At 61.0% G+C, this 57,671-nt stretch carries 45 protein-coding genes (2 of these 45 only partly in view); 34 read left to right on the plus strand and 11 right to left on the minus strand.

Annotated elements, in window-relative coordinates; translation table 11 throughout:
- The 3 genes from LJY25_RS06155 to LJY25_RS06165 all read right to left on the minus strand — a co-directional run.
- A protein-coding gene (locus LJY25_RS06155) for a hypothetical protein (RefSeq protein ID WP_227607362.1) crosses the window boundary here: on the minus strand, positions 1-188 show its 5' portion. Its footprint begins 175 nt before the window's first position; 188 of the gene's 363 nt are visible here — the first part of the coding sequence; it begins with the start codon at positions 186-188; the stop codon falls past the left edge of the window.
- Between the two features lie 70 nt (positions 189-258).
- The gene (locus tag LJY25_RS06160; RefSeq protein WP_227607363.1) at positions 259-1,530 is read right to left on the minus strand and encodes an MFS transporter; all 1,272 of its coding nucleotides are present in this window, start codon (positions 1,528-1,530) and stop codon (positions 259-261) included.
- Between the two features lie 38 nt (positions 1,531-1,568).
- Positions 1,569-2,543, minus strand: coding sequence for a cation diffusion facilitator family transporter (locus tag LJY25_RS06165; RefSeq protein ID WP_227607364.1), 975 nt, complete (start codon positions 2,541-2,543; stop codon positions 1,569-1,571).
- 573 nt (positions 2,544-3,116) lie between these two features.
- Here LJY25_RS06165 and htpG point away from each other — a divergent pair.
- Both htpG and LJY25_RS06175 read left to right on the plus strand, forming a co-directional pair.
- Positions 3,117-4,949: a molecular chaperone HtpG gene (htpG, locus tag LJY25_RS06170; protein WP_227607365.1), complete on the plus strand. Its 1,833-nt coding sequence runs from the start codon at positions 3,117-3,119 to the stop codon at positions 4,947-4,949.
- A gap of 168 nt (positions 4,950-5,117) precedes the next feature.
- Positions 5,118-6,080, plus strand: a complete 963-nt coding sequence (locus LJY25_RS06175) for a toxin-antitoxin system YwqK family antitoxin (RefSeq protein WP_227607367.1) — start codon at positions 5,118-5,120, stop codon at positions 6,078-6,080.
- Positions 6,081-6,206: 126 nt separating this feature from the next.
- Here the strand turns inward: LJY25_RS06175 and LJY25_RS06180 are convergent, their stop codons facing one another.
- On the minus strand, positions 6,207-6,566 hold the full coding sequence (locus LJY25_RS06180) for a YraN family protein (protein ID WP_227607368.1): 360 nt from the start codon (positions 6,564-6,566) through the stop codon (positions 6,207-6,209).
- A gap of 203 nt (positions 6,567-6,769) precedes the next feature.
- Between LJY25_RS06180 and lipB the strand changes: the two genes are divergently transcribed.
- The 10 genes from lipB (at position 6,770) to porN (ending at position 17,003) form a co-directional block, all read left to right on the plus strand.
- Complete coding sequence (lipB, locus tag LJY25_RS06185; protein ID WP_227607370.1) at positions 6,770-7,519, plus strand: lipoyl(octanoyl) transferase LipB; 750 nt, start codon at positions 6,770-6,772, stop codon at positions 7,517-7,519.
- Between the two features lie 8 nt (positions 7,520-7,527).
- Positions 7,528-7,944, plus strand: coding sequence for a hypothetical protein (locus tag LJY25_RS06190; protein ID WP_227607371.1), 417 nt, complete (start codon positions 7,528-7,530; stop codon positions 7,942-7,944).
- 86 nt (positions 7,945-8,030) lie between these two features.
- Positions 8,031-9,077, plus strand: a complete 1,047-nt coding sequence (locus LJY25_RS06195) for an MraY family glycosyltransferase (RefSeq protein ID WP_227607373.1) — start codon at positions 8,031-8,033, stop codon at positions 9,075-9,077.
- Positions 9,078-9,093: 16 nt separating this feature from the next.
- Positions 9,094-10,269: a DUF4271 domain-containing protein gene (locus tag LJY25_RS21350; RefSeq protein ID WP_227607374.1), complete on the plus strand. Its 1,176-nt coding sequence runs from the start codon at positions 9,094-9,096 to the stop codon at positions 10,267-10,269.
- A 78-nt stretch (positions 10,270-10,347) separates the two neighbouring features.
- A complete protein-coding gene (locus tag LJY25_RS06205) occupies positions 10,348-11,178 on the plus strand; it encodes a uroporphyrinogen-III synthase (RefSeq protein WP_227607376.1) in 831 nt (276 codons plus the stop codon).
- Between the two features lie 139 nt (positions 11,179-11,317).
- On the plus strand, positions 11,318-12,313 hold the full coding sequence (locus LJY25_RS06210) for a PorP/SprF family type IX secretion system membrane protein (RefSeq protein WP_227607378.1): 996 nt from the start codon (positions 11,318-11,320) through the stop codon (positions 12,311-12,313).
- A gap of 235 nt (positions 12,314-12,548) precedes the next feature.
- A complete protein-coding gene (porK, locus tag LJY25_RS06215; protein WP_227607380.1) occupies positions 12,549-13,574 on the plus strand; it encodes a T9SS ring complex lipoprotein PorK/GldK in 1,026 nt (341 codons plus the stop codon).
- 92 nt (positions 13,575-13,666) lie between these two features.
- Positions 13,667-14,428, plus strand: a complete 762-nt coding sequence (gene porL / locus LJY25_RS06220; protein ID WP_262908647.1) for a type IX secretion system motor protein PorL/GldL — start codon at positions 13,667-13,669, stop codon at positions 14,426-14,428.
- A gap of 103 nt (positions 14,429-14,531) precedes the next feature.
- On the plus strand, positions 14,532-16,076 hold the full coding sequence (gene porM, locus LJY25_RS06225) for a type IX secretion system motor protein PorM/GldM (protein WP_449555738.1): 1,545 nt from the start codon (positions 14,532-14,534) through the stop codon (positions 16,074-16,076).
- 48 nt (positions 16,077-16,124) lie between these two features.
- Positions 16,125-17,003, plus strand: a complete 879-nt coding sequence (porN, locus tag LJY25_RS06230) for a type IX secretion system ring subunit PorN/GldN (protein WP_227607385.1) — start codon at positions 16,125-16,127, stop codon at positions 17,001-17,003.
- A 72-nt stretch (positions 17,004-17,075) separates the two neighbouring features.
- On the opposite strand, the gene uvrC is transcribed toward porN, so the two are convergent.
- From uvrC to porW, 3 genes are all read right to left on the minus strand, one after another.
- Positions 17,076-18,893: an excinuclease ABC subunit UvrC gene (gene uvrC / locus LJY25_RS06235; protein ID WP_227607387.1), complete on the minus strand. Its 1,818-nt coding sequence runs from the start codon at positions 18,891-18,893 to the stop codon at positions 17,076-17,078.
- Between the two features lie 142 nt (positions 18,894-19,035).
- Positions 19,036-21,369 carry a penicillin-binding protein 1A gene (locus LJY25_RS06240; RefSeq protein ID WP_317206581.1) on the minus strand — a complete coding sequence of 778 codons (2,334 nt, stop codon included), beginning with the start codon at positions 21,367-21,369 and terminating at the stop codon, positions 19,036-19,038.
- An 84-nt stretch (positions 21,370-21,453) separates the two neighbouring features.
- Positions 21,454-24,423, minus strand: coding sequence for a type IX secretion system periplasmic lipoprotein PorW/SprE (gene porW / locus LJY25_RS06245; protein ID WP_227607388.1), 2,970 nt, complete (start codon positions 24,421-24,423; stop codon positions 21,454-21,456).
- A 199-nt stretch (positions 24,424-24,622) separates the two neighbouring features.
- Here porW and LJY25_RS06250 point away from each other — a divergent pair, with 199 nt between their 5' ends.
- The 11 genes from LJY25_RS06250 (at position 24,623) to LJY25_RS06300 (ending at position 37,164) form a co-directional block, all read left to right on the plus strand.
- Positions 24,623-24,871: an AtpZ/AtpI family protein gene (locus LJY25_RS06250; protein WP_227607389.1), complete on the plus strand. Its 249-nt coding sequence runs from the start codon at positions 24,623-24,625 to the stop codon at positions 24,869-24,871.
- 32 nt (positions 24,872-24,903) lie between these two features.
- Positions 24,904-25,299 carry a hypothetical protein gene (locus LJY25_RS06255; protein ID WP_227607390.1) on the plus strand — a complete coding sequence of 132 codons (396 nt, stop codon included), beginning with the start codon at positions 24,904-24,906 and terminating at the stop codon, positions 25,297-25,299.
- A gap of 44 nt (positions 25,300-25,343) precedes the next feature.
- Complete coding sequence (atpB, locus tag LJY25_RS06260) at positions 25,344-26,414, plus strand: F0F1 ATP synthase subunit A (protein WP_227607391.1); 1,071 nt, start codon at positions 25,344-25,346, stop codon at positions 26,412-26,414.
- Positions 26,415-26,467: 53 nt separating this feature from the next.
- Positions 26,468-26,728 carry an ATP synthase F0 subunit C gene (gene atpE / locus LJY25_RS06265; protein WP_227607392.1) on the plus strand — a complete coding sequence of 87 codons (261 nt, stop codon included), beginning with the start codon at positions 26,468-26,470 and terminating at the stop codon, positions 26,726-26,728.
- A gap of 192 nt (positions 26,729-26,920) precedes the next feature.
- Complete coding sequence (locus LJY25_RS06270) at positions 26,921-27,415, plus strand: F0F1 ATP synthase subunit B (RefSeq protein WP_227607393.1); 495 nt, start codon at positions 26,921-26,923, stop codon at positions 27,413-27,415.
- An 85-nt stretch (positions 27,416-27,500) separates the two neighbouring features.
- Entirely contained in the window at positions 27,501-28,061 is a 561-nt protein-coding gene (gene atpH, locus LJY25_RS06275; protein WP_227607394.1) for an ATP synthase F1 subunit delta, read from the plus strand.
- A gap of 4 nt (positions 28,062-28,065) precedes the next feature.
- Positions 28,066-29,649, plus strand: coding sequence for a F0F1 ATP synthase subunit alpha (gene atpA, locus LJY25_RS06280; protein ID WP_227607396.1), 1,584 nt, complete (start codon positions 28,066-28,068; stop codon positions 29,647-29,649).
- Between the two features lie 106 nt (positions 29,650-29,755).
- Entirely contained in the window at positions 29,756-30,646 is an 891-nt protein-coding gene (gene atpG, locus LJY25_RS06285) for an ATP synthase F1 subunit gamma (RefSeq protein ID WP_227607398.1), read from the plus strand.
- 284 nt (positions 30,647-30,930) lie between these two features.
- A complete protein-coding gene (locus LJY25_RS06290; protein WP_227607399.1) occupies positions 30,931-32,817 on the plus strand; it encodes a 7TM diverse intracellular signaling domain-containing protein in 1,887 nt (628 codons plus the stop codon).
- 365 nt (positions 32,818-33,182) lie between these two features.
- Positions 33,183-34,736: a glycine-rich protein gene (locus tag LJY25_RS06295; protein WP_227607401.1), complete on the plus strand. Its 1,554-nt coding sequence runs from the start codon at positions 33,183-33,185 to the stop codon at positions 34,734-34,736.
- Positions 34,737-34,926: 190 nt separating this feature from the next.
- Complete coding sequence (locus LJY25_RS06300) at positions 34,927-37,164, plus strand: hypothetical protein (protein WP_227607403.1); 2,238 nt, start codon at positions 34,927-34,929, stop codon at positions 37,162-37,164.
- A 156-nt stretch (positions 37,165-37,320) separates the two neighbouring features.
- Here the strand turns inward: LJY25_RS06300 and LJY25_RS06305 are convergent, their stop codons facing one another.
- Positions 37,321-37,794, minus strand: coding sequence for a DUF6252 family protein (locus LJY25_RS06305; RefSeq protein ID WP_227607404.1), 474 nt, complete (start codon positions 37,792-37,794; stop codon positions 37,321-37,323).
- A 19-nt stretch (positions 37,795-37,813) separates the two neighbouring features.
- Between LJY25_RS06305 and LJY25_RS21220 the strand changes: the two genes are divergently transcribed.
- The 3 genes from LJY25_RS21220 (at position 37,814) to LJY25_RS06315 (ending at position 41,103) form a co-directional block, all read left to right on the plus strand.
- Positions 37,814-37,939: a hypothetical protein gene (locus LJY25_RS21220; protein WP_262908648.1), complete on the plus strand. Its 126-nt coding sequence runs from the start codon at positions 37,814-37,816 to the stop codon at positions 37,937-37,939.
- Between the two features lie 311 nt (positions 37,940-38,250).
- A complete protein-coding gene (locus LJY25_RS06310) occupies positions 38,251-39,459 on the plus strand; it encodes a PHB depolymerase family esterase (RefSeq protein ID WP_227607405.1) in 1,209 nt (402 codons plus the stop codon).
- A 12-nt stretch (positions 39,460-39,471) separates the two neighbouring features.
- Positions 39,472-41,103, plus strand: a complete 1,632-nt coding sequence (locus LJY25_RS06315) for an NHL repeat-containing protein (protein ID WP_227607407.1) — start codon at positions 39,472-39,474, stop codon at positions 41,101-41,103.
- A 39-nt stretch (positions 41,104-41,142) separates the two neighbouring features.
- Here the strand turns inward: LJY25_RS06315 and LJY25_RS06320 are convergent, their stop codons facing one another.
- On the minus strand, positions 41,143-41,865 hold the full coding sequence (locus LJY25_RS06320) for an HAD family hydrolase (protein WP_227607409.1): 723 nt from the start codon (positions 41,863-41,865) through the stop codon (positions 41,143-41,145).
- A 165-nt stretch (positions 41,866-42,030) separates the two neighbouring features.
- On the opposite strand from LJY25_RS06320, the gene pafA reads away from it, so the two are divergent.
- From pafA to LJY25_RS06345, 5 genes are all read left to right on the plus strand, one after another.
- Positions 42,031-43,731: an alkaline phosphatase PafA gene (gene pafA, locus LJY25_RS06325; RefSeq protein WP_227607410.1), complete on the plus strand. Its 1,701-nt coding sequence runs from the start codon at positions 42,031-42,033 to the stop codon at positions 43,729-43,731.
- A gap of 244 nt (positions 43,732-43,975) precedes the next feature.
- Positions 43,976-44,560 (plus strand): inorganic diphosphatase, encoded by a 585-nt coding sequence (locus tag LJY25_RS06330; protein ID WP_227607412.1) that lies wholly within the window; start codon positions 43,976-43,978, stop codon positions 44,558-44,560.
- A 199-nt stretch (positions 44,561-44,759) separates the two neighbouring features.
- Positions 44,760-45,443, plus strand: coding sequence for a DUF6766 family protein (locus LJY25_RS06335; protein ID WP_227607414.1), 684 nt, complete (start codon positions 44,760-44,762; stop codon positions 45,441-45,443).
- A 72-nt stretch (positions 45,444-45,515) separates the two neighbouring features.
- Entirely contained in the window at positions 45,516-46,409 is an 894-nt protein-coding gene (locus LJY25_RS06340; RefSeq protein WP_227607415.1) for a UbiA family prenyltransferase, read from the plus strand.
- A gap of 462 nt (positions 46,410-46,871) precedes the next feature.
- On the plus strand, positions 46,872-47,792 hold the full coding sequence (locus LJY25_RS06345; RefSeq protein WP_227607417.1) for a DUF808 domain-containing protein: 921 nt from the start codon (positions 46,872-46,874) through the stop codon (positions 47,790-47,792).
- 251 nt (positions 47,793-48,043) lie between these two features.
- Here the strand turns inward: LJY25_RS06345 and LJY25_RS06350 are convergent, their stop codons facing one another.
- Positions 48,044-49,564 (minus strand): NAD(P)H-hydrate dehydratase, encoded by a 1,521-nt coding sequence (locus LJY25_RS06350; RefSeq protein WP_227607418.1) that lies wholly within the window; start codon positions 49,562-49,564, stop codon positions 48,044-48,046.
- Positions 49,565-49,707: 143 nt separating this feature from the next.
- On the opposite strand from LJY25_RS06350, the gene LJY25_RS06355 reads away from it, so the two are divergent.
- From LJY25_RS06355 to sdaAA, 3 genes are all read left to right on the plus strand, one after another.
- Positions 49,708-50,517 (plus strand): M949_RS01915 family surface polysaccharide biosynthesis protein, encoded by an 810-nt coding sequence (locus LJY25_RS06355; RefSeq protein ID WP_227607419.1) that lies wholly within the window; start codon positions 49,708-49,710, stop codon positions 50,515-50,517.
- 76 nt (positions 50,518-50,593) lie between these two features.
- The gene (msrB, locus tag LJY25_RS06360) at positions 50,594-51,049 is read left to right on the plus strand and encodes a peptide-methionine (R)-S-oxide reductase MsrB (RefSeq protein WP_227607421.1); all 456 of its coding nucleotides are present in this window, start codon (positions 50,594-50,596) and stop codon (positions 51,047-51,049) included.
- Between the two features lie 163 nt (positions 51,050-51,212).
- Positions 51,213-52,112: an L-serine ammonia-lyase, iron-sulfur-dependent, subunit alpha gene (gene sdaAA, locus LJY25_RS06365; protein WP_227607422.1), complete on the plus strand. Its 900-nt coding sequence runs from the start codon at positions 51,213-51,215 to the stop codon at positions 52,110-52,112.
- 174 nt (positions 52,113-52,286) lie between these two features.
- Here sdaAA and LJY25_RS06370 read toward each other — a convergent pair whose 3' ends face one another.
- Positions 52,287-57,671, minus strand: partial view of a T9SS type A sorting domain-containing protein gene (locus tag LJY25_RS06370; RefSeq protein WP_227607424.1) — the 3' portion only. 2,592 nt of this gene lie beyond the right edge of the window; the window shows 5,385 of its 7,977 coding nt (coding positions 2,593-7,977); the start codon falls outside the window, past its right edge; it ends in the stop codon at positions 52,287-52,289.

Raw genomic sequence — 57,671 nt, forward strand, 5'->3', positions numbered from 1 at the left:
TCCTTTACCGCGCTGGCGCTGGCATCGGACTGCTGCTTCTGGGCATTCAGCGCGGCCTTTGATTCGGCAGCGCGCTGCTGGAGCATCTGCACCCGGGCCTGGGCAGTATCGGTTGGAGTGGTCGACTGGGCCTGCGCCGTGCTGATGAACAGGGTGGCAACGGCGAGTATGGCGAGAATCTTTTTCATGACGAACGGAGAGGTTATGGTACGGTTGGGCCTGTAACGTAACCGGTGCGCCATAGTTGGTGTGCCCGCTCTATTCCTCAAGGTAGTCCAGGTCCTTGCCGTAGCTTTCCGGCAGGGTAGTTACGGCCCAGAAAGCAATGAGCAGCGACACCACCCCGATGATGGCCGCGCTGCCGATAATGCCCAGCGCGTGCCCGCCTACGTCCAGGCCCGAAAGTCCCTTGAACAGCGGCACGAGCAGCACTACCGAGCCCCGGGCAAAGTTCGGGGCCGTGGTGGCGACGGTGGCCCGCAGGTTGGTGCCGAACTGCTCGGCCGCCACGGTCACGAACAGCGCCCAGAACCCTACGGTGATGCCGAGCACAAAGCAAACGGCGTAGAACGCCGTAGGTGAGGCTCCCCGGATGGCAAACAGATACACCCCGCACAGCAGCCCGCACAGGATCAGGAACAGCTGCAGGGCCCGGTTGCGGCTGCGCAGCAGCTGACTGAGCGTGCCGCTGGCAAAGTCGCCGAACACCAGCCCGAAGTAGCACCAGAACACGCCCAGCCCCGCCGAAACCGGGCCGGTGATACCTAGGGCCCGGCCAAACTCAGGAGCCAGCGTTATCAGGATGCCGACCACAAACCAGAGCGGCACGCCGATGAGCAGGCACTTCAGGTAGCGGGTCAGGCGGGGGGCGTTAGTAAACAGGCTGAGGAAGTTGCCACGCGCCGCACCGGTCGATTTCGTGTGCTCAAACATGCCCGACTCGTACACGCCCACCCGCAGCGCCAGCAGGGCCAGTCCGAGGCCGCCGCCCACGAAATAGGCATTGCGCCAGCCCAGGGCTTCGCCCACCCAGTAGGCCAGCATGGCGCCCGATACGCCCACGGTGGCCACAATCATGGTACCGTAGCCCCGCTTTTCCTTGGGCAGTGTTTCCGAAACCAGCGTGATGCCCGCGCCCAGCTCCCCGGCCAGGCCTATGCCCGCAATCAGCCGCAGCCAGGCGTACTGGTCGATGGTCTGCACCAGGCCGTTGGCAATGTTAGCCAGGGAATACAGCAGGATGGAGCCGAACAGCACCGACAGCCGCCCCCGCTTGTCGCCCAGAATACCCCACAGTACGCCGCCAAGCAGCATTCCGCCCATCTGCATGTTGATTAGGTACAAACCCTGGTTGGTCACGGCGTCGGGGTCGGTAATGCCCAGGGACTTCAGACTTTCGACCCGCACGATGCTGAACAGAATCAGGTCGTAGATATCGACGAAGTACCCAAGCGAGGCCACGATGACGATGGCACTGAACAGCGAGGCGGTTTTGGGAGCCGGTGAGGCGGGACCAGTGGTGATGGCCATAGGAGAGTAGGAGCGAAGCAGCGGATGGAAGCCGAATATTAGGCAGATTTCGCTGATGTTGCCGGCATGGCCTCCCCCGCGTCGCAGCAGCCGTGCTGTCCGGGCAGCGGCGCATCCTGCTCAATCTGTACCGTACAGTGACCAATGTTGAACTCGTGCACAAGGTCGTGCTGCAGGTTCTGCAGGAACTGGTTGCCGTCGGAACCCACGCCGGGGCGGACGAGGTGGGCCGTGAGAGCGGTTTCGTTGGTGCTGAGTGGCCACACGTGCAGGTCGTGGACCTGCGTCACGCCGGGCCGGGCCAGCAGGAAAGTGCGCACGGCCTCCAGGTCGATGCCGGCAGGAACGGCCTGCAGGCTGAGCTGCACGGTTTCGCGCAGCAGGCCCCACGAGCCGTAGGCAATCAGCCCGAGGATGCCGAAGCTGATGGCCGGGTCGAGCCAGTGCCAGCCCGTCCAGTACACTACCGCTCCGCCTACCACTACACCCGCCGACACCAGTGCGTCGGTGAGCATGTGCAGGTAGGCACCGCGCACGTTTACATCGCCCTTCTGCCCGCTACTGAAAAGCCAGGCCGTAAAGCCATTCACCGCAATGCCCAGGCCCGCCAGCAGCATCACTGCCTTGCCGTTTACCGGCTCGGGGCTGCGCAGGTGGTGCAGCGTATCCCAGAGAATAAAGCCCAGCGCCAGGTACAGCAGCGCGGCATTCAGCAGCGCCGCCTGAATCGTGGCGCTTTTCAGGCCGTAGGTGTACCGCTTCGACGACGGCCGCCCCGCCAGCCAGGCGGCACCCCAGGCCAGGGCTAGGCTCAGCACGTCGCTCAGGTTATGGCCCGCGTCGGACAGCAGGGCCGAGGAGTTGGCCCACAGCCCGCCCGCAACCTCGCCGGCCACGAACAGCAGATTCAGTCCGATGCCCACGCCAAACGCGCGGCCGTAGTGCATCGGGCCGTGGTCGTGCGCGTGGCCGTGGGAGTGCCCGTGAGAATGGTGGGAATGGTTGTGCGCCATAAAAGCTGAATCGTCGGACCCTGGCTAAACGCAGCGGAGCGACTTTGGGTGCCGGCGGCAGGACCTCATCACAACGCTAGGCATGGAGGAGCTACCAGTTTAAGAAGCAGCAGAGGCGAAGGTAAACGAAACCCGTTGGTGAGGGCTATAGGCTGATTTAAGAAAAGAAAGTTGCGTTTGGAAGTAATGAAAGCGTAACGGGTTGAAGACGTGGCGGTAATAGGCTATGCAGAGATTTGGGCGGTTGAATTATATACCTAAATCCCCTGCTCCATGAAAGCCCTGACCCGCCGCCTGTTGCGCCAGTTTGCCGCCCTCGTCAAGCCTATTGCCCGCCCCGCTGCCGACGAAAACGAAACCCTGTTCGTGTGAGCAGCCCAACTCAGCGGCGGCAAGGCTACCGCCCGGCAGCCTTTGGGTACCGGCTGGCCGCAAAGGCTCCCGGGCGCTGTCAAACTGACAGCCGGATGGAGGCTGGAATAGGTTTTGAAACACCCGCTCCGACGATGCCCGCCCCGGTTAGGCAGGCATTTCGTCCGGTTTTTACGTTTCTAACCCTTCAGCCAACGCGCTATGCAAGAGAAAGGCAGCATCTCGATTCACACCGAGAATATCTTTCCCATCATTAAGAAATTCCTGTACTCCGACCACGAAATCTTCCTGCGGGAGCTGGTGTCCAACGCCGTCGACGCCACCCAGAAGCTGAAAAGTCTGGGCCAGCTGGGCGAGTTCAAAGGAGAGCTGGGCGAGCTGAAAGTAAAGGTGAGCGTGGACAAGGAAGCGCGCACCATCACTGTGTCGGACCGTGGCCTGGGCATGACGGGCGAGGAAATCAAGAAGTACATCAACCAGATTGCCTTTTCCGGTGCCACCGAGTTCGTCGAGAAGTACAAGGATTCCGACTCCGGCGCCAAAGACCAGATTATCGGGCAGTTCGGCCTGGGCTTCTACTCGGCCTTTATGGTAGCCAAAGAGGTTGAAATCTTCTCGAAGAGCTACAAGGACGACACCGAAGGCGCCCACTGGACCTGCGACGGCAGCACCGAGTTCAGCCTCGAAACCACCGACAAGCAGGACCGCGGTACCGACGTGGTGCTGCACGTCGCCGAGGACTCCGATGAGTTTCTGGAGGAAGCGCGTCTGCGTACTATCCTGACCAAGTACTGCAAGTTCCTGCCCATCGAAATCGAGTTCGGGGGTGAGGTCATCAACCAGACCCAGCCGATCTGGGCCAAGCAGCCCGCCGAGCTGACCGACGAGGACTACCAGAGCTTCTACCAGGAGCTGTACCCGATGTCGGAGCCGCCCCTGTTCTGGATTCACCTGAACGTGGACTATCCGTTCAACCTGACGGGCATCCTGTACTTCCCCAAGGTGAAGGACGAGCTGCAGTTCTCGCGCAACAAGATTCAGCTCTATTCCCGCCAGGTGTTTATCACCGACGAGGTGAAGGATGTAGTGCCCGAGTTCCTGATGCTGCTCCACGGCGTCATCGACTCGCCCGACATTCCGCTGAACGTGTCGCGCTCTTTCCTGCAGGCCGACGCCAACGTCAAGAAAATCAACTCCTACATCACCAAGAAAGTCGCCGACAAGCTGAGTGAGCTGTTCCGCAAGGACCGGGCGGGCTACGAGGAGAAGTGGTCTGACATCGGCCTGTTCATCAAGTACGGCATGCTGTCGGACGAGAAGTTCTACGACAAGGCCAAGGACTTCGTGCTGGTGCAGAACACCGCCGGCAAAGCCTTCACGCTGACCGAGTACACGGAGTCAGTGCAGGCCAACCAGAAAGACAAGAACGAGCAGACCGTGATGCTCTACACCACTGACCCCGAGGCCCAGCACTCCTTTGTGCAGGCGGCCCTCGACCGGGGCTACGACGTGCTCAGGCTTGACGCCGTGCTCGACTCCCACTTTATCGGGCAGCTCGAGCAGAAGCTGGAGAAAACCACCTTCAAGCGCGTCGATGCCGACACCATCGGCAAGCTGATCGAGAAAGAGGAAGCCACCGAGAGCGTACTCAGCGACGACGACAAGACGCGGGTGCAGGAGCTGTACACCAAGGCCATCAGCAACCAGCACATGCACGTGCAGGTGGAGGCGCTGTCACCCCAGGATGCGCCGGTTATCATCACCCTGCCCGAGTTTATGCGCCGAATGAAGGATATGCAGCGTGTGGGCGGCGGGGGCGGCATGTCCTTTATGGGCAACTTCCCCGACTCTTACACCGTGAGCGTGAATGCCAACCACCCCATCACCCAGCGCGTGCTCAGCGCCGAGGGGGAGGCGGGCGAGCAGCTGGCCCGTCAGGCCTTCGACTTGGCTCTGCTGGCCCAGAACCTGCTGAAAGGGGAGGCTCTTACCGCCTTCGTGAAGCGCAGCGCTGACCTGCTGGCTGCCGGCTAGTAACTGGTCTTTCGTAAGTGAAACGCCTGTTGGGTCTTCGGATGCGGCAGGCGTTTTCGATTTCACGACCCGGCTGACCAGCTTCTTCCCCAATTCACAACTTCACGGCCCGGGCACCAAATCCCTATATCTTTACGTTCGAGGTTGCAACTATTGCCCGTCCGCTTAATGCTCACCTGCCGCTCCCTGTTCTTTCTGCTCGTCTGCCTGGCTGCCGGGCTCGGCTCCTGCTCGAAGAAGACCGTTTCCTTCAACAGCCGGCCGGAGTCGGGCCTCACGGCGGGCACCATTAGCCGCGACTCGCTGACCACGGCCCGCGACACCACCAATGCGCCCTCCCTGGTGGCCAAGCAGGTGGTGATGACCAAAGAGCAGGAGCGGGCTGCCAAGGAAAAGGAAAAGGAAAGCCAGCGGAAGGTCAAAAAGAAGAAAAACGTCTTTCTGGGCGAGCGGATCAAGAAGGGCATTACCAAGTCGGGGCCCAAGGGACGCAACCAGGTCATTGAGATTTTCTACTACCTCAAGTTTTTCAAGCAGCCCAGCACCTACGCCACCACCGTTTACTATTTCAGTCCCAAGAAGCGCAAGATCTTCTCGGCCCGCACCGAACTGAACCCGGCCACCGACAAGGTGATGCATGGTCCCTACAAAAAGCTCGTGGGTGGCAAGGTGGTCGAAACCGGCTACTACGCCTTTGGCACCAAGCACCTGCGCTGGGAGAAATTTACGAATACCAACATCCTGGTCAGCAAGCTGCACTACGAAATGGGCTTCCCGCGCGACGCCAACGTGTCGTACTACGATGCCGACCGTAAGCTCGTGAAGGAAGTAATTCCCTTCGTCGACGGCAAAACCGAGGGCGACTACGTGCGCTACCTCGAAAACGGGCAGCGCGACTGGGAGGGGCAGTTCGAGAATGGCAAGAAAATCGGCGTCTGGACCAAGTACTGGGGTTTCCGGACCCGCAACCACCGCCGCTACGAGTTCCAGTATGGGGAATCGGGCTCAGACCCGGAAGTTACCGAGCCGGTGCTTATCCGCGAATACAACCGCAACGGTGGCCTGATCTACGACAAGGAAAAGGGCATCGACAAGCGGGATGTCACCGCTGAGCGGCCGGGCTCCAAGTGAAAGCTGAAGTTGATGGGTAATTGCTGATTGTTGTAAAAAGCATTCTAGCAGGGGCCTGCTCCATCCGGGGCAGGCTTTTTCGTGGGCCCCTCCGGAAAATAATCCGCTTTCAACAATCAACAACCATCAGTAAAACGCGTCCTCGAAATGCTCGACGCGGAATCCCTGGCGGAGCGGAGTCAGCGCCAGAATGTCGAAGCGGATGTCGCCCTGCCAGCCGGTTTCTTCCTGGAACTGCTCGGCAGCCTGCCGGAAGAGCTGCCGCTTCCGCTCAGTTACAAATTCCTCCGGGTTGCCAAACTGGCTGGAGGAGCGCGCCTTGACTTCCACGAACACCAGCAGGCAGTGCTCCTGCCGAACGATTATATCGACTTCGGCCCGGCGGTGCCGGTAGTTGCGCTGTACCAGCTCGTACCCCTTGCCAACAAGATATTCCGCGGCAGCATCTTCACCGGCACGGCCGAGCTCATGATGGGCAGGAGGCATAGGATATGGGGGCTGAGGGAAAGGTTGGAGCCAAATCTAGTACCTTTGTGCACCTGGTTAGCTGCCGCGGCTGTGTCCGGCGCGTCAGGTTTTTGCCAGCTCCACAACAACAGGATGGCCGGCAGCGCGTAGCACTCTTCGGCAGCCGGCTTTTCTTTTACACGTACTGCGTTATGCATTCTGGTTTGTCTACATCTGCTGCTTTGGGTACTGTTGCAGCCCCCGGGCTTGCGCTGCCCAACCGGCGGGTGCAGGTAGAGCGGCTGGGGCTGGTAAACTACGAAGCCGCCTGGGCCTACCAGGAAAAGCTCTTGGCCGATACTTTGGTCGTCAAAACCCGGAACCGGCTGGCGGCCGAAGCCGGCACACCCCTCGAACCCACGCCCAACTACCTGCTGCTCTGTGAGCATCCGCACGTGTATACCCTGGGCAAAAGCGGGAAGCCCGAGCACCTGCTGCTCGACGAGGCCGGGCTGAGCCGGTATGGCGCCACGTTCCACCGCATCAACCGCGGCGGCGACATCACCTACCACGGTCCCGGCCAGCTGGTAGGCTACCCCATTCTCGACCTCGACAACTTCTTCAACGACATTCACCGCTACCTCCGCGTACTGGAGGAAGCCATAATTCTGACCCTGGCCGACTACGGCGTGGCGGCCGGCCGGATTGCGGGCCTGACCGGCGTGTGGATCGATTTTGAGGACGGAGCACCCAACCCACGCAAGATCTGCGCTATGGGGGTGAAGTGCAGCCGCTGGGTGACCATGCATGGCTTCGCCTTCAACGTCAGCCCCGACCTTTCCTATTTCGGCCACATCGTACCCTGCGGCATTACCGACAAGGCCGTGACTTCCCTGGAGCGGGAGCTGGGCCGGGCTGTATCCATGCCGGAAGTGCAGGAGCGGGTCGTGCGGCACCTAGCGGCCCAGCTTCCGGCCGAACTCGTCAGCTGATTCTTGCTATGAAAAACGATATTGTCTTTGACCCGGTGGAAGGAGTGTCGGTGGCCATTGTACCCGCCGAAGATGTGGCGCTGGAAGATGGTCAGCCCGGCTGGCAGGTGTATTTGCTCAACCACAACTCGTTTAACCTCGAGAACGTCATTGTGAGCTCGAACGGCTATGGGCTCGACAGGCACGGCGAAACCGTGCGAACCTCTACGCTGCGGCACGTGTTTCCGCTCGTCGAGGCCCACAGCGTAGTGCCCATCGAGCCCATCGACCCGGGCGTGTTCCACCTCAACAACCAATACTGGGTTAGCTACTACCGGGGCTCTCAGATATTTGACAAGAAGTTCATCTTTGTGCCCGATTCCATTATTGAGGCCAATCTGACTCCCATTGCCCTGCTTGGCCGCGACGGGATCCTGCATAGTTAGCGGCCAGCCGGCCGGCTCTTCGTGGGTTCGCGCCTATTTGCTTAATTTTGAGGCAGTATATGATGACAAATACACTCGCAATTTCCTTGGCCCTGTCTTTCTTCTGGGCCTTTCTGGTGGCCCTGTTCGCGGTGCCTTCTATCATCTACATTGCCCATCTGAAGAACATGCTCGACACGCCCAACGTGCGGACTGTGCATGAGTCGCTGACGCCCCGCCTGGGTGGCGTAGCAGTATTCGCCGGCTTTATGTCGGCCCTTACCATCTTCGCCCCAATGGGCAACGGCCTGCAGCAGCTGCTGGCCGGCTGCATCGTGCTCTTCTTCGTAGGCCTTAAGGACGACCTGGTCAGTATCTCCGTTTCCAAGAAGTTTGTGGGCCAGTTGCTGGCTACAGGCATTGTCATGATTATGGCTGATATCCGGGTTACCAGCTTCCAGGGTATTCTCGGGATTTACGAGCTGCCCATCGGCATCAGCTACGCCTTTACATTTCTGGCCATTGTCGGCATCACCAACGCCATCAACCTGATCGACGGCCTTGATGGCTTGGCCGGTACCATCACCCTGATCATCGTCAGCACCTTCGGCTACTACTTCTACGCCTACGGTGGGGAGAACTACCAGAACTACGTCTACGTCGCCGTGTGCGTCATCGGGGGCATGCTGGGTTTTCTGCGCTACAACTTTCACCGGGCCACCATCTTCATGGGTGACACCGGCTCCCTGCTGTGCGGCTTTATTGTGTCCATTCTGACCATCCAGTTTATCGAGATGGGGAAGAACGTGGGCGGAGCTTTCGGCTCCTCGTCGCCGGCCGTGGCGCTGGGCATTCTGTTCGTGCCGCTCTTCGATACGCTGCGCGTATTTACTGTCCGCATGATGGCCGGCCGCTCACCTTTCTCCCCGGATAAGAACCACATCCACCACCGTATCCTGGCCATGGGCTTTCAGCAGATCAGCACCGTTATGCTCCTGGGGTTGCTTAATCTGGTGGTGATTCTGTTTGTTATCAACTTCGCCTATCTGGGCAATATCCTGCTGATTGCAGCCCTGGCGGTGTTTTCCGTAGTACTGAGCGTGTTTCTGGGCGTGTACCAGAACCGCAGCGCCCAGCAGCGGGTAGCATCCTGATTACGGCGACATACAAGTGAGACAGGCTGGGGTTCGGACGCTGGTACTGCTGGGGTGGCTTTGGCTGCTGGCTGGTCGCGTCGCGGCCGCTGAGTATCGCCCCCTGCCGCCCGCGCCCCGGGCCGGCCTAACTTCCGACTGGCTGATTTTCGATGCGCCGCGGAACCGCCTGATCCTGTTTCTGCCCGATTATCACACGCCGGCCCGGGCCTATTACCAGTGGATCAGCTTCCGCCCCAGCCAGGCCCTACCCATCAGCTTTCCGGCCCGCAAGGACCTGAGCTTGTTTCTGGACAACCGGTTGGTGTTCACCGCAACCAGCACGGCATCCTACTCGCTCGATCTAAGCCGGCTAATCCCGCCTGGCACCCCGCCGGGACCCCATTTGCTGTGCGTCTGGCACCCGGAAGTGCCCCCGGCCATTTCCTCGTTTTCAAACGCAGCTGGCGCTACCGCTGCCAAGCCCGGCGTGGTAGCCGGCTCTCCCCTGCAGGTGATGCCCCGGGTGCGCGGGCACCAGGGCCAAAACGTCTTTGTCTGCTTTCTACTGATCATCGGCCTGCTGTACGGTGGCATCCGCATTGCCTACCAACCTGGCTTTGCCCGCATCTATCAGCTGGAACGGCTCTGGAGCAACAGCCCTGACGACCAGGATTTTCTGACCAAGCCCACCATCACCTGGCTGAATCTACTGCTCGTCCTGGTTTTCTCGCTGTCCCTGGCGTTACTGCTGGTAGCCATCCATACCAACATTCAAAGCATTGTGATTCTGCGTCGCCTGTTCGATGTGCCCGAGTCCGCCATTGTAGTCCGGATACTGTTCTACGCTGCGCTGGTTGCCACATTTATCCTGGGTAAATATTTGTTCCTGGAACTGATGGGCTACATTTTCGACGTGACACCCCTGGTAATAGTACAATATCGGGAGTTTGTTCGCACTATTCTGTTTATGGGTTTGTTCCTGCCTGCGGTTATGGTCCTCTATCTGGGCCTGAACCAGAAACTGCCCGAGACGGTGCTTTGGATATCCAATGGGGTGGTTTCCTTTATGTTGATTGCCACGGTTGTCCGCACAGCCCGCACGCTGCAGCGTAGGACCTCCCTCCTCAATCTGCATTTGTTTTCTTACCTTTGCGCCACAGAAGTAATTCCACTGGTCATTTTGCTTAAAGTGGTCGTTTTCACCTTCTAAGGTATCCCGTACTCTTCTCCGGACAGTACTTCCCACAAACCCTCCTTATTGACCTAGATTTACCCTTTTTCTTACTTTATGGCCGAGAGCAAAGACAAACCGGGGACGGGCCGCCATGCCAAGCGCATCTCCAGCATTCTTGTCACCCAGCCCAAGCCGACCACTGATGTCTCTCCCTACTTCGCAATTGCCGATAAATACGGCATTAAAGTAGATTTTCGCGAGTTCATCCAGGTCGAGCCGGTTTCCTACAAGGACTTCCGCAAGGAAAAGGTCAATATCGCAGAGCATACGGCTATCATCTTCACCAGCCGGAACGCCGTCGACCACTTCTTTCGCATCTGCCAAGAAGCCAAGCTGGAAATGCCGGCTGAGATGAAGTACTTCTGTATATCGGAGCAAACTGCCAACTACCTGCAGAAGTACATTGTACTGCGCAAGCGCAAGCTTTTCGTAGGCCAGCGTACGGCTTCTGATTTATTCGAAGTAATCAAGAAGCATAAGAATGAGAAGTTCCTGTACCCCTGCTCTGATATTCGGAAGGATGATATTCCGGTGTTCATGCGGGCCAACAATTTCAAGTTCACGGAGGCTGTCATTTACCGCACCGTAGCTAGCGACTTATCCGACCTGTCGGATGTTAAGTACGACTGCATCGCGTTTTTCAGTCCTTCCGGCATCACGTCGCTTTTTATCAACTTCCCCGACTTCGTGCAGGACGGTACCCGGATTGCCGCTTTTGGCCCAACTACGGCCAAAGCTGTACTCGACGCGGGTCTGGAACTGGATATCGAAGCACCCCAGCCGAATGCCCCGTCCATGACCGGGGCTATCGAGCAGTACATCCGCTACCACCACGGAGCCGATGTCGGAAAAGAGAAAAACAAGACCGGCAAACAGAGCGCCTAAAGATTCACAGGCGGCGAGGCAAAAAAGCTTCGCCGCCTGTTTTTTTATGCGGATTTGTTGCCGAGGGTTTTTTGCATACATTTGGAAACACTTACGCTGTTCCACCCAACTCGTAACGAACCCCAAATCAGACGCTTCCATGAAGGGAACTCTACTCTCCACCCTATTATTATCGGCAATTGCCGGTTCCGCCCTAGCTCAGCAGCAGCCCCAGTTCAGCCATTATGGCTTCAACGGCATGTATCTGAATCCTGCTTTCGCAGGCATCAAAGGTCAGGGCGAAATCACAACGCTGGTACGTGAACAGTACTACAACTACAACGCTACCTTCGATGGCGGCGGGGCCCCCAGAACCTTCATGCTGACAGGCTCCCTGCCGATTGCGGCAATCGGTGGTGGCGTCGGCCTCACCGTATACCGGGACCAGATTGCTCAGTCAAACATCACGAATGCCCAGCTTTCGTACTCCAAGCACTTCAAGGTAGGTGAAGGCCGCCTTGGGGTAGGAGTACAGGGTATCTACAACCACCTCAGCAAAGGCATGTACCGCCCCGTCGATCAGGGGGATGGCAGCGTGCCGCGGGAGGGTTCCGACATGAAGTTTGATGCCGGTGCCGGCGTATGGTACGAGTCGCCCACTTTCTACGCGGGCCTCAGTGCCAACAACCTGTTTCGTAACGAATACAAGTTTCGAAGCGAGGGCGCCGGTAACCCCGAGTCGGCGCAGGTGATTGGTGAAAACCACGCTTACCTGACCGCTGGATATAATATCGAAGCTTCGTCATCCGTTGTTGTCACGCCTACCGTATTGGTGAAAATGGTTATGCCCGGCAAGTTCGGAGATAACAATAAATTCACCTTTAAAAACAATTCGTATGAAGGTGGCGTACGGGCAACACTCAATGACAAGTTCTGGGGCGGTGTAGGATATCGATATGATGAGTCGTTTACTGGTCTACTCGGCATGAGCTTTGCTAAAGACAACGCTCTCCGGGTTGGATATGCATTCGATCTGATTGCATTCAACCAGGATGCTCGTGCATTCAGCTCGCACGAGATCATGCTCTCCTACCGCTTGCCCAAACCTGGGCTGGCTATCCGTCCGGCTGTCCGGACGCCGCGCTACAGCTTCTAAACGGTTGCCCGACTGCGGCGGATCACCTCAATACCCGGTTTTCTAGGTAGCTTCACTTAGAGCATTCACTTGAAGCAAATTCGTTTACTGCCCTAAACTGCACGGTTTGCCAGAGGCAAATTTTGTAAGTGAGTAGTAAGCAGTTTGCGTACAATCAAATGAATGCCTAAATTTGTAGGCTGTTAATAGTGTAATCATGGGGTATTGCCGCCTGAACAGTCTTTTCTTCTTTAACATGAACAAGTATCTCTTATTGCCTCTCTTCGCCTTCTCGGCGGTACTGTTAGGGGGGTGTGGTTTTGGCAAAGGACCCCAGGGTGACTTGGTCGGGGCGGAGGACCGCCCTGAGTTCAACCCCCAGGAGGTTCCCTATGGTATGGTGCCATGCCCCGGAGGAACGTTCCACATGGGACAGACCGACCAGGATATCTCGGCCTCAATGGTCAACATGAACAAGCAGGTTTCTATTGCCGGCTTCTACATGGACGAGACGGAAATCACCAACAACGAGTACCGCCAGTTTACCAACGCTCTGTTGCAGGACTCGGTTGAAGCGCCGGGCCCTGGGTACGCAGTTATCATGGATCAGTATTATCCGGATACGGCTGTGTGGAAGACGGACTTCACGTATCACATGGGTGATCCGCTGATGGAGTACTACTACAAACACCCCGCCTTCGACGACTACCCGGTAGTTGGCGTGACGTGGTGGGCTGCCAAGGAGTTCTGCAAGTGGCGCACTAACCACAAGAATGCTGCTAACGCCGAGGCTGGAATTGCTCCGACCCCTAACTTCCGCCTGCCTTCGGAGGCTGAGTGGGAATATGCCGCTCGTGGAGGCCGCGACCTTGCTACCTATCCCTGGGGCGGTCCTTACCTGCGTAACTCGAAAGGGTGCATGCTTGCCAACTTTAAGCCCGGCCGTGGCGACTACGCCAGTGATGGGTATGCTTACACTGCTCCGGTAGGCGCTTTCTTCCCGAACGACTTTGGTCTGTACGATATGTCGGGCAACGTTTCGGAATGGTGCGATGATGCCTATATGGAGGCATCGGTACCGGTGGTATGGGACCTGAACCCGACCAACCCCGACGAAACTGAGCCCCGCAAGGTGGTTCGGGGCGGTTCCTGGAAGGACATTGCCTTCTTCCTCGAAACCGGCACGCGTAACTTTGAACACCAAGATTCTGCCCGTTCCTATATCGGCTTCCGCACCTCAATGATTCAGATTGGTATGGGTACCAACAGCTCATTGAACTAATCCCCCTTCACCCAATCACGTCCAACCCTCTTCTTTCTCAACACTCAAGTAAAATGGCAGCAAAAGGCGGTAGTTTCCTGTACGATGTACTGATGCCCAAGATCTATGGTATCGGCGCAGCAGTAGTAATCATTGGGGCATTGTTTAAGATCGAGCACTTGCCCGGCGCAAGCTACATGCTCATTGTAGGCCTCGGAGTAGAAGCTCTTATCTTCTTCCTTAGCGCCTTCCAGCCCCAGCACAAAGAGCCCGACTGGGCTCTCGTTTACCCCCAGCTTTCCGAAGGATACGATCCTTCGACCGGCGACAACAGTCTGAACAACAACGGTGTGGGCCTGACCCGCAAGCTTGATGATATGCTGAAGGATGCAAACGTAACGCCGGAAGCCATTTCTTCGCTCGGCGAAGGTCTGAACCGGCTGAGCACGACCACCCAGCAGCTGTCGACCCTGGGTGACGCTACCAATGCCACGGAAGAGTACACCACGAAGGTGCGCACCGCTGCCCAGTCGCTCGAGCGCATCAATGACGCTTACTCTAACACGGTAGAAGCTATTTCGGCCATGTCGAATGCTACTTCGGATGCCCGTGAGTACCACCTGCAGGTGCAGAACGTGACCAAGAACCTCGGCGCGCTGAATGCAGTGTACGAAATGGAACTGCAGGATGCCAACACGCACCTGAAGTCGATGAATAAGTTCTACGGCACCCTGAGCCAGGCTATGGAAAACATGGCCAACGCCAGCAAGGACACCGAGCAGTTCAAGGATGAGGTGGGCAAGCTCACCATTAACCTGAACTCGCTGAACCGCGTGTACGGCAACATGCTGAACGCGATGCGCACCACTGCTTAATCGCAGCACTGTTCATCCAACTGTTCCCGTTCCATAAAAACTGATTAGGAAATAGACAATGGCAGGAGCAAATGAGACTCCAAGGCAGAAGATGATTGGCATGATGTACTTGGTACTGACTGCTCTTCTGGCCCTTCAAGTGAACTCAGCAATTCTTCAAAAATTCAAGTTTCTGGACGAGAGCCTTATGGGCGTCAACTCCAAAACTGACAAAGCCAATACGGATGCAGTAAAAGGCATTCAGGCTACGGTTGAGAAGAACCGGAATCAAGCCCGTGACTTGGCTATTCTGAAACAAAGCCAGGAGGTACGCCAGCGTACGTCTGAGATGGTAAGCTACCTCCAGGGTATCCGGGAGAAGCTGCTCCAGAAAACGGAGAATACCCAGGGAGCTCAGGGCATTTACGCCAACATGAGCGCTGAGGACAAGGTTGCTGAGCTGATGATCGGAGCTACCAAGAATGGGGTGGCTTACGATATGAAAAACAAGCTCAACGGTTACTCGGAGTACATCTCCAAGATTATCCCTGGCGTTAAGCCGTTGGCACTTGATGCCAAAGATGATCCGGGTGTGATCGACAAAGAGCAGAAAAACAAGAACTTCGCTGAACTCAGCTTCGAGAATACGCCAGTGGTTGCTGCCATGGCCGTCCTGTCGCAGAAAGAGGCCGAAGTTCTGAAGTACGAAGCTGATGCCCTCAGCAAGCTGGGTGCTTCGGTAGGTGCTCAAACCATCATCTTCGATAAGGTTGGGGCTTTCGCCAGTGCCGAGTCGAACACGGTGGCAGCCGGCACCAAGTACAAAGCAGAACTGTTCCTGACGGCTTCGGCCAGCAGCCTGCGTCCGACGATGACTTTGAACGGCAGCCCGCTGTCTGTTGACCCGGCAACGGGTAAAGGTAAAATCGAGTTTACGGCTCGCCCCGGCAACTTCGATGCTGCCGGCAACGCCAAGGCTACCTGGACCGGCACGATCCGCTTCAAGCAGAACGGCCGCGATACCACCTTTAAAGTAACGGTTCCCTACACGGTTACCAAGCCGGTAATGCAAGTGCAGTCCGCTTCGGTTAACGCACTTTACTTTAAGTGTGGCAACAAGCTGAGTGTACAGGTTCCTGCGCTGGGTGCCCAGTACCAGCCCAGCTTCTCGGCTTCCGGTGCATCAGCTATCAAAGGCTCCAAAGTTGGTGAGGTTACGCTGGTACCGAATTCAAAAGAAGTAACTCTGAACGTTAGTAGCGGTGGCAACGCCATTGGTTCGCAGGTGTTCCAGGTTCGTCTGATTCCCAAGCCCGAAATCAAGTGCATCGTGGGTGGCCGCGAAGCCAACGAGAAGCAGGGTACCCCCATTACTGCTGTTCGGAACATGAGCCTACGGGCTATTCCGGATGCCAGCTTTGCTGCCTTCCTGCCTGAGGACGCCCGTTACCGGGTAACCCGCTACGAGGTAACCCTCGTGCGTGGCAACCGTCCCGCTATTCCCACGATCACGTCGAATGACCCGGACCTGCGTCTTGACAACGTTGTAAACAGCGCCCGTTCCGGTGACCGTCTGTACATCGAAGTGAAAGAGGTTCGCCGCCTGAATTTCCAGGATCAGCAAGAAGAGGTAAAAGTGTCCAAGCAGTTCAATATTCCGCTGCTGTAAGCGTTAGCAGACTGAACTAACGCCCCTCAATTTTTGCTTACTACGATTATGAACAAGTTCTTTTCCTTTGCCGCTCTGGCGGCCAGCCTAACACTGTCGGTGACAGCGTCGGCCCAGGAGCAGGCTACTACGGCCAGCAGCACGGGTTCGTATCGCCCGATTCCCCCGTCCGACATTTTGTTCCGCAAAACCGTGTGGCGTCAGATCGACCTGCGCGAAAAGCAGAACAAGCCGATGTTCTCAGCCGGCAAGGAAATCAGCCGGGTGATATTTGAGGCCGTAAAGCGTGGGGAGCTGCAGGCATATAAAAACGACTCGCTGACGTCCACTCTGACCGCCCCTGAGGTAAGCGCCAACATGTCTTCTTCGGAAGCGGCTGCCGGCTTGACGGATGAGGAAAAAGCGCTGGGCTTCACGGCCGACGACGACGCTGCCTGGGATAAGCCCAAAAAAGGTCAGAAAGGCAAAAAGCCTGAGCCGAAAAAGCCCGCTGCTCCCGTTACGAACGAGTACCGGTACGTGGATCTGTACCAGATGGAAATGAAGGAGGATATGGTCTTCGACAAGAAACGGTCGCGGATGTATCACGACATCAAGAGCCTGGGATTCTTTGTTCCCGCTACCTTGGGTGACAACACTTCCGGTATCGAAAAGCCGATTGCCTACTTTAAGTACAGCGACCTGGTGCGCGTGTTCCGGGCTAACCCGGACCGGGCTGTGTGGTTTAACCCCCAGAACGATGCCCAGCACAAGAACCTTGCTGATGCTTTCGAGCTGTGGCTGTTCAACTCGTACATCGTGAAGATTTCCAACCCGAACGATGACCGTCTGGATGTAGTATACGGCAGCCGTCAGCAGGGTATTCTGGCTGCTCAGCAGGCTGCCTCGGACCTCATCGAGTACGAGTACAACCTCTGGAGCTTCTAGTACTTACCAGCTTACTTTCTACAACAAAAAACCCCTACCAGAGCGGTAGGGGTTTTTTGTTGGCGGCGACTACTAGACATCAGCTGAAGCGGCACCTGACTGGGCAAAGTGATTGAGCAGCACCCGGGCCTTGGCCTGCCCGACTTCGGCGACGAGTTCTGCTTCGCTCAGTTCCCGGATTTTCTTAACTGACTTGAATTTGCTTAGCAGCTTATCAGCAGTGACCGGACCCAGACCTTTCACATCCGTCAGCTCAGTCTTGAGCGTAGCGGCATCGCGGCGACTCCGGTGGAAGGTGATGCCGAAGCGGTGTACTTCGTCGCGCATGCGCTGAAAAAGGCGTAGCGACTCGCTTTTCTTGTCGATATAAAGGGGCAGCGGGTCATTGGGGACGTAGATTTCTTCCAGCCGCTTGGCAATGCCGATGACGGCCATCTGCCCCCAAAGGTTGAGGTCCTTGATGGCTTTCACAGCCATGCTCAGCTGCCCTTTGCCGCCATCGACAATAACCAGCTGGGGCAGGGATGCCCCTTCATCAACCAGGCGGCGGTAGCGGCGGGTAACCACCTCGTACATCGAGTCGAAGTCGTTGGGGCCCACGACGGTCTTGATGTGGTAGTGCCGGTAGTCTTTCTTGCTGGGCTTAGCGTTGCGGAAACACACCATGGCGGCCACCGGGTTGTCGCCCTGGAAGTTGGAGTTGTCGAAGCATTCGATATGCTTAGGCAGCTCCGTAAGGCGCAAATCCCGCTTGATGCCTTCCATGATCCGGACTTCGTTGACGTCCTTGGACCGGTCGTTCATGCTTTCCTTTTCCTTGCGCAGGTACAGCACGTTTTTCAACGACAGCTCCAGCAGCTTCCGCTTATCCCCAATCTGGGGCACCGTCAGGCTGACGCCGGGCAGGGGCAGCTCCGGCAGGGCAATGTTGGTCAGCACCTCTTTGGACTCACTTTCAAACTCCTCCCGCATCTGCATGACCAGAGGTGCCAAAATCTCTGCATCGGGCTCGTCCAGCTTCTTCTGTACTTCGACCGATTGCGTCAGGATAATCGAGCCGTTCATCACCTTGAGGTAGTTGATGAAGCTGTTCTTTTCGTTGGACGCAATGGAAAAGACGTCGATGTTGGACAGTGAAGCGTTGACAACCGTAGACTTGGCCTGGAAGTCGTCGAGGCGGTCGAGCTTTTGCTTGATGCTGTGCGCCAACTCGTACTGCTGGTCCTGCGCCGCCGCCATCATCCGTTCCCGGAAGTAAGCTTTGGCGACCGTCAGGTTCCCGTTCAGAATGTTCCGGATCTGGACAATGTGCTGGTTATAGGTAGTTTCGTCAATGAGCCCTTCGCACGGGCCTTTGCAGTTGCCAAGGTGGTACTCCAGGCAGACTTTGAACTTGCCGGCCTCCACGTTTTCGGGCGCTAGGTTGTAGGTGCAGGTCCGCAGCGGGTACAGGGCCCGAATCAGTTCCAGCACAATGTTCATGGCCGTGACGTTGGCGTAGGGGCCGTAGTAACGGGAGCCGTCGTTCAGCTTGTTGCGGGTGGGCAGCAGGCGCGGAAAACGCTCATTGGTCAGGCAGAGGTAAGGGTAGGTCTTGCCGTCCTTCAGCAGGATGTTGTACTTGGGCTGGTTCTGCTTGATCAGGTTGTTCTCGAGCAGAAAGGCATCCGACTCCGAGTCCACGATGGTGAACTCGATGCGCTGAATGTTCTTGACCAGCTGCTGGGTTTTCTTGTTGTGGTCCTGCTTGGTGAAGTAGCTGCTGACCCGCTTACGGATGTCAATGGCCTTACCCACGTAGATGATGCCCTCATCGTCGAAGAACTTGTAGATGCCGGGCCGGTGGGGGAGGTGACGGATTTGCTCTTGCAGATGGGCTTTGGCAGCCATAGGCGGGAAAGTAGGGAAGCCGAAAGATGTAGGTGTTTAACTGGCAAAACAACCGCGGGGTTGGCTTAATTCAGCCGGAGGCCAGGTTAACGAAAAAGGGCAGCCAACTTCTGGCTGCCCTGCGTGCGCGGAGTTCAAGGGGTTAAATGTCCTGGTCCTGGATGTCTTTCAGGTCGGTCTGGTTGAGCTTCTGCTCATACGGAATCGTGTCGCGCTGCCCGCCGTAGTAGCGGCTGCAGTCAATTTCGATGGACAGGGGCTGCGCCGGCTTGGGAAAGGGGCCAGTGCTGATGCCAATGCTCTTGTCGGCGTACACCTTGCGCATAAACAGGCCATAGATAGGCAGCGCCAGGCGGGAACCCTGCCCGTAGGAGCCGTTGCGGAAGTGGATGCTGCGGTCTTCTCCGCCTACCCAGGTACCGCATACCAGGTCGGGCGTGATGCCCATAAACCAGCCGTCGGAATAGTTGCTGGTCGTGCCGGTCTTGCCGCCCATCTCATAGGGAAACTTAAAGCCGTTTTTCAGGATGATGGACGTGCCGCCGGGCTCGGTGGTCGAGGCCTGCAGCATATACGTCATCAGGTAGGCTGTTTCCTCATTGAGGGCGTCCCGGGTCTGGGGCACAAACTCCCGCAGCACGTTGCCATTCTTGTCCTCAATGCGCGTTACCATCATCGGCGCCGTCCATACGCCGTGGTTGACGAAGGTGCTGTACGCCCCGCACAGCTCGTAGATGCTGACGTCGCTCGAGCCGAAGCCCACGGAAGGAACCGCCTCAATCTCGGAGGTAATACCCAGCAGCTTGGCGTACTTGACTACAGTGTCCGGCCCGATTTTCTTCACCAGGAAAGCCGTAATCGAGTTCATGGACCGGGCCAGGGCCTGGCGAATGGTGAACGTACGGCCCGAGAAGCCGCCCTCGAAGTTTTTGGGCGTATAAGCGGCCCGTCCGGCTACCGGCGGGAACGTCACGGCCAGATCCTGCACCTGGTAGCAGGGCGAGTAGCCCTGGTCGATGGCAGCCGTGTACACAATGGGCTTGAAGGCCGAGCCCGGCTGGCGGCGACCCTGCTTGACGTGATCGTACTTGAAGTACTTGAAGTTGGTGCCGCCGACCCAGGCTTTGATCTGCCCGTTCAGCGGGTTCATGGCCATAAAGCCGGCGTGCAGGTAGCGCTTGTAGTACGCCAGCGAATCCAGCGGCGACATCAGCACTTCCTTTTCCCCCTGCCACGAGAAGACCGTCATCTTGTACTTCTTGCGCAGGTAGTAGTTGATGGAGTCCTTATTGCCCTCGTACCGGTTCGAAAGGGACTTATAGCGTTCCGTGCGCCGGATGGCGAAGTTCAGGAAGTTGGGAATCACCTTGCCGTTTTCGTCGCGCCAGGGCAGCTGACCTTTCCAGTGGGCCTCAAACCAGCGCTGCTGCAGCTTCATGTGCTCGGCAATGGCTGCTTCGGCATACTTCTGCATCCGCGAGTCGATGGTCGTATAGATCTTCAGGCCGTCGGCGAAAAGGTCGTGGTCGGTTTCGCGGCTCCACTGCACCAGCGCTTTGCTGAGCTCGGTACGGAAGTAGGGCGCAATGCCCTTGTTCACGTTCTCGACGCTGTAGTGGAGCACAATCGGCTTGGCCGCCGTCTTCTCGAAGGTGGCCTGGTCGATGTAGTTGTTTTTGTGCATCTGGCCCAGCACCCAGTTGCGGCGGCGCTTCGAGCGTTCGGGGTTGCGGACGGGGTTAAACCACGAAGGCCCGTTTACCAGCCCGGCCAGCAGGGCCGACTCTTCCAGGGTCAGGTTTTTGGGCTGCTTGTTAAAGAAGGTTTTGGCCGCTACGTTGATGCCAAACGCGTTGGAACCGAACTCCGTCGTGTTCAGGTACATGCGCAGAATCTCGCGTTTGGTATAGTTGCGCTCCAGGCGCACCGCCATGATCCACTCCTTGGTTTTGATGATAATCATCCGCAGGCCCGGCACGTTGCTCAGGCGGCCGTCGTTGAGGTCGTCGCGGGTGCGGAACAAAAGCTTGGCCAGCTGCTGGGTAAGGGTAGAGCCCCCGCCGCCCTTGCTGCCGGTCAGAATGCCGCTTACTACCCGGCCCATGGCCTTAAGGTCGACGCCCGAATGGTCTTCGAAGCGGACGTCCTCGGTGGCAATGAGGGCGTCAATCAGGTTCTGAGGCAGGTCCTTGTAATCGACCGGGGTGCGGTTCTCGCGGAAGTACTTGCCCATGAGCACCCCGTCGGCCGAATAGACTTCCGATGCCAGCTCGCTTCGCGGGTTTTCCAGGGTTTTCAGGTTGGGCATCCGCCCGAACAGGTTCAGAAAGTTGATGCTGACGGCCAGGATGTAGACGACAAACAACACCACGCCGCCCCCGAACATCAGCCACAGGGTGCGGGTAATACCTTCGAAACGACCGGCGCGCTGGGGCTTGCGGGAAGAAGAGCGGTTCTTGGTGGCAGGGTTAGCCATTGGTTTCGGTGAACGGGAATCAGAATGGAAGGCCTGATCAGTGGTGCGTACGCGCCAGAGCAGGGCCGCGGCAGCATTCCAGAGTTACTTCGGGTAGGTTTGCTGGTAAAAGCGCTTGTACTCCTCGATATCCTGGCTTTGCAGCAGCAGCGGCAGGTTATCCATACCAATAAGCAGGGTTTGGTAACCCACGCCTCGGAGGCGACTCATGGGCGACTGCGCCGTGCGGAGCTTAAGGGCGTAGGTCTGGGCCGCCTTCACGCCCGGCAGCGCCTGCACCACCACCAGCACCAGGGAGTCGCGCATCGGGGTCGCCTGCACCTGCAGCTTGGCATCCCGAAACAGGCGGGCGTGGTAACCGTTCAGCTGGGCGGGCAGCCCGCCTACCACCGGCGAGGCGGCCGGAAACACCAGCACCACCGCGTGGGGAGAGTTGGAGTTGGCTGTATAGGCAGTGGCTGGCTTCGCTGGCGCCGGCACAGGGCCTGATGAGCCTCCGGCCGGAGCCGGTACAGCGGCGGGCTCCACCGTCTTGCTTGCAGGCGCCTCTTTTGCCGGGGCCGACTTGGGAGCCGGGGTCTTGGGGCTGGACTCAGCGGAAGGCGTGGCGGGCTGCTTGTCGGGAACCGCTGCTTTGGGCTCGGGCTGTTTGGGCTGGGCTGGGGACAGGGCTACGGCCGGGGACTCGTTCTCGCTGTACAGAATGCGGATGCGGTTGTCGACTTCCCCGGGACGGAACATCGACACCACCGGTTTCTCGGTCGAAGCCAACGCCCCGGCAATCTGCCCGGCATCGTACTTCCGGAAAGCCTCCATGAAAAGCGACGCATTGCTGTTCAGCGGGCTGTCGGGAAAGTCTTTTTTAAACTGCAGCACCACTTCTTTTGCCTTGACCGGCGGCAGGGTTCGGATAGCCACCAGCGTTTTCAGGAAGCCGACGCGGTCCGCCATGTCATTCTCGGGGTAGGCCTTGCTGACCCGGGCCAGGACGGCCGTAGCTTTCTTAAACTCCTGCTTCTTGTAGAAAGTAAAGGCCGAGTCAAGCCGCAGCGTAACCTGCTCGTTTACCAGCGAGGCGCGCCGCAGGTATTCCGGATCGGCCACCAGCTTGGCGTACGACGACTTGGGGAACTCCGTGCGCAGCTTCTGGGCGTAGGTTTCGGCCTTGCCGTCGCCCTTTTCTTTGTAAAGCAGGTAGAGGCTATAGTACGTTTCGGCTACATGGGTGCCGGCCGGAAAGCGGGTTAGTAGCTTCTCGTACGTTTCAATGGCCCGGTCCTGCTCCCGCAGCTGCTGGTTATAGATGGCGCCCAGGGCAAACAGGGCTTCCTCCACCTGCTGCTGCGAGGTTTTCAGCTGGGACTCCGTCAGTGGCAGGCTCAGGCGGTATTTGCCCACCAGGGCCTGGGTCTGAACAGCCGGGTCCGCGGCGGCCGGGTCGTCTTTCGGCGGATTCACGCTGGTACCGCTGGTTCCGGCTACCGACAGGGGCACGTTGCCGCCCTGGCTGGTAACGGGTGACGAACTGGACTGGCTCGTAACGCGCCAGTTGTCCTGCAGAGGCCGGTCGCCCCAGCGGCGAATAAAGTCGGCGCGGGCCGTGCCCAGGGAATTAGGGTTGTCGAAGTACCACTGCGCGCCGGTCGAGCTGTTGGCAAACGCCAGCGGGTCCATGTCCGCGGCATTGCCGGTGGTGGTAGGGCTGCCGTTAATGGCGGCCTGTTGCCGCCGGGCGTCCTGCTCGCGCAGGGCCAGCTGCTTTTCCTCCTGTTTGCGCCGGGCTTCCAGCTCTGCCGTGGCGTAGGCGGTCAGGCGGGCTTCCAGGGTAGGGGCGTCGAGGCGGGCCAGGGCCTGGAGGCTGTCCTGGGTTTCGACGATGGTAAGCTGGGTAGTAAAGTCCTTCAGAATGCCGGCCCGCTCCGCGGTGGCGGCGTACTCCGGGGCTTCCTTGGGCATGTTCTGCACCGTGCTGTCGTAATAAGCCGCGGCCAGCCGGTACTTCTGCAGGTTCTCGTAGTAGATGCGGCCCGCCAGCAGATAGGTGTAGGACTTCTGCGCCTTGTTGGTCGTCGTGGCCCGGGCCGACTTCCGCAGCAGGGCCAATGCCTGATCATAGCGCTGCTGCCGGTAGTCGATGCGCGCCATCTCATAATAGATCTTGTCGGTGTACTCCTTGTTTTTCTCATCCTTGATGAGCTTGGCGAAGTACTTGTCGAGGCGGGCCCGGTCGGTGGCATCAAGGTTGGACACCTGGCCCAGCATCAGCTTCGAGAAGAAGTCGAGCTCGTAGGGCGGGTTACGCTTCAGAATCCGGTTGAGCTGGGCGTAGGCTTCCTTGTCCTGGCCCTGGGCCTGGTAGAGCTGGGCCAGAATGTAGCGGGTGCGCGACTGCTCGTTCTTGGGGGTGATGTAGGGAATAGCCCGGTTTAGGTTCTCGATGGCGAGCTTCTGGTCGCCGGTAGCCAGGTAATACTCCGCCCGGGTCAGGAACAGCTCCCGGGCATTGGCCTCGGTGCCTTGCTCCTTATCGAGCAGGGCAGACACTGCCGCGGCGTTGTCGTACTCCTTCGTGGTCACGAAGGTGCGCATCAGCCAGATCAGGGCTGCGTGCCGGGTGTTGGCGTCCTTGCTGGTAGTGTTGGCGTACTTAAAGGTCTTGGCCGCGTCCTCGTATTCCCGCTTGTAATAGCGGGCCTTGCCGATCAGCAGGTAGCTGTCGTCGGTCCAGTCGGAGCCGGGGCGGTGCTGAATCGGAATGGAAGCCTTCTTGATGATGTCCTCTAGGTCGGCCGCAATCCGGGTGGCCGTCGCATCGTCCAGGACGGGCGACAGCGCCAGAATGCGGTTGTAGTCGTTGGGCCGCTCCTTATATAAGGCGGCTTCGGTGGCGCGCAGCTTCTCCCGGGCCAGAAAGTAGCCATTGTCGCGGGCCGCTACGTTGTTATAGGTACGACCCAGCAGGGACTGACGCTCGGAGGAGCAGGCTTCCAGGCCCAGGGCCACGAGCAGCACGGCCAGGGCCGAAAGCAGACGAAGAGAGGAATGCTTGGTCAAAATAAGTAAGTCAGGGCAGGAGGGTTTTCAGCAAAACGCCGCCCCCGGGTCAATTCGTTCGACGGGGCAGCCAGCCTTGCGTACAACGCAGCACTTCGGGTAAAATTACGCTTTTTCCCTGCTCCGCCCGGCACCGGGAAGCCCGGGGCCGATGGGCCGACCCGAAAATCAATACTTTCGCACCCCAATCCGCCGCGCTATGCCCACCGATGCTGCTCCCCGCCCCGACAAGCCTACCGACTCCGGTGCCGACCGGCTGCGTAACTTTGCCAAGTATTCGGGGCTGGGCTTTCAGATGCTGGCTACCATCGGGCTCTGCGCCTGGGGCGGGCTGAAGCTCGACGCCCACTTCCAGAACAAGAACCCCTGGTACACCATCGGGCTGATGGTGCTCGGGCTGGTAGCGGCTACCTATCAGGTTATCCGGACCCTCACCCGCAACGAGTAGGCTGCGCTTTTCTTTCTCCTGTTTCCTTCCTTGTGACGCGCTTTCTTCGCAATCTGGCTTTCTTCTGTGTCGTGCTGTGGGCCATCATGTACGGCCTGCACCTGCAGTTCGGCGCAGCCGTCATTCACCGGCTCGCCTACTTTATCCTCGGCTTCTTCGCCCTGCTCACGGCCTTCACCTACTGGCTGACCGCCCGACTAGTAAAAGCCGACGCCGACAACTTCATGGCGGCGTACTTCGGGTCGATGGTGGCGCGCCTGTTAATCTCGGTTGGTTTGATCCTGGTGTACTTCTACCGGGGGGGCGCCAAAGAAGGGCCGGGCACCTGGGCGTTCCTGGGTAGCTTCTTTCTGCTGTATTTTCTTTTCGCCGGGTTTGAAGTCTGGAGCATCCTGACTAACTTGCGCCCGTTTTCAAAACCGGCTTAATCCAATTTTCATCTTGGGTCCGGTAGCCACCTAAATTACTCTGAATGAAGCGTTTACTGATAGCTCTCTTTTGCATTCTTTCGCTTCCCGTTTTTGCAAACGAACCAGCTTCGACGCAGGCGGAGGCTACCGACAAGGAGGCTTTCAGCCCGGGGGAGATGATTCTGCACCACATCAGCGATTCGCACGAGTGGCATTTCGCGACGCTGGGCGACGAAGAGCACGGCACCCACCTAACGCTTCCGCTTCCCGTTATTGCGTATCAACCCACGAAAGGGCTGAGTGTTTTCTCGTCCTCCCGCCTGGCCCACGGTCAGTCGTACAACGGTCTGAAGCTGGAGCACGAGCACCTGGTAGCCGAGGATGGCGGCCACGTCTATGACTTCTCGATTACCAAAAACGTCGCGTCCCTGCTGCTGAGCGCCCTGCTGCTGCTGCTGGTCTTCACGGCGGTGGCCCGGGGCTACGGCAAGAACCGCAACGGCGCCCCCCGCGGCATTCAGTCGTTTTTCGAGCCGATTATCGTTTTCGTTCGCGACGAGGTAGCCAAAAAGTCGATTGGCCCGAAGTATGAGCGGTACATGCCCTATCTGCTCACCATCTTCTTCTTTATCTGGTTCAACAACCTGCTCGGCCTGATGCCCGGCGGCGCGAACCTGACCGGTAACATTGCCGTTACCCTCACCCTGGCCGTGCTGACCCTCATCATTACGCTGGCCAGCTCCAACAAGTACTACTGGAGCCACATCTTCGCCACGCCTGGCGTACCCAAGGCCCTGCTGCCCATCATGATTCCGGTGGAGCTGATCGGCGTGGTGGTAAAGCCGTTCTCCCTGATGGTGCGTCTGTTCGCCAACATCACGGCCGGCCACATTGTAATCCTGAGCTTCATCAGCCTGATCTTCATCTTCCGCAGCGCCGCCGTTAGCCCGGTTTCAATTGCCTTCGGCTTGTTTATCAACGTGCTGGAGCTGCTGGTTGCCATTCTGCAGGCCTATATCTTCACCCTGCTCACCGCCATGTACATCGGCGGCGCAGTGGAGGAGCATCACGATGCCGACCACCAGATTGGGGGCGACAACGCTGCGGCCCCGGCCCACGGCCACGCCCACTAAGCTTTTTCTGTTTCTGACTTTTTCGTTTTTCACTTCCCACAAATTCCTTTTTTATGTTCCTTTCTCTGTTGTTGCAGGCTGTTGCTAATTCTGTTGGTCTGGCCGTAATGGGTGCCGGTATCGGTGCTGGTCTGGTTGCTCTTGGTGCTGGTCTGGGTATCGGTCGCATCGGTGGTAGCGCCATGGAAGCCATTGGCCGTCAGCCGGAAGCTTCGGGCAAGATCCAAACTGCTATGCTGATCGTAGCCGCTCTGATCGAAGGTCTGGCGCTGTTCGCAGTAGTAGTCTGCCTGCTGATTTCCTTCAACCTCTAGAGATAGGGGCTCCGCTCGGGCAGCCCGCTGCGCGTCGCTTCGGCGCACGGTGCAGCGGGCTGACTTGGCTTTTTGGAATCAAGTAGTTCGGGCCGGGCAATACCTAAGTGAGACGTGGCGCCCCCGGGCCGTTGGCGGCTCACTTTTCGAGAGCCGCGGTCTTCTGCTCACTGCTAACCCATCCTACCCACTATGGATCTGATAACCCCAAATCTTGGCCTCATTTTCTGGCAGCTGGTTGTTTTCCTGCTGGTCCTGTTTCTGCTGGCCAAGTTTGCCTGGAAGCCCATCCTGACCTCGCTCCGCGAGCGGGAAGATTCCATCGAAAGCGCGCTGCGCATGGCCGACCAGGCCAAGCTTGAAATGCAGCAGCTGAAAGCCGGCAACGAGAAGCTGCTGACCGAAGCCCGGCAGGAGCGTGACAAGATCATGCAGGAAGCCGGTCAGATGGCTAACCAGCTGATTGAGCAGGCCAAGAACAAGGCCACTGAAGAGGGCAGCCGCATGATCATGCAGGCCCGCGAAGCCATTCAGAACGAGAAGAACTCGGCCCTGGCCGAAGTGAAGAACACGGCCGCCAAGCTGTCGATCGACATTGCCGAGCGCATTCTGCGCCGGGAGCTGACCGATCCGACCGCCCAGCAGCAGCTCGTGAACTCGTATCTGCAGGAAGTAAAGTTGAACTAAGGAGCTAGGAGCTAGGAGCTGGGAGTCAGGAGAAGGAATTCTCGACTCCTGGCTCCTGTCTCCTGTCTTCTAACTCCTTAAAAGAATGTCTGAACAACGAGCCGCTTCCCGCTACGCGAAGTCCCTGCTGGACCTGGCCAAGGAGCGTGGTACGCTGGCGGAGGTGAAGGCCGACATGGACTTGTTTGCCAAAACCCTCGACCAGAACCGCGACCTGCGCCTTTTGCTCCGGAACCCTATCGTCAAGCACGATAAGAAACTGGCCATTCTGCGTGCCATCTTCGGTGGCAAGGTAACGGAGGTGACGGAGAAGTTCTTCACCATCATCACCCAGCACAACCGCGAAAGCGCGCTGGAATGGGTGGCCACTGAGTTCCAGAGCCAGTACGAGCTGATGCAGGGAATTCAGGTAGCTCAGGTAACCACGGCCATGCCCCTGTCGGCAGAGCTGCGGGAGCACGTTACCCGCCTTGTAAAAGCCCAGACGGGCCTGGAGCAGGTAACGCTGAGCGAGAAAGTGGATCCGTCGCTGATCGGCGGCTTTATCCTGCGCACCGGTGACCGTCAGATCGACGACTCGGTGCGGAACAGCCTGCGCAAGCTGCGCAACACGTTTAAAGAGAACCCCTACCAACCCCACATATAATATCATGGCAGAAGTACGTCCGGATGAAGTATCCGCCATCCTGCGGGAGCAGCTGTCCAACTTTAAGACCGAAGCCGAACTCGACGAGGTAGGCACGGTCCTGCAGGTTGGCGACGGCGTGGCCCGCATCTACGGCCTGGGCAACGCCCAGGCGGGGGAACTGATTGAATTCGAAAACGGCCTGCAGGCCCTGGTTCTGAACCTCGAGGAAGACAACGTAGGTGCCGTAATGCTCGGCGACTACAGCGAAATCCGCGAAGGCGCCACGGTCCGCCGCACGAATAAGATTGCTTCTATCAAAGTCGGTGAAGGCATCATCGGCCGCGTGGTAAACACGCTCGGTCAGCCCATCGACGGCCGCGGCCCCATTGCCGGCGACGTGTACGAGATGCCCCTGGAGCGTAAGGCTCCCGGCGTAATCTACCGTCAGCCGGTAAACGAGCCCCTGCAGACCGGTATCAAGGCTATCGACGCCATGATTCCAATCGGCCGGGGTCAGCGCGAACTGATCATTGGTGACCGTCAGACGGGTAAGTCGACGGTTGCGCTTGACACCATCCTCAACCAGCGCGAGTACTTCGAGGCCGGCCAGCCGGTTTTCTGCATCTACGTTGCCGTAGGTCAGAAAGCCTCGACCGTAGCCCAGGTAGTAAACGCCCTGCAGCGCGGTGGTGCTATGGATTACACCGTGGTAGTAGCCGCTTCGGCTTCCGACCCGGCTCCGATGCAGTTCTTTGCTCCCTTCACGGGTGCCGCCATCGGCGAGTTCTTCCGCGACACGGGCCGTCCGGCCCTGGTGGTATACGACGACCTTTCCAAGCAGGCCGTAGCCTACCGCGAGGTATCGCTGCTGCTGCGTCGTCCCCCGGGCCGTGAGGCATATCCCGGCGACGTATTCTACCTGCACAGCCGCCTGCTCGAGCGTGCCGCCAAAATCAACGCCTCGGACGAAATCGCCCGGGACATGAACGACCTGCCCGCCTCCATCAAGCACATGGTGAAAGGTGGCGGCTCGCTGACGGCTCTGCCCCTGATTGAAACCCAGGCCGGTGACGTTTCGGCGTATATCCCCACGAACGTAATCTCGATTACGGACGGACAGATCTTCCTCGAAACCAACCTCTTCAACTCCGGTGTGCGCCCCGCCATCAACGTCGGTATCTCGGTATCGCGCGTGGGTGGTAACGCCCAGATCAAGTCGATGAAGAAGGTGGCCGGTACGCTGAAGCTCGACCAGGCTCAGTTCCGCGAGCTGGAAGCCTTCGCCAAGTTCGGCTCCGACCTAGATGCCTCGACCAAGCTCACCATCGAGCGTGGCCGTCGCAACCTCGAGATCCTGAAGCAGCCCCAGTTCTCGCCCCAGAAGGTAGAGGATCAGGTTGCCATGATCTACGCTGCTACCAACGGTCTGCTCGACCAGGTGCCGGTAAACCGGGTGCGCGAGTTCGAAAAGGAGTTCACCCAAGTGATGAACGCCCGTTACCCCGAGGTGCTCAAGTCGCTGAAGGCCGGTAAGCTGGACGACACGATTACCAACGCCATCCGCGAGGTAGCCAAGGATCTGTCGGCCGTTTACGCTAACAAGTAATTAATAATTAAGAATTAGTAATTAAGAATTGAGGGTTGCCGCCCCGGACGTTAGTGTCTGATCGGCAATGCTTAATTCTTACTTACTAATTACTAATTCAACGCCAATGGCTAGCTTAAAAGAAGTCCGCAACCGCATCGTATCGGTGCAAAGCACGCAGCAGATCACCAAAGCCATGAAGATGGTGGCGGCGGCCAAGCTGCGTCGGGCCCAGGACAACATCCTGCGGATGCGCCCCTATGCCCAGCGGCTGAACAGCATTCTGGGTAACCTGACTGCCCAGGTCGGCGACAACGTGGTGAGCGAGTACAGCGTGCAGCGCGACGTGCGGCGGGTGCTCATCATTGCCGTTACCTCCGACCGTGGTCTGGCCGGTGCCTTCAACAGCAACATCTTCAAGGGCGTCAACCAGCTGATCCAGGAGCGCTACAGCATCCAGGCCGCCGCCGGTGCCATCACGGTGCTGGCCATTGGCAAACGCTCCCACGACTTCTTCTCGAAGCGCTTCCCCATGCTGGGCAACTACACCCACGTGTTCGGGCAGCTGTCGTTCGACACCGTTCGGGCAGCGGCTGAAGAGGCCATGGACGGCTTCCGCGCCGGTCAGTTCGACGAGGTGACGGTGGTGTACAACGAGTTCAAAAACGTCGCCACGCAGATCGTGCGGGCCGAGCAGCTGCTGCCCCTGGTTCCGGCCGCGGCTCCTGCTGCCGGCACGGCTACCTCGAACACTGACTACATCTTCGAGCCCTCGAAAGAGGAAATCGTGCAGACCCTGATTCCGCAGTCGGTGAAGGTGCAGCTCTATAAGGCAGTGCTGGAAAGCAACGCTTCGGAGCACGGCGCCCGCATGACGGCAATGGACAAGGCCACCGAAAACGCAGGTGAGCTGCTCAAGTCGCTTAAGCTGACGTACAACCGCACCCGTCAGGCGGCTATTACCACTGAGATTCTCGAAATCGTAGGTGGAGCCGAGGCCCTGGCGTCGACGCGCTAAGCCCGGTACATAAAGCTCTAAAAAGGCCCGTCTCCAGCTGGAGGCGGGCCTTTTTGCTTGTAGCTGTAGCCCTGGCCTTCAACGTCCGGAGCGTCTGGGTTAAAAAAGAACCTTCATGGCCGGAGCCAGGCTGCTGCCCGGGTCCGGCCGCTGCACCGTCAAACAGCAGCCCGAGCAACCAAAGGCTGCGTTTCCTTTCTAACTTACCGACTGCCGCACCTGCCCCGCGGCCGTATCCGTTGCACCGGATAGCTTGTCCGTTCCTCGCTTCTGAACTTTTGTCGGTGCCCAAATACGTCTGCCTGCTACTTATACTGTTGTTTGCCGGCACGCTGCAGGTCGGAGCGCAGCGTGCCGACGGGCGGGCCATTTCGGCGCCCATCGTTATGGAGCAGGTGGGCGTACTGCCCGACCGGGATTACAGCTGGGAGCGAATCCGCACCGACACCACACTGGCCTTCCGGCCCGCTGACTCGCTGCGGCCCGTGCAGACCCGCCGGTTCTGGCTGAAAATAGCGCTGGGCAACCGCAGCCGCTACACCCAGGCCGTGCAGCTAACGGTACTGCCAAACCTCGACAACACGCTTTTCTATTTTAATGAGGATACCCGGACCTGGCGGACCCGGCGAGCGGGCGTGGCGGTAGCCGCCGACAGCCAGCGGCTAAAAGGGGCGCTGCCATTGCTGCTGCCGGGGCAGGCAACCACTACGGCTTACGTGCTGGTAAACCTGGGCCACCGGGCAGCGCTGCCGGCAGCGGTTCGCCTGAAGGTGAGCCTGGAGCCGACTGCGGTAACCCAGCAAGCCAACACGTTTTTCGGCACTGCCTGGGCCGTATCGGTGGCCGTGCTGGCGCTGCTGCTGCTCACCAACCTGCCCACCTACGCCCATTTCCGCGACCGTACCAGCCTTTACTACCTCTGTACCCAGGTTGGCGCCGTGCTGTACATTACAGCCTTCCGGGGCTACTTCAAGGCGTGGTTTCCGGCGCCGGTTTTCAGCCAGCTGGTGCTGCCCAACGGCATGAGCTATGCCTACACGCTGAACAACGTGCTGATGCACCTGAGCGTGGTGCTGCTGCTTACGGGCTTCGTCCAGATGACCCGGACCTACCTGCCCGTCCAGGCCCACCTGCCCCGGCTCGATAGGGCACTGCGCGTTGCGCTGCGAGGCTATGCCGCGTTTACCGTGGTGGTGGGGCTGGTGAACATGAGCGGGTTTTACCTGAACCACTACACCCTGCTGTTCGATAACCTGCTGGTGCTGGGCGTGATGGTGCTGTTACTGGTTACCATCACGGTGGCCTACCGGCAGCGGCTGCCGCTGGCCCGTATTTATCTGCTGGCGAATGCGCTGCCGCTGCTTCTGGTCTTGGTCATGGCGGTGTACCACGTCGTGTTCGGCTTCGACAACAACGGCAATCTGCTGCTGCCCGACCTGGCCATCATTTCGCACGCGCTGGGCTTTTCGGCCGCCATCAGCATTCGCCTGCAAAGCGTACAGCAGACCCTGCTGACGAAAGAAACCGAAGCCGAGCGCCTGGCCCTGGACATCCGGCAGCAGGAGCTGCGCCACCGCGAGATCGTGCTCAAAAATCAACACATCCAGACGGCGCTGCTGGAGCTGGAGCGTCGGCAGCAGGCCCGCGAGCAGCAGACCCGGCAGCTGAGTGCCGACAACGAGCAACACCAGGCTGCCAACCAGGACCTGCAGGCGCAGCTGGAAGCCAACCAGCGCGAGCTGGCTTCCACGAGTCTCTACGTACAGCAGAAGAACGCCCTGCTGGCCGAGCTCAAGCAGCAGATTCAGGGGCTGAACGCATCGGATCCGGGCAGGCAAAATGAGCTGGCGGGTATGAAGTCCATTCTGCAAACCAACCTCTACCTTGACGAGGACTGGGGCAAGTTCAAGCTCCACTTCGAGCAGGTGCACCCGCGCTTTTTCGAGGAGCTGCAGGCCCGCTACCCGGCTCTCACCAAAAACGAGCAGCGGCTTTACTGCTATTTCCACATCAATCTGTCGACCAAGGAAATTGCTGCCCTGCTCAACATCGACCCGGGCAGCGTGCGGCGGGCCAAGTCGCGGCTCTACAAAAAGATTACTGCTGCCGACGTGGCGGCCGGCCGGGCCCCATCAGCTGCCGGGTCCGAGAACCCGCAGGCTGACCAGTAGCCCCCGGAGCCGGGCGCCCGGCCTGTGGCAGGTAGCCCCGGCGGAACTACCGACATACGTCAGAAGCAAGAAATAAACTGCTTTCCTGCAGTGGAATGGGACTCGCTCGTGCGTTGTCCATACTTTGTCCATGCCTCATTTTAGGATAACCTGATGGAATAGGTGGACTTTTACGAAGCTCCCAGGAGGGGCAGGCGACGCGCCCGGGTCAGAGGTTGGCCCTCGGCTCCGGCGCTACGGACAGGAGGCCGGGGGACTGTAAAGCCTCCCGGCAGCCTTCCCCTCCGCCGGCGGCTTCCGGCAAACGCCGGGCAGCATCGACTGCCGGCCGCGCCTCCTTCTTCGCCATTCTGTCTTCGCTGCTTATGCTGAACCGTTACCTCCTCACCCTGCTGACTGCCCTGCTGCTGGCAACGGCTTCCCTCACCGCGCAGGCCCAGACCGGGGGCGTGGGCGTCGGCACCACCACCCCCAACAGCTCGGCTATACTCGACGTGAGCAGCACCAGCAAGGGCCTGCTGCCTCCGCGCCTGACGCAGACGCAGCGCGACGCCATTGCCAGCCCGGCCGCCGGCCTGACCATCTACAACACCACCACCGGCAAGCTTAACACCTGGAACGGCACGAGCTGGGACGCCGCCCTGAGTAGCACCGAGCAACCCTACGGGCCGGCCGGCACGACCTTCACCTACACCGGGTCCGCGCAAACCTACTCCGTGCCGCTCGGCGTGACCAGCCTGCTGGTGGACGCCAGCGGCGCGCAGGGCGGCGGCGCGGCCTCGGCCAGCGGCGGGGCCGGCGGCCGGGTGCAAACCACCCTGGCCGTGACGCCCGGCGAGGTGCTCACCGTGTACGTGGGGGGCCAGGGCAGCCGGGCCACGGCCAGCACCAACCCCCCGGAAGGGGGCGGCTACAACGGCGGCGGCCACGGCCGTTCTTTTAACTACGGCGGCGGCGGCGCCACCGACCTGCGGCGCGGCGCCGCCCTGGTCGACCGCCTTGTGGTGGCCGGCGGCGGCGGCGGCGCGGCTTCGGCGGCCGGCGGAGCAGGGGGCGGGCTGACCGGAGCGGCGGGCGGAGGCACCTTTCCCGGCCAGGGCGGCACGCAGAGCGCGGGCGGAGCGGGCGGCCAGGGCGTGGGCACGGGCAGCCTGGGGCAGGGCGGCACGGGCAACTTCTCGGGCGGTGGTGGCGGCTACTACGGTGGCGGGGGCGGGGGCGGCGGCAGCGGCTCCAACGGTGGCGGGGGAGGCGGCTCATCGTTCGTGGCGGCGGCCGGCAGCAGCGCCACCACCCACACCCCGGGCTACCGCAGCGGCAATGGTACGGTAACCCTCACGCCCGTGCCCACCTACGCCGCCCCGGTGCTGAGCGGGGTGAACTTCGTGAACGTGCCCGGCACCTTCGACAACCTGGGCAACCACACCGCCACCCAGGGCCTGCAGCTCAACGGCCATGTGCTCTCGAACAACGGCACCGGCGGCGTGCGCATCGACAACAGCGGCAACGTGGGCATTGGTACCACTCCCGCCCAGAAGCTCGACGTGGACGGCACCGTGCGCCTGGGCACCAGCACCGCGCCGGGCGCCGTGCTTACCCGCACCACCGGCGCCCACAACATGCTGCCCGTGGCCTACGGCAAGTTCAGCGCCGATGGCCTCGGGGTTACTTCCGGCAACTTCACGTTTACCTATACCAGCCCGGGAACCTACGTCCTCACCTTCCCCGCTGCCAGCGGCCTGAGCAACTACAACTTCTCCAGTGCCGTCGCGAACGTCAGCATCTACGGCGGCAGGGGCGTAGCCGCCAACGCCTTCGTGAGCTGGCAAGGCGCAACAGGCATCGTCCGCCTGTATGTGACCGACGGCGTGGGCAACTTAATCGACCGGGATGTTTCCTTCGTGGTATACCAGCCCTGAGCCGGCGGGCCCCGCCCCCAAACGGCCGCCCGCACCAGCAACCGGGCCGGCTGTCGGCCATACGGCCCCGCCCGACCCTCAGGCCCCGGCCACTACCGGCTTCAAGGCCCGCCTGCGCGCCCTGGAAGCCGGTGGCCGACAAGCAAGACAGTAACTCACATTTCCTTTCCGCTCCCCATTACCCACGCCTATGTTGCACCGCTACCTCTTTGCCCCGCTCGCCGTCCTGCTGCTGGTCGCCGCCCCCCGCCTCACCCACGCCCAGACCACCGGCTCAGTGGGCATCGGCACCACAGCTCCCGATGCCTCGGCCGCGCTCGACATCGTGAGCACCAGCAAGGGCCTACTGCTGCCGCGCGTAGTCAGTGCCGCCGCCATTGCTACCCCGGCCACCGGCCTGCTCGTGTACCAGACCGGCGCCCCGGCCGGCTTCTACTACAACAGCGGCACGCCCGCCTCCCCGGCCTGGGTGCTGCTCGGCGCCAGCAGCGGCAGCGGGGGCGACAACCTAGGCAACCATACGGCCACCCAATCCCTGACGCTTAACGGCAACACGCTCTCCAACAATGGCACCGGCGGCCTGCGCGTGGACAACAGCGGCAACGTGGGCATCGGCACCGCCAGCCCGGCCGGCCCTTTGCAGGTAAACGGGGAGCGGATCAACGCAGCCGGCGTGGGCGTCGACCAGGAGCAGGGGCAGAGCTCCGGCTCCGATTTCAAGGTAGGGGCCAGTCAGTCCTTCACGGCGGGCAGCAGCAACCGGCTGGTGCGGGTCGAAATTGGTATGCACGATTTCGGCGCCGGCCAGGCTACCTTCAACCTGTACCAGGGGGCGGGCACCGGCGGCACGCGGCTGAGCACGCAGGTGTTTACCATCACCAACCTCAGCTACAGCTCGACGCTGGTGTACGAGAGTATCGTGCTGCCCACGCCGATACAGCTGACGGCCGGCCAAGTGTACACCTTGAACGTGGAAACGACCTCGGGCCGGGTCTATTTCTTTTTCCAGAGCAACAACCCCTACGCCGGGGGCACGGCCATCCCCCAGGGCTTTCCGGGCACCGACGTCGACCTGGCCTTTAAAACCTACATGACCACGCCCTCGGCGGTGGTGTCGGTGCCGGCCCTTACGGTGCTGCCCTCCACCAACGTGGGCATCGGTACGGCCAGCCCCGCCTACCCGCTGGAAGTGGCTGGTACGGTGTATAGCAGCACCGGCGGCTTCCGCTTCCCGGACGGCACTACCCAGACCACGGCCGCCGCTACTCCGAACGCCATTCTCAACCAGACCACCCCGCAAAGCGGGGCCAGCTTCAACATCGCAGGCAGCGGTACCATCGGCGGCAGCAGCTATGTGGCGGGCAACGTGGGCATCGGGACGACTTCTCCCACGCAGAAGCTGGATGTGCGCGGCAACGTGCGCCTGGGCGAGGACGGCAACGGTGCGGGTGCGGGCCCGGCCATCGAGTGGGTAGGCCCCGGCGTAAGCTCGGACCCGGTAGGCATCTACCGCCTCAACCCCGCTGCCGACCAGAGTGAGCTGCGCGTGGTAGTGGGCGACGTGCCCGACCTCAGCGACAAGTTCGTGGTGGGCCGCATGGGCGGCACCAGCACCGAGGGCGGCATCCCCACGGGTACCTTCACGCCTACCTTCAGTGTGAGCAGCACGGGTCAGGTGCAGGCGCCCGGCCTGGCCGGCACCGGTACCCGCGTGGTGACGGCTGATGCCGCCGGCAACCTGGCCACCCAGGCCCTGCCTGCCGACGCCCAGCAGCTGAGTATTAGCGGCAGCACCCTGGCCATCAGCGGGGGCAACAGCGTGACGCTGCCCACCGCCGCCGGCGACAACCTCGGCAACCACACCGCCACCCAGGCCCTCAAACTGGGCACGAATGCTCTGGTGGGCAACGGCGGCACCACCGGCCTTTCGGTAACCAGCACCGGCGATGCCCGACTGCCTGCTGCCAATGCCTACACCTACGCCGCGGCCAAAACCTATAACATAACGTACGGCATCAGCGACGTGCAGCCCGAGCAGGAAGGGGCAGGGGCCTATAAAATTCGCGTCACCTTCGGCAGTGCTGAGTACGTGTACGCTACTTCTGCCCTGCGCATTCCCGTGCACCTGCCGCAGGGAGCCACCATCACCGGCATCAAGTGCTACGGCCAGGATACCAACGCGTCCAATGACCTGCGGGTCTATTTCATCTCGGTGCTGCCCGCCGACGCGGGCATGGGTGCCCCCGGCTCCTATAATGACACCGCCTCTTCCTCGGGCACCCCAGGCTACTCGGTGTTTTCCTTCGTGCCCACCAACTCCCGCATCATCGACAACAACCGGGCGTACTACGTGCTGATAAATGCGGCCAGCGAAGACTGTGCCTTTGGGGCCGTGCGTATAACCTACACCGTGACGCAGGCCGAGTAAGGCCGGGGCGGCCCCGGGTTTGCGTCGCCGTTACGCTTGCCTTGTCGGTACTTGAACCGTTGATACCTTACCCCGTGGTGACGGGTTCAATAAGCAAAAAGGCCCGTCTTCAGCTGAAGACGGGCCTTTTTGGGCTTTCGGGGCGGTATGGTTCGCTTAAAAGCTGGCCTGGAACGAGCCGTTGCTGATAACCTTTTCCGGGCCCGAGGTCTGGGTGGGGGGCGCCGTAAAGGAGAAGGTGCCACGCACGGAGTTATCGGTCACGCTGTTGACGATGATGCCCCCGCTGCCCTGGTTGTTGTTGGCGGCGTAGTTGGTGCCGTCGTTGTAGATGCCGCTGGCCTGGCCGGTGGAGCTGATCGGCTGCACCCCCACGACCCGCGGAAAGATAATCTGCAGCTTGCTGCCGGTGGCGCTGGTACCGGTAACGGCAACCAGTCCGGAGGCCGGCTGAAACTGGGCTGTAACGGAGGTAGCCTGCACGGGCGTACCGTCTACGGTCCAGGTCATGCTGGTCGGTTCCGGTTCATCGTCGCCGCAGGCACCCAGGCCCAGGGTTAAAGCCGCGAGAAGGAAAATGGAGGTAAGCGCCCGGGTTCGCCGGGCGAGGATAGCTAGGAGGGAGTTCATCAGGCAAAAGCAATAAGAGATGGACGTATGGCCAAAGATAGGCTTTGACCTGCTGCTCAACACCGGCGCGTCGTTTTTCGCTCCGCGGGAAATGACCTTTGGCTACGCGTTCAACCAGAAGGTATTCCGCTCACCCGTGGCCTGAAGCGTAGGGCTTAAAAATCGAAGCGCCCGCCCGGCACGGGCCGGGGGGCGCTTCTTCTAGTTGCGATAGGCGTACTGGATAGCTAACGGGCCGGGGCGGGCATCTGTTGCGCCCCCCGCGGCCGGGGTACTAGGCGGGCAGCGTGTCCTTGTGGACTTCGGTCTGCCCGATCAGGCGTACGGACTCGTCGAAGATGAGCGTGAAGCTTTCTGGTCGACCCTCTATATCGGGGACGCCGGTTGTTTAAACCATTCGGGTCGGTTATGGTCTTACCGCTATTCTGATTCCAACTCTCAAAACCATTCTAGCGGATGCGTACACGCCTACTTGTCTCGCTTGCGCTACTGCTGACCCTACTGGTCCGCGGTGCCGTTGCGCAAACCTCCGTCACGCTCACCTGGCAAGGCCGGGTGCGTACCTACTTTGTGTACACGCCCTCGGCCTACAATCCGGCCGGGCCCCGAATACCGGTCGTTATGTCGCTGCATCCGGGGCTGAGCAATGCGACCAACCACGCCCAGGCGGCCCGCTGGCAGGTGAAAGGCAACACCGAGAACTTTATTGCGGTGTATCCCAACGGCACCGCCACGCAGGCGGGAAGCACTAACTATTCCTGGAATGCCTACGAGCCCAGCACCGGGGCCAACGTCGACGATGTGGGGTTCCTGAATGCGGTGCTCAACCAGGTGATCCGACAATACAGCGTGGATACGACGCGCCTGTACTTGTCCGGTTTTTCCAACGGGGCCTGGATGACCTTCCGGATGGGCTGCGACTTTACCCGTCGGTTCGCCGCCCTCGGGCCTCTGTCCGGCTCATGGAAGTTCGGGGGCGATGGCCGCTGCGACCACGGTGGCTGCGACGGCAGCCCGATTCCCGGTACCAGTCCGCCCTCGGCCGAGGCCAGCGTGAACTGCGTACCCGACCGCACCATTCCCATCATGTACTACCGGGGGACCCGGGAAGCTAACCTGACTGACCGGGCCGTTACCGATCCCATGGTCCCGTACTTCTGGTCGCGCCGGAATCAGTGCCAGACCCTGGGCGTGCGTGACTCGCTTACGCGCAACGGCGACCTGATCCGCCGGGACCGGTACCCGGGCTGTAGCGGCAATTCGGAGGTGGTGGTGATGAGCGTGGTAGGTAACTCTCACGTTTGGCATGCCTCCGCTACGGATGAGTTCTGGGACTTCTTCCGGCGCTTTCGGCGCCTGCCTGCCGGTACGGTGCTGGGAGCGGCCAGTCAGAAACCGCAGGACGCTGCCGGGCTATCAGTGTACCCGAACCCAGCCAATGGCGATGCCTGTACCCTGCTTCTGACCCTGCCAACGGCCCAGCGCGTGACCGTGGATCTGCGCGACCTGCAGGGCCGCCTGCTACGGCCGGTGTACGCTCAGGCCACGGCAGCCGGTACCCATACGCTGGCACTGCCCACGGCCGGACTGCCGGCAGGCCTATACCTGGTGCAGGTGCACACCGAAAGCGGCATCCAGGTAGCCCGGCTGCATCTGCAACGCTAATTCTGTAGCTCTATGCGCTTCTATCTGATTCTAACGCTGCTGCTGACAAGCGGCTGGCGGCTCTTCGCTCAGCAGCCGGCATTCACCTGGGGCCGGGCCGTGGGCGGGACCGGTGAAGACGTGCTCCGCGGCATCGGCAACGACGCCCAGGGCAACACCTACCTGACCGGCACCTTCGAGCGGACGCTGTCGCTGGGCTCCACGAGCGTAGCCTCGGTCGGGGCCACCGACATCGTGCTGGCCAAGCTCACCCGTGCCGGACACGTGCGCTGGGTACGCGCTTTCGGGTCGCCTGGCTTCGACTATACCTTCGACCTCGACAGCGACGCCAGCGGCAACCTCTACGTTACGGGCGCGTTCCGCTCAGGCTTCACCCTGGGCGGCCAGACGTACACAAGCCGGGGGTCCGCTGATCTGTTTACGGCTAAGTTTGACAGCGCCGGTAGTGTGCAGTGGGTGCGCACCGGTGGTGGCACGGCCTTCGACAGTGGCAATGAAGTGGCCGTTTCTCCGGCCGGCGCAGTGCTGGTTATCGGCAACTACTACGGGCCTATGCAGCTGGGCACGGTCGCCCTGCCGCACCAGGACAGCTCAGAGGTGCTGGTAGCGAAATACTCTGACGCTGGCCAGCTGCAATGGGTGAACACGCTTACCGGGCCCGGCCACGCCCAGGGTCGCGGCATTTCGGCTGATGCTCAAGACAACGTGGTGGTGACGGGCGAATTTACGGGCACCCTGCAGGTAGGTAATGTTACGTTGGTCAACCCCTCCACGACCACCCGCGACGTGTTCGTGGCCAAGTACACGCCCGGCGGGCAGCTGCTGTGGGCACGCCGCTACGGCGGCCCCGGCGAAGACTACGGTCGCGGCGTGGACTGCGACGCCCAGGGCAACCTGTACTGCAGCGGCGTATTTACGGGGGCGCTGGCCGTCGATGCGCTGGGGCTGAGCAGCACGGCGGGCTCCCGGGACCTGTACCTGTTGAAGCTCGATCCGGGCGGGGCCGCCACATGGGCGCGGCAGTTTGGCGGCCCCGGTTCCGATGAAGGCTGTGAAATCGAAGTCGACGCGGGCAGCGGGGCGGCTTACCTTTCCGGAGGCTTCTCGGCTACGGCGGCCTTTGGCTTCGTCTCCCTGACCGCAGTCGGGCAGCGCGACATCGTGGCTCTGAAGGTAGACCGCACCGGGGCCGTACAGTGGGCCCGGGCCAGCGGCGGCGCGGCCGACGACGTGGCCTACGCACTATGCCTGGACCGGTCACGAGAGGAACTTACGGCCGTGGGTACCTTCACGGGCACCTTTCGCCAGGACCAGACCACCTTCTCCAGCGCCGGCGGGGTCGACAGCTACGTCTCGCGTCTGGGGCCGATTACGCTCACGGCAACGCAGCCGGCCGTACCAGCAATGGCGTTCCAGGCATTTCCTAATCCCATAGCAGCCGGCCAGCCCCTGCACCTGCGGCTGCCGGCCGCGGTCGGTGGTACCTACGTGCTGCTCGACGGACTGGGCCAGGTCCGGGCCACCGGCGCATTGACGGGGACCGAGCCGCTCGTTTCCACAACAGGATTGGGGGCCGGCATGTACGTGCTGTGCCTTGCCCGGCCGGGCTGGGTGGCCGAGCGTCGCGTTATCGTCGTGCAATAAGCATTATAAAAGCCGCCACTGGCCCGGGGGGCGGATGTGCTACAGCTTCATGTACTGCCGCTTGCCCATTTCCTTGTCGGGCCGGGGCGTTTTAGGATTCTGCTCCAGCAGCTCCCGCACTTGTTCGGGCCGGAGCTGGGTGAAGTCCTTGATAACCGCCATCGGAGCCTGAAACTGGCTTGGCTTGAGGCCGGAGCTGACGGCAATGACCCGCATCTTCGCCTTGTAGGCGGCCTGTTCGCCCAGCAGGGCATCCTCGAACACCACGCACCGCTCGGGCGGGATGCCCAGCTGCCGGGCTACCTCGGTGAAGGTGTCGGGGTGGGGCTTGCCTTTTTCTACGTCGGCCTTGCCTACGACCACGTCGAAATACCGGCGCAGGTCGAGGTGGTCGATGATGTAGCCGATGGTTTCGGGGGCCGAGCCGGTGCCCAGGCCAATCTTAAACCCGGCGTCGCGGGCGGCCTGCAGAAAAGCGCTGAGGCCCGGGGTTTCCTGGCGCTTGCTCCAGTACAGCACCCGGTACAGAAACTCGCGCTGGGTGGCGTACTCCTTGAGCTGCTTTTCGGGCACCGGGTGGCGGAATACGGTTTTCAGAATCTCGGTGGCGGGCATGCCGTTGAGGCGGGCCAGCAGGCGGCGGGCGTTGGTGGTCAGGCCCAGGTCGCGAAACAAGAGCTGGAAGGCGCGGGCCTGGTAGGGCGTGTTGTCAACCAGGACGCCGTCCATGTCGAAGATAAGCGCGTAGGGCTGGTCGGGCATCGGAGAAGAGGATAGGGGAGGGGGTGGAACCGGCGAAGTGTACGCGGCACCAGCAATTTTGGCTGCCGGGACCCGGATTCCGGCGGCGCGGGCCTATCTTTGCGGCCGCCTTCGCCCAGGGGGCCAGCCGGCCCACTGCACCGGGAGCTTAAACAGGATACCGATTTGAAAAAGAGCTGCTTATTGTTGCTGGCCGCCGGCCTGGCTTTCCCGGCCCTGGCCCAGAAGGCCGGCAAGGCCCTGCCCCGGCCCAAGCTGGTGGTCGGCGTGGTCGTGGACCAGATGCGCTACGACTACCTGTACCGCTACTGGAGCAAGTACGGCAGCGGGGGCTTCCGCCGCCTGCTGGGCGAGGGATTCAGCTACGAGAACACCCAGTACAACTACGTACCTACCTATACCGGCCCGGGCCACGCCAGCATCTACACCGGCACTACGCCCTCGGGCCACGGCATCGTGGGCAACAACTGGTTTGTGCGCGAAGCCGGCAAGGGCACCTACGTGACGGAAGATAAATCCGTGCAGGGCGTGGGCAGCGCCTCGGCCGAGGGGCAGATGTCGCCCCGCCACATGCTCACCACCACCATCACCGATGAGCTGCGTCTGGCCACGAACTTCCAGGCCAAGACCATCGGCGTCTGCATCAAGGACCGGGGTTCCATCCTGCCCGCCGGCCACGCCGCCTCGGCCGCCTACTGGTTCGACAATGCCAACGGCGCCTTTATCACCAGCACCTTCTACACCAAGGAGCTGCCCGAGTGGGTCAAGCAGTTCAATGGCCGCAAGCTGACCGAGCAGTACCTGTCGAAGCCCTGGGAGACGCTGCTGCCCATCGGGCAGTACACCGAAAGCACGGCCGACGACGTGCCCTGGGAAAACGTATTTGCCGGCGAAGCCAAGCCGGTGTTCCCCCACGACCTGCCCACGCTCAGCGGCTTTACGGCCAAGGGCACCGAGCACCAGCGCGCCGGAGCGGCGCCCACCGGCCCCAACTACGGCATTATCCGCTCCACGCCCTTCGGCAACTCCCTTACCCTGGACTTTGCCCTGGAGGCCATCCGGGCCGAGCAGCTGGGCCAGCGTGGGCAGACCGACTTTCTGGCCCTAAGCTTTTCCTCAACCGACTACGTCGGCCACCACTTCGGCGTCAACGCCATCGAAACCGAGGACACCTACCTGCGCCTCGACCAGGATATTGCCCGGCTGCTGACCTACCTCGACAAAACCGTGGGCAAGGGCAATGCCCTGGTGTTTTTGTCGGCCGACCACGGCGCGGCGCACTCCCCGGAGTTTCTGAAAGCCCAGCGGATTCCGGCCGGCTCGGTGGGCCCGCGGCTGTGGCGCGACTCGGTGCAGGCCCAGCTGGTGCGCCGCTACGGGGCCGGGCAGTGGGTGCTGACCTATGAAAACCAGCAGGTGTACCTGAACCGCCCTCTGATTCAGCAGAAAAAGCTGGACCTGGTGAAGATCCAGGAAGAGGTGGCTGCCATTGCGGTGCAGTTTACCGGCGTCACGCGCGCCATCACCGCCACCGACCTGATGAAGTCGCACTGGGAAAGCGGGCTGCTGATGGAACTGGAAAACGGCTACCTGCCCAAGCGCAGCGGCGACGTGATGGTGGTACTGGAGCCGGGCTGGCTGGAGTCCTATGCCTACCCGGTCAACAAAGGCACTACCCACGGCTCGGGCAGCGCCTACGACACCCACGTGCCCCTGGTGTTCTGGGGCTGGCACGTCCGGCACGGCGAGTCGCACGTCCGGGCCAACATCACCGACATCGCGCCCACTCTGGCCCGCTGGCTCCGCATTCAGGAGCCCGACGGCTGCACCGGGGAGCCGCTGCTGGAAGTTCTTTCGGGGAAATAGGGCTTAGGGCTTAGTACCTGGATACACCAAACCCGCCCGTCATCCTGAGCTTTGCGAAGGACCTTATCAGAATTGAGCGACAAGCGTAACAACGAATCGTTCTGCGGTGCCAAGGACCTTCGCTTCGCCCCAGGATGACAATGCCCACCCAACACCCAGTACCCCAACACCGAATATCCCCCAAACACTAAGCCCTAAGGCCCTAAGGCCTAAAATCAACATTTCACACTCCTTTACCTATACAATGTCTCACTTTAACCCCTGGCACGACGTGCAGCGCGGCGAAAACGCCCCGGAAGTCGTTAACGCCATCATTGAAATTCCCAAAGGCTCGAAAGGCAAATACGAGCTCGACAAGGAAAGCGGCCTGCTCAAGCTGGACCGCGTGCTGTTCTCGGCCGTGCATTACCCGGCCGCCTACGGCTTTATTCCCCAGACCTACTGCGACGACAAGGACCCGCTGGACATCCTGGTGATCTGCTCGGTCGACGTGGTGCCCATGTGCCTGATCGAGGCCAAGGTGATTGGCGTGATGCAGATGATTGACCAGAATGAGGAAGACGACAAAATCATTGCCGTGGCTGCCAACGACATTTCGGTCAACCACTTCAACGACATTGCCGACCTGCCCCCCCACACCCTGCGCGAGATGCAGCGCTTCTTCGAGGACTACAAGGCCCTCGAAAACAAAGAAGTGAGCGTGGAGCGCTTCATGGGCCGCGAGGATGCCTACCGCATCATCGAGGACAGCGTGAAGCTCTACAACGACACGTTCGGCAAAGGCTCGGAGTCGGCTACCAAAGGCCAGACGGCCGGCGTGGAGCTATAGGTTGTTGTTAGTTATCAGTTGATAGTTGTTAGTTGTCCGTTGTCAGAACGATCCTAACAACGGACAACTAACAACTACCAACTGACAGCACAAAAAAGCCCCTGCTACCTTTCGGTAGTGGGGGCTTTTTTGTGCGCGCTGCCGCCATCGGGCCTGGTGCCGGATTGATCCTTTTGCTGACCGGCTGCGTAGTGGGGGCATGCCCAAGCAACCATCATCTTCGCCGCTGGTGCGGTTTCTGTACGAAAACAGTCTGCTGCTCGTCGTGCTGTTGCTCACTATCGGTGCCCTGATCGGGCAGGTGCTGACCGGCTGGCACGAGCACAACCAGGAACTGGAGGACATGCAGCACGCACCCCTGGCGCTGGGGCAGTACCTGCAGTCGGGGCACTTCCTGGAAGCCACGTTCGAGAACTGGGAAAGCGAGTTTCTGCAGATGGGCCTCTTCGTGATGCTCAGCATCTGGCTGCGGCAGCGCGGCTCCTCTGAGTCGAAAAAGCTCTACGAGGAAGAGGAGGTAGACCGGGAGCCCGATGCCGGCAAGAAGGATGCCCCCTGGCCGGTGCGGGCGGGCGGGCTGGTGCTGCGGCTGTACAAAAACTCTCTTAGCATCGCGTTCTTTCTGCTGTTCTTTGCTTCACTCTGGCTGCACGCCCACGGCGGGGCCAAGGTCTTCAGTCAGGAAGAGATGGACCAGGGCCGGGCGGCTGTGGACACCTGGGAGTACATGACCACGTCTCGGTTCTGGTTTGAGTCGTTCCAGAACTGGCAAAGCGAGTTTCTGAGCATCCTGAGCATCGTGGGGTTTTCCATCTTCCTGCGCCAGCACAAGTCGCCGCAGTCGAAGCCGGTGGACGCCAGCCACTCCGAGACGGGCGAGTAGCCGGGCTCTGCCGGCAGCGTATATTTGCCGGCGGGCGCAGCAAGGCGCTGCTTTCCCTTAGAGCCCGGAGCTATGCCCCAAGTCAGCGACGAACAGCAGCCGGCGGCTTTTGCCTGGCGGGCCGGGCTGAAAAGCAGCATCGACGCTATCCTCTACAGCAGCGGGCTGGTGGCCGTGGCCGCTACCGCGCTTACCTGGGCTTCGTTTCGGTACTGGCGGGTGGATATCCCGGCCTCCCTGGCCGCGCTGATTTTCACGGCGACCCTGTTTCTCTACAACCTCGACGGCGTGCTGCCCTACAAATACCGGCAGCAGGCGGTTCTGAGCGAGCGGAAGGTGTGGATGATCAGGCACCGCGGGCAGCTGCTGAAGCTGGCCGTGGGCTGCGCAGCCCTGGCTGCAGGACTGTTCTGGCTGGGCGGCTGGCAGTACCTGTTCCTGTTTCTAAGTCACCTGGCAGCTATTTCCCTGCTTTACTCCCTGCCCGTGGTGCGCGTCCGGGGCCGCTGGTGGGCCCTGCGCGACCTGCCCCTGCTCAAGGTGTTTCTGATTGCCTATGTGTGGTCGGCCGTCACCGTCTGGATTCCGGCCCTGCACCTGGGCCACGCGCCGGCATCGGCGGAGGTGGTGGTGCTGTTTGCCCGGCGGTTCTGCTTTATCCTGGCGCTGGCCTTCGTGTTCGACATCCGCGACTACACCAAGGACCGCCTGAGCGGCACCCGCACGTTCCCGGGGCTGCTCGGGGTGCAGGCCACCAAGGGGCTGGCCCTGCTGAGTCTGGCGCTGGCGGCCGTGCTGCTGCCGCCGGGGATTGATACGGCTCAGGCGCTGGTGCTGCTGGTGCCCACCGCGCTGGCCGGGGCCATTATCTGGTTTGCCGACGAAGCCCGCCCTGACTACTACTACGCCCTGCTCGCCGACGGTGTGATGCTGGTGCAGTTCCTGGCTGTGTACCTCGTAGTCTGAAGCTTATCAGCCGTTCGGTGAGGACCGCTGAGGCAGCCCGTATCTTTCCGCTGCTGGGCGTGACCCTGGACTGACCGGCTAGCTGACGGCGAAATGCAGGAAGTGCCGGGCTCTTGGAAAGCGGACTGCCCGACAAGAGCCCGGCATTTGCGTTTGGATTATTACCCGCCGTATCCCGCTCATCAGCAGTTTCTTCAGGCTGCGGCCCTGAACTATCCACCCTGCCAGGACCACCGCTGAGCGGCCGACGTCGTAGATGCTGTTGACGTCGTCGGCGCGCCGGTAGCGGCCCTCGCGGCCCCGCTTGCAGGAGCTGCAAAGCTGGTTTCACCGCTTCGGGCTGCCCCGTGCTGCCGGGGAAGTGAAGGCACTGCTCAGCAAACCGCCATAACTTGCTGCCGGGGGAGGACTGAAACACATAATCCCCCTGCAAACAGAAATTAGTTTACGAACACACAGAACATGGCTTCAGGTTTTTTTGCGCTGTTGGATGATATCTCCGCTTTGGTAAAAGTAAGCGCGGCTAGCTTGGATGATGTGCCGGCCCAGGTAGCCAAGACGACCGGCAAGGTGTCGGGCATTGTCATCGACGACACGGCTGTTACCCCCAAGTACGTTGTAGGCCTCGACCCCTCCCGGGAGCTTTCCATTATCTACCAGATAGCGAAAAAGTCCCTGATCAATAAAGTCTTCATCCTGAGTCCGGCGGCTCTGGTGCTTGGGTACTTTGCTCCCTGGGCCATTACGCCTATCCTGATGCTGGGCGGAGCGTATCTGTGTTTCGAGGGGTATGAGAAGGTGCACTCTATGTTCAGCAAATCCCACGAAGTGGATGTAGAGAGTGAGCAGGTAAAGGTGATTACGCCCGAGGAACTGGAGAAGGAACGGGTGGCCGGAGCCGTTCGCACCGATATCATTCTGTCGGCTGAAATCATGGCCATTGCCTATAGCCAGGTAACCGGCCAGCCGATAATAAACCAGATTGCCATCATGCTGGCGGTGGCTGTTTTCATCACCGTGGCAGTTTATGGTTTTGTGGGCCTGATTGTGAAAGCCGACGATATGGGCGTACACATGGCCCAGGATAAATACCACCCCGCTGTGCGGAAGCTGGGGCGCGGTATCGTGAAATTTATGCCGCGCTTCCTGGCTATTCTCAGTTATGTGGGTACGGCTGCCATGCTGTGGGTAGGAGCCGAAATCATCGCCCACGGCATTCCATTTACCGCTCATCTGCTACATGATCTGGAGCAGTCGCTGGCTCATATTCCAGCAGTAGCCTGGCTTGCCAAGGCACTGTCCTGTGCGCTTGGCGGATTATTGATTGGTTTCGTAGTTGAGAAAGTAGTGCTGCTCTTCAAAAAAGTTTTCCGAAAGCAGTAAGAAGCTACCGGCTACCCACCCGGCTTCTTTGGCTCTGGGCGCGGTCCCATGCTGCTTATTCTCTCTTCAGGACGCACTAACCGGCAATTCGTTTGGGCTGCCTATGGCAGGCGGTGTGCTATCAGAAAGGCAAACGTCCCTTCCAAAGCAATTTCAGCTCGCGAGTAAAGCCAGCGGCTCCAGGCGAGTCAGGTTCACCGGCTTTAGCTAGGTCTACCGATAATGCTGAAAAAAGTCCCTTGAGGCAGCCTTTAAAAGTTATCAGCCAGGTCTACTAGCTCTTCCAGTGCCGGGCCGATGTGCTGCACCAGGTCGCCGGCAATAAGGCCGATCTGGCCGGTTTGAGCGGCGGCCCGGTCGCCGGCGCGGCCGTGGGCGTACATGCCCAGCAGGGCCGCGTCCAGCGGGGTCAGACCCTGGGCCAGCAGGGCGGTCAGCACTCCGGTGAGCACGTCGCCGGAGCCGCCGGTAGCCATGCCGGGGTTGCCGGTGCTGTTGAAGTAAAGCGTGCCCTCCGGCGTGCCGAGGCAGGAATGGGCACCTTTCAGAATCACGTAGCAGTCGTACTGCGCGCAAAAGGCGCGCAGCAGCTCCAGGCGGTGGTAGTCGTCGCGGGCGGGCTCGGTGAGGCGCTCAAACTCCCGGGGGTGGGGCGTCAGCAGGCAGCGGGGCGGGAGCAGGTCGAGCAGGCCGCGGTTGGCCCCCAGCAGGTTCAGGGCGTCGGCGTCGAGCACCAGCGGCAGCTTCAATACCGTGCACAGTAGCTCTTCCAGCGCCGCCCGGGTATCGTCGTGCTGGCCCAGCCCCGGGCCGATGCCCACGGCGGAATACGGCCTGAGGTCGGGCAGCTCGGAAATATGGTCTTTGTCGCGGTCAGTGCGGCACATGGCCTCGGGAACCTGGCTTTGCAGGGTGTCGTAGCCGGCTTTGGGAGCGGCCACCGTGAGCAGGCCCACTCCGCTGCGCAGGCAGGCCCCGGCCGCCAGCACGGCGGCACCCATCTTGCCGTAGCTGCCCGCCACGAGCAGGGCATGCCCGAAGGTGCCCTTGTGCGCAAACGTCGCCCGGCGCGGCAGGCGGCCAGCCAGCAGGGCATCCTCCACCAGGTGCATGTCCGCTACCGCCTGCTTTAGAAACGTTCGGCTCAGGCTGATGGGAGCCAGGTGCCACTGGCCCACGTACCGGGCGTTCTGAGGCAGCAGAAATGCCAGCTTGGGCAGCTCAAAGGAAACGGTGTGCCGGGCCCGGATGATGGGTGAGTCCGAAGGCTGGGGCGAATCAGTCAGCAGCCCCGAGGGCATATCAATGCTGACTACCCGGGCGCCGGCCTGGTTGATATGCTCCACGACGGCGGCGGCCAGGCCATCGAGCGGGCGGGTAATGCCGGTGCCAAACAGCGCATCCACCACCAGGGTGCCGGGCTGGATGAGCGGGAGGCTGCCGGCATTCAGCTCCTGCGCAGGAATAGCTTCCGGCAGGCGCTTATGGTTTGTTTCGAAATCGGTGGAACGCCGCTCGGCGGGCAGCAGAGCCACCCGCACCGCGTAGCTGGCCCCGTGCAGCCGGCGGGCCACGGCCAATCCGTCGCCGCCGTTGTTGCCCGGCCCGCAGCAGATCAGGATTTCCCCGGCTTCGGCGGGCGTCTGCCGGGCCGTGAGCCAGGTAGTGAAGGCTTGGGCGGCGCGCTCCATCAGGTCGATAGAGGCAATGCCTTCTTCCTCGATGGTAGCCTGATCGGCCAAACGGGTCTGGGCGGCGGAAAGAATCTGCATGGCAACAGCTTTAAGGTGACGGTGCGGGCCGGAGAGGCAAGGGAATATTGTACTACTGTCCGCTCCGTTTTCGCGTTGCCCGGTGAGCCGGGTGAATAATGAAAACCCGCTATCTTACCGCTCTACGCCGCTGAAACCAACTTATGACTGCGCACCGCCTGCTCCCGGCTATTGCTTTGCTGCTGCTGGCCTGCGGCGAAAAGAAGGCCGGGCCAGACGCCCGGGCTGCCGCACCGGTAGCTGCCGAAACGCCTGCCCCCGCTGACACCGCCGCCGTCTCCGCGGCTCAGCCTACCCGCGTGGTCCTGCTGACGGCGGCCCAGCTGCCCGCCGGGACGGCCCTGCCCGGTAAGCTGCTGGAAGCCCTGCGCTGGACCGATGTCAACGGCGAGAACCTGCTGGTCGTAAGCCGGCGCGGGCCCCTGAACGAGCCCCGGCCCGGGGAGATGGAGGGGGAGCGGTACGTGGAAATGGCTGCCTGCCAGTACCTGCGCCGGCAGGGCCGGTGGGAACCGCAGTGGCGCCTGCGCGACGCCGTGCGCAGCTGCCCGTTTGATATGTGGCTCGGACCGTTGCCAGGCTCTACCGCCGTTACCGACCTCGACCACGACGGGGAGTCCGAAACGACCCTGATCTACAAGCTCACCTGCCGCAGCGACGTCAGCCCCTCGGGAATGAAACTGGTGATGCACGAGGGCGCGGCCAAGTATGCCCTGCGCGGCCAGATGGTCGTGGCGTATGATTCAGTGCCCGTTGCGCGCCGGGCGCCCCGGCAGATCTGCTGCCTCGACACCCTGAACGAGAAGCGGGTGGAAGCCACCGGCGACTACGCCGCCTACCTGGGCCGGTACCAGAACGAGAAGGACTTCCGCGCCGCTCCCCCGGCCTTCCTGGACTTTGCCCGCCAGCAGTGGCGATACTGGTCGGTGCAGGATGAGTTCGAGCAGCTCTAACCGCGCCCGGGTTCGAAAACTTCCGGGCCCGCTGCGCGTTTGCAAGCTGAACGAACCGACTTAATTTTCTTTCGATATGCAAACCTGGAACGACGTCATCCGCCTCGCCAATCACCCGGCCACCCCGCCCCGCCGCGTGGAGAAAACCGACGAGCAGTGGCGCGCGCAGCTTACCCCCGACCAGTACCACGTCACGCGGCAGCACGGCACCGAGCGGCCCTTCACGGGCGAGTACTGTGAGGCCCACGAAGCCGGCCTCTACGCCTGCGTGTGCTGCGGCACCCCGCTCTACGACTCCCGCACCAAGTTTGAGTCGGGCACGGGCTGGCCCAGCTTCACCCAGCCGGTCGAGGAGAATGCCATTCGCTACAAAAAGGACACCAGCTACGGCATGACCCGGGTGGAGGTGCTCTGCAACGTGTGCGACGCCCACCAGGGGCACGTATTTCCCGATGGCCCCGCCCCCAGCGGACTGCGCCTCTGCATCAACTCGGCTTCAATCAGGCTGGTGAGCGAGCCGCAACAGGCGTAAGCTAGGCCCGGGCGTTAGCCGCCTTCCCCGCTTTCACCGCTGCCGACCTTTGGGTGGGCAGCGGTTTTTTGTGGCGGTCCGGCTTGAAATATGCCGACCTTCGCACCCCCGCCGTATGTTCTTTGTTCTGCTCTGACTTCCTACCTTCCCAATCCCACCCACCATGTCTCTTCTCTTCAACGACTTTGCCTCCTGGCAGGCGCACTGCGACGCCACCGGCCAGCCCCTTTACCAGCCCGTGCTGGACTATGAAATCGAGCAGAAGGGCCGCTCGGAAGAAGAAATCTGGATGGGTCTGCAACGGGCCTACGATGTGATGCGCGATGCCGTCCAGACCGGGCTGACCCAGGATATGACGTCCCGCTCGGGCATGATTAACAACGGGGCGAAGAAGATTGCGGCCTCGCCCATCACGGTGCTGTCCCCGGAGTTTAAGCTGCTCATCACCCGGGCCCTGGGGGCCAAGGAAGTTAATTCCTGCATGGGGCGGGTAGTGGCCGCGCCTACCGCCGGGGCCTCGGGCATCCTGCCCGGCGTGCTCGTGACCCTGCAGAACCAGCACCACCTTGCCGACCGCCAGATTCTGGAGGGCCTGCTGGTAGCCGCCGGCATTGCCCTTATTATCGAGCAGAATGCCTCCCTGGCCGGCGCTGTGGGCGGCTGCCAGGCCGAAACCGGCAGTGCCGCCGCCATGGGCAGCGGGGCCATCGTGTACTGCCTGGGCGGCTCGGTAAGCGAAACGTTTGCCGCCGTAGCCATTACTATTCAGTGCATGCTGGGCCTCGTCTGCGACCCCGTGGCCGGGCTGGTGGAAGTACCCTGCGTAGTCCGCAACGCCTCGGCGGCCGCCATTGCCTTTTCCTCGGCCCAGATTGCCATTGCCGGCGTCGACCCGGTCATTCCCGTGGATCAGTGCGTGATGGCGCTGGGTGAGGTGGGGCAGAGTATGGAAACCCGCTACAAGGAAACGGCCCTCGGCGGCCTGGCTAATACGCCCCGGGGACGGGAGATTGAAAAGGTCGTGCTGGTGCAGGACGTCAACATCCTGCCTGATGAGGACTAGGCAACCATAGGCGCAGGTGGCGTATAGCTTGGAACAAAAGCGGCCGTAACAATTTTTTTGTTACGGCCGCTTTTGTTCCAAGCCGGCGGTGGCGCCCGACCGAGCCCCGGATGTAAGCACATGAAAAAAGCCTCCCGGAGCTCCGGGAGGCTTTTTTGTGACAGGCCGAAAGGCTTACTCCTTTACCAGCTTGCTGTGGTAGAGCTTGCCGTCGAGGGTCAGGCGCAGCACGTACACGCCGGCGGGCAGGCCGCTCAGCTCGGAGAGCGTGAGGCTGGAAGCCCCGGCGGGCACCTGGATGCTCTGCTCCCGCACCACGCGGCCGGTCGCATCAAGCAGCACCAGGCGGGCGTCTTTGTTCTCGGTGCGGGCCTGCAGAGTCAGGGTTACCTCGCTCTGGAAGGGGTTGGGCGCGGCATCCAGCTTGGCCGTGGCGCCTTCGAACGTCACGGAGCGGGGTCCGATGTAGGCTGCCGTTCCGTCGAGGTCGATCTGCTTGAGGCGGTAGTAGCGGATGCCCTGCTTGCCGTTCTCGGTGTCGAGGAAGCGGTAGGCGCGGGCCGAGCTGCTGCTGGCCGACTCACTGGGCACGAAGCCAAGGGTGCGGAAGGTGCGGCTGTCCGAGGATACCTGTATTTCGTAGCCCTTGCTGTTCTTCTCCATAGCCGTCGTCCAGGTTACTACGGCCGTGCTGCCGTCGCGCTTGGCGTCAAACGAGGTGATGGTAACCGGCAGCGGGGCGGCCTGGTCGGAGCCGGTGAACTCCCCGAAGGCAGTCAGGCCGGTCTGGGAAAGCGTGTTAGCCGTAGCATCCACCGTCGACTGGTCGTAGAACTGGAAGTTGCCGGTAGCCGGGTCGCGGCGGGAGAGGCGCAGGGCCGACTCCGGATCCACCGTGCCCAGCAGGGCGTCGTCGTAGAACAACGTCAGGTCGTAGGTAAAGTCACTGCCGTCGGCCGAGGGCACCAGCTCCAGGAAGCTGTTCATGTAGCGCTTGGCGGCCTGCGGGTTGCGCGGGTTGGTGCCGGGGAAGTAGCGGGCCGTGAGCGTGGTGGGCAGCGTGCCGGTATTGCCGTAGACGATGGTAGCCACGCGGCGACCGGCGAAGAAGAAGTCCTGCGTGCCACCCAGGGCGAAGGTGCCGGTGGTGGTCAGGACGTTGGGCTGGGCGGTGGGCGTAAACTCGTAGGCGCCTAGGTCAGGCGCACCGGCGGCCACTGTGGTGGGCCGGGCGTTGCCCTCGAAATCCTGGCTTACGGTGGCAATGTGGGTGCCCGTGCCGTTCAGGTGGTAGCTGTTCGGGTCGGCCGGGTTCGGCATCAGGTTGGTAGCCGAGGTAAAGCCCGGGTCGCCGTTGATGGAGCTGGCGTCCTTGGTGGTGCTCGTCTTCAGCGCATCCAGGGTCGTCACATCAGAAGTGCCTACGCGACCCAGTACGCCATTGAGGCCGCTGACGAAGTAGTCGTTGTAGTTGGATTCGGCAAAGCTGGCCGCCGTAGTGGCGTAGAGCGCGTAGCTCTTCGTACCTGCACCGCCGCCGGTAATGCCGTTCACCAGAATGTTGTTGCGCAGGTCCAGACCCGTTACCGAGCTGGTCGTTACTATCAGGGCCGCGCTGATTTCCGCTACCGTGCTGCTGGTCGTGGTAAATGCCCCGGCGAGGTTCACCGAGTTGTAGTACACCTTGGTGCCCGTACCACCCGCCAGGCGGATGCCAAAGGGGTTGAACAGCGTGGACGTTCCGTCGCCATCGGTGAGGATGTCTGAAATTATGTTGTTGCTGATTTCATTACCCGCAGTACCCGTCGTAGAAGAGATTTGAATACCATAGGCTCCGTAGCCGCTGGTGTTGGTCGAGCGCAGGTTGGAGATGAAGTTGCGGCTGACCAGGGCATTGGTTACGTTGATGCCCAAGTCGATGGCAGAGATGCTCACCGTGGCAGTGGTGGTCATGCCCTCGATGCGGTTGAGCCGGACAATCGGGGCCGTGGCGTTGGTCACATCCACGCCGCGGAAGGCCACTGTATTGGTGGCCGAGCCGATCAGGTTGCCTTCGATGAGCAGGGTCTCGAGCAGGCCGGTCGAGGCCACGCCCCGGGCGTGGATACCGCTGTAAGCCCGGCTGATGGCGTTGTTCTGCACCGTCAGGTTGTCGTTGCCGGCCCCCGTGCCTGAAGTAGAAAGGGTGGTACCCGCCGCGTAAACGCCGAACGAGGTGGTTGACGTGGCATTGCCCCCGTTAATGTTTACGTTCTTCACCGTGTTGTAAGTGGCGCCAGCATTTGTGCCGAGGCTGACCAGCCATACCACAGCCGAGCCGGCGGTAGTGTTAGCCGAAGTCAGGGTCAGGTCGCGGGTGGTGCCACCCACGGTGTTGGAGCCGTCGATGGTCACGTAATCAGTTCCGTTGAGCTTGAGCAGGAACGTGGCGGCAGCCGTCGTCGTCAGCACAGGGGTGATGCCGGCGGCGGGCTTGATGGTCAGTGTGTTGCTGCTGCTGTTGCCGGAAAACTGGTTGATGGTGATGCCCGAGGTGGCGGGGTAGGTGGCGTCGGTCAGGCTGAACGTAACGGCATCAATAGCACCGGCTTCGTTCAGGGTATTGGCCGCCTCGTCCAGGGTCAGGAAGTTGCGGGTACCACCGGTATTCAGCGTACCTACCGTGTACAGGCCCGACAGCGACGGGGTCACCGTGCGGGTAAACGAGTCATTGTTGGTATCGGCATCGGTGCCACCGTTGGGCGCGCTGGTAGTGGCCACGATGGTGAACGAGGGGCCGCCCACCGAGAAGTCAAACGTGCCGAGCGAAAGGTTGCCCGAAGTAGCGCCGGAGGCCAGGTTCAGGTTCGTAAAGTTCTGGGGCGTCTGGGCTATGCCGTTCACCGTGAAGTTCACCGTCACGGAGTTCAGCACGGCGAAGCCGAAGTTCTTTACCTGCACTGACACGTTCTGCGAGGTCGGGGTAAAGGGCATCACCGGGTCGATGATGGCCACTACGCCGGCGTCGTTGGCCGGGGCGTCGCGCAGGTTCACGTTGTCCAGGAACAGGTCGATGTCGCCCGTTACCGTAGCACCCTCGGTGGCGAAGAAGGCCACGATGATTTCCTGGCCGTCGTAGGCGCTGAGGTTAATAAGCTCGGTCTGGCCCGTGTTGGAAATGGTAGTGGTAGAGTTGAACGTGCGCACGGACGTGAACGTCGCGCCGCAGTCGGTCGAGATGCGCACCTCAAACAGGTCGTCGCCGTCCAGCACGTTAGCGGTGGTGTTGCCAAATGTGGTCAGGGCCAGGTCAAACGAAAGCAGGGTGGTGGCCGTGGCGGTAAAACGTGGGCTCACGATCCAGCCGGTTTCATTGATAGCATCTAGGTTGATTTTGGCCGCCGTTCCATTCGGGCCACCTGTTACGTTGGCGAAGTCGTCGTTGATCCAGTTGGAGGTGGTGCCGGTTGGGGTGGTCGTACCCGTAGCCTCGTACCAGCCGGGGTAGAGCGTGCTCAGGTTCGTACTGGTTAAGCCGGTAAAGTCCAGGAGCTGGGGCAGGGTCGCGACGCCGTTCTGGGTGCGCGTTACGGGGCTGAAGTCGTTGTTCGTGGTGTTGCCTTCCCCGGTTACACCGGCCGTGGCGTTAAACGTGTAAGTGCCGGCTGCCGTCATGTTCACGGTGCCAATTACCACGTCCTGGAAAGCATTCGGCGCCAGGGTGCCGCTGGTCAGCGTTACGGGGCCAAAGGTTTGCGTAGCCGCGCCCGACACCGAACCCGAAATCGTGGCGTTGTTGGTCGCGAAGTCGATGGTGCCAAGCCCCAGGTTCTGGATGCGGACGGTCACAGTCTCGTTGGCCGAGTAGCAGCCGGTGGCGCTGGGGGTCACGAGGGCCACGGCGCCCAGATCCAGAGAGGAAGGCGTGAACTCTACCGCACCCATATCGGGCGGCGAGGTGCGCGTGGCGCCGGTAAAGTCGATGGTCGTAGTAGGAGTGCTGATGGTGACGCCGGTTTCGTTGAGAGCCGCGCTGGTGGGCGTCAGCGGGGTAGTGGCGGCAGGATCAAACTGCGGGTCGGCGCTGATGGAGTTGGCATCCTGGCCGGTGCCGGCTTGCAGCTCCGTCAGCGTAGCGCGGTCCGTCGTAACGTTCGCCAGAACCCCGTTGGGGCCGCTAACGAAGTAGTCGTTGTAGTTGATGGTAGCGAAAGGCGTGGTGGCCGACACGTACATGGCATAGACCTTGGTGCCGGTTTCGCCGGTCTGGCTGTTGAGGAAGATGTTGTTGCGCACATCCAGCAGGGTTCCTGACGTAACCAGCAGCGCTGCGCTCAGGCCGCCGTCTCCCGACGCATCAAGCATTGCGCCGGTCATCGACACGCTGTTGAAGTACAGCTTATGGCCGCTGCCCCCGGTGATGCGGATACCGAAAGGGTTAAAGGAGCCGCTTGACGAGTTGTCGCCAAAGGTCAGCACATCCGAGATAATGTTGTTGCTGATCTCGATATTGGTGGTGGTGCCCGACGAAATATTGATTCCGTATGCCCCATAGCCAGTGGCAGCGGTCGAGCGCAGGTTCGTGATGAAGTTGCGGCTGACCAGGGCATTGGTTACGTTGATGCCCAAGTCGATGGCAGAGATGTTCACCGTGGCAGTGGTGGTCATGCCCTCGATGCGGTTGAGCCGGACAATCGGGGCCGTGGCATTGGTCACATCCACGCCGCGGAAGGTGACCGTATTGGCGGCCGTGGCCGAGCCGATCAGGTTGCCTTCGATGAGCAGGGTCTCGAGCAGGCCGGTCGAGGCCACGCCCCGGGCGTGGATACCGCTGTAAGCCCGGCTGATGGCGTTGTTCTGCACCGTCAGGTTGTCGTTGCCGGCCCCCGTGCCTGAAGTAGAAAGGGTGGTACCCGCCGCGTAAACGCCGAACGAGGAGCTCAGCGTGGGGCTGCCGCCGATAATGTTCAGGTTCTTCAGCGTGTTGAAGGTAGCACCGGCGCCGGTGCCCAGGCTGGTCACCCATACCACCGCCGAAGCGGTAGCGGTGTTGCCGCTGGTCAGGGTCAGGTCGCGGGTGGTGCCGCCCACGGTGTTCGAGCCGTCGATGGTGATGTAGTCGGCCCCGTTGAGCTGGATAACGGCCGAGCTGGTAGCACCGCTCGTGAAGCTGGTCGTTATGCCCGTGTTGGGCTTGATGGTCAGCGTATTCGTGCTGCTGGCCTCGGCGTTGGCGTTGAAGACAATCGGGTACGTCTCGCTGGGATAGGCAACATCCATGAGCAAGAACGTAACCGGCCCGCCCAGGGCGCTGGCGTTATACGCAGCAGCGGCGGCAGTCAGGGTAGTGTACCGGCGGGTGTCGTCCGGAGTTCCGTCTACCGAGATGTAGTACGTGCCCGCCAGGGTAGTCAGGATGGTGTATTGGTTCGGGTTCGTGGGGGCAGTGGTGCCGGGCGGGTTGGCGCCCGAGCCGCCGCCGGGGCTGGTGCCGGCGTTGCCGGGCACGTCCTGGGCCGCTACGTAGTACTGAATCACGTCGCCGGGGGCGACGCCGCCGATGCTGGCGTAATCGATGGT

Source organism: Hymenobacter translucens, from assembly GCF_020685205.1.
Taxonomy (GTDB): domain Bacteria; phylum Bacteroidota; class Bacteroidia; order Cytophagales; family Hymenobacteraceae; genus Hymenobacter; species Hymenobacter translucens.

What these genes read in the sequence shown, in the direction of transcription:
- LJY25_RS06165 (WP_227607364.1), bottom strand. Translation starts at nt 2,543, where the DNA reads ATGGCGCACAACCATTCCCACCATTCTCACGGGCACTCCCACGGCCAC.
- LJY25_RS06340 (WP_227607415.1), top strand. Translation starts at nt 45,516, where the DNA reads ATGCCCCAAGTCAGCGACGAACAGCAGCCGGCGGCTTTTGCCTGGCGG.
- LJY25_RS06335 (WP_227607414.1), top strand. Translation starts at nt 44,760, where the DNA reads ATGCCCAAGCAACCATCATCTTCGCCGCTGGTGCGGTTTCTGTACGAA.
- LJY25_RS06315 (WP_227607407.1), top strand. Translation starts at nt 39,472, where the DNA reads ATGCGCTTCTATCTGATTCTAACGCTGCTGCTGACAAGCGGCTGGCGG.
- LJY25_RS06205 (WP_227607376.1), top strand. Translation starts at nt 10,348, where the DNA reads ATGGCCGAGAGCAAAGACAAACCGGGGACGGGCCGCCATGCCAAGCGC.
- LJY25_RS06320 (WP_227607409.1), bottom strand. Translation starts at nt 41,865, where the DNA reads ATGCCCGACCAGCCCTACGCGCTTATCTTCGACATGGACGGCGTCCTG.
- porM (WP_449555738.1), top strand. Translation starts at nt 14,532, where the DNA reads ATGTACTTGGTACTGACTGCTCTTCTGGCCCTTCAAGTGAACTCAGCA.
- atpH (WP_227607394.1), top strand. Translation starts at nt 27,501, where the DNA reads ATGTCTGAACAACGAGCCGCTTCCCGCTACGCGAAGTCCCTGCTGGAC.
- atpA (WP_227607396.1), top strand. Translation starts at nt 28,066, where the DNA reads ATGGCAGAAGTACGTCCGGATGAAGTATCCGCCATCCTGCGGGAGCAG.
- LJY25_RS21220 (WP_262908648.1), top strand. Translation starts at nt 37,814, where the DNA reads ATGGACGTATGGCCAAAGATAGGCTTTGACCTGCTGCTCAACACCGGC.
- LJY25_RS06270 (WP_227607393.1), top strand. Translation starts at nt 26,921, where the DNA reads ATGGATCTGATAACCCCAAATCTTGGCCTCATTTTCTGGCAGCTGGTT.
- LJY25_RS06345 (WP_227607417.1), top strand. Translation starts at nt 46,872, where the DNA reads ATGGCTTCAGGTTTTTTTGCGCTGTTGGATGATATCTCCGCTTTGGTA.
- atpG (WP_227607398.1), top strand. Translation starts at nt 29,756, where the DNA reads ATGGCTAGCTTAAAAGAAGTCCGCAACCGCATCGTATCGGTGCAAAGC.
- LJY25_RS06190 (WP_227607371.1), top strand. Translation starts at nt 7,528, where the DNA reads ATGAAAAACGATATTGTCTTTGACCCGGTGGAAGGAGTGTCGGTGGCC.
- porL (WP_262908647.1), top strand. Translation starts at nt 13,667, where the DNA reads ATGCCCAAGATCTATGGTATCGGCGCAGCAGTAGTAATCATTGGGGCA.
- porK (WP_227607380.1), top strand. Translation starts at nt 12,549, where the DNA reads ATGAACAAGTATCTCTTATTGCCTCTCTTCGCCTTCTCGGCGGTACTG.
- LJY25_RS06210 (WP_227607378.1), top strand. Translation starts at nt 11,318, where the DNA reads ATGAAGGGAACTCTACTCTCCACCCTATTATTATCGGCAATTGCCGGT.
- LJY25_RS06240 (WP_317206581.1), bottom strand. Translation starts at nt 21,369, where the DNA reads ATGGCTAACCCTGCCACCAAGAACCGCTCTTCTTCCCGCAAGCCCCAG.
- porN (WP_227607385.1), top strand. Translation starts at nt 16,125, where the DNA reads ATGAACAAGTTCTTTTCCTTTGCCGCTCTGGCGGCCAGCCTAACACTG.
- LJY25_RS06300 (WP_227607403.1), top strand. Translation starts at nt 34,927, where the DNA reads ATGTTGCACCGCTACCTCTTTGCCCCGCTCGCCGTCCTGCTGCTGGTC.
- uvrC (WP_227607387.1), bottom strand. Translation starts at nt 18,893, where the DNA reads ATGGCTGCCAAAGCCCATCTGCAAGAGCAAATCCGTCACCTCCCCCAC.
- LJY25_RS06350 (WP_227607418.1), bottom strand. Translation starts at nt 49,564, where the DNA reads ATGCAGATTCTTTCCGCCGCCCAGACCCGTTTGGCCGATCAGGCTACC.
- LJY25_RS06355 (WP_227607419.1), top strand. Translation starts at nt 49,708, where the DNA reads ATGACTGCGCACCGCCTGCTCCCGGCTATTGCTTTGCTGCTGCTGGCC.
- htpG (WP_227607365.1), top strand. Translation starts at nt 3,117, where the DNA reads ATGCAAGAGAAAGGCAGCATCTCGATTCACACCGAGAATATCTTTCCC.
- LJY25_RS06310 (WP_227607405.1), top strand. Translation starts at nt 38,251, where the DNA reads ATGCGTACACGCCTACTTGTCTCGCTTGCGCTACTGCTGACCCTACTG.
- LJY25_RS06180 (WP_227607368.1), bottom strand. Translation starts at nt 6,566, where the DNA reads ATGCCTCCTGCCCATCATGAGCTCGGCCGTGCCGGTGAAGATGCTGCC.
- LJY25_RS06250 (WP_227607389.1), top strand. Translation starts at nt 24,623, where the DNA reads ATGCCCACCGATGCTGCTCCCCGCCCCGACAAGCCTACCGACTCCGGT.
- atpB (WP_227607391.1), top strand. Translation starts at nt 25,344, where the DNA reads ATGAAGCGTTTACTGATAGCTCTCTTTTGCATTCTTTCGCTTCCCGTT.
- LJY25_RS06305 (WP_227607404.1), bottom strand. Translation starts at nt 37,794, where the DNA reads ATGAACTCCCTCCTAGCTATCCTCGCCCGGCGAACCCGGGCGCTTACC.
- msrB (WP_227607421.1), top strand. Translation starts at nt 50,594, where the DNA reads ATGCAAACCTGGAACGACGTCATCCGCCTCGCCAATCACCCGGCCACC.
- LJY25_RS06175 (WP_227607367.1), top strand. Translation starts at nt 5,118, where the DNA reads ATGCTCACCTGCCGCTCCCTGTTCTTTCTGCTCGTCTGCCTGGCTGCC.
- LJY25_RS06160 (WP_227607363.1), bottom strand. Translation starts at nt 1,530, where the DNA reads ATGGCCATCACCACTGGTCCCGCCTCACCGGCTCCCAAAACCGCCTCG.
- LJY25_RS06295 (WP_227607401.1), top strand. Translation starts at nt 33,183, where the DNA reads ATGCTGAACCGTTACCTCCTCACCCTGCTGACTGCCCTGCTGCTGGCA.
- LJY25_RS06330 (WP_227607412.1), top strand. Translation starts at nt 43,976, where the DNA reads ATGTCTCACTTTAACCCCTGGCACGACGTGCAGCGCGGCGAAAACGCC.
- sdaAA (WP_227607422.1), top strand. Translation starts at nt 51,213, where the DNA reads ATGTCTCTTCTCTTCAACGACTTTGCCTCCTGGCAGGCGCACTGCGAC.
- atpE (WP_227607392.1), top strand. Translation starts at nt 26,468, where the DNA reads ATGTTCCTTTCTCTGTTGTTGCAGGCTGTTGCTAATTCTGTTGGTCTG.